The sequence below is a fragment of the Methylocystis borbori genome (assembly GCF_036576025.1).
Lineage (GTDB): Bacteria > Pseudomonadota > Alphaproteobacteria > Rhizobiales > Beijerinckiaceae > Methylocystis > Methylocystis borbori.
On sequence record NZ_JAZHYN010000012.1, the window covers coordinates 1 to 55,709 of the forward strand.

The window sequence follows — 55,709 nt, forward strand, 5'->3', positions numbered from 1 at the left end:
GCCTTCCCCAATCCCAGCCAGCCAAACCCCGCCCGCAGGCAAAGCCCTAACCAGCCAAAATCAGACCCGGCGGCTTGTTGTTATCGGACGAATACCGACGTCGCCGCCTAAGCAAAAATCCCGGCCCCTCCCCTCCAGGAAGGAGCCGTAGACCCCGCTTAGCCTGAACCAACAATTCCAACTCAACCCCATAACCACAATACCCCTCCAGATAGCCAAAAACAATCTATCGAATAGTAATAGCAACCCTAGTGGATGGGTCATAATCCATCTGAAGGGGTTGGGGCGTCAGCGCGGAAATCTCCCAATGGAACGAAAATATCTATATAAAATAATAATCTAAATAAGCTTGTCGCCTTCCCGCCCCTCGCCCTCGTTCGAAAACGACTCGCGCGCCCCCTGCCCGCCACAGGGAGTGTGTGGCGCCGCTGACACGCTTGCGGCGAAATCCTCAGCGGACGGCCTCCAAGGCGTTGCGAATATCCTTGACAGAGGCGGGACCGTCACGGTCGGTGAGCGGCGCAAGGCCGAAGCGAACCTCGATGGTGCGCAGAATCGACAGCGTGTCATAGACCGTCTTGTCGATGAATCCCTTCTTCGCATAGGGCGAAATGATGAGCGTCGGCACGCGGGTTCCCGGGCCGTACGCATCTCGATGCGGCGGCGGCACGTGATCCCAGAAGCCGCCGTTCTCATCCGCCGTAACGATGATCAGCATGTCGTCCCAATTGGGGCTCTGGCGCAGTCTCGCGACGACTTCCGCGATGTGGGCGTCGCCCGCGGCGAGATCGGAATAGTCGGGATGCCCGTTAAACATGCCAAGCGGCTTGTAAAAGCTCACTTGCGGCAGATCGCCTTTGTCCGCGGCGCAGAAAAAATCGTCGGCATCTTTAAGATTGGCGCGTCCTTTTTGTCCTTCGGCGTAATTGGCGAAATATGCAAAGGGCTGATGGTGAGTCTGAAAGACGTCCGGCTTGCCGTCGCCGTAAGGCTTGAGGCGGCCCCCGGTGACGTCGCGCCAGCCGCCCGCGTACCAGGCCCAGGTGACGCCTTTCTCCGTCATTCGATCGCCGATCGTCGGCTCGTGCAACGGCGGAAGACGATCCTGCCCTTCCGTCTTGTCGTGCTTGGAGACCGGATTTGCGGGTTGAAGCGTTCCGATCGCCTCCAAATTTTCTGTCAAGGCGCCAAGGTTCTTGTGGCGCGGCGGCCCGTCGAGCACGCTTTTCGGCGAATCCTCTCTGCGGGCGCGAATCTTGAGTTCCGCCCCTTTAGAATCCTTGATGCTCGTCAGCTCCGACAGAAATTTTTTCTTCGTGGACTCGACAGGATTGTCGAAGACCGGCGCGCAACCGCAGATCAAAAAGAAATGATTAAGCATCGAGCCGCCGAAGGCCGCATGAAAAAAATGGTCAGCGAGCGTGAATTCCTTCGCCAAGGCCCACTGCTTCAGCGCTGAGCCGTCGTAATAGCCCATGACCAGCGCGCCGGCGTTCGAGGCCTCGACGAAGCGGTCCATTTTTTCGCCGTCGATCTGCTCCTGCTCGAGATAGAAGTCATGCACCGGATCCATCGTGTGGCCATCGATGTCGACATACGGTTCGAGGCGAAACGGGGCGTTGGGCAAGCGTCGCGGAAAGCGATCGTCCCATCGCGGGCGCGGCAGCGCGGCGAGCGGCTTTCCGTCGAAATCGACTTGCGGGGGGTGCTGAGCGGAATTGACGCCCTCGGCGCCGGGAAACAGCCCGAACACATGATCGAAGCTGCGGTTCTCGGTGAAGATGACGACGATATGGCCGATGCGCGCAAAGGGGTTTTCCTCTTCGGCGACGGCCGGCGCGCCCAGCGCAAGCGCCGCGCAAAACGATAAAATTGAAAAACGGAGTCTGGCCTTCATGAAACGATCCTCCCGCGCGGCCCACGCCGCGCGGGAGGATTATCGACCCGCAAACGCCATTTTGTGACATGCCGCCTAGAGCAGGTTCCGAAAAAGTTGACAGACTTTTTCGATGAGAACCTGCTCCAATATTTTGATTTTGAGCGATTCCTTATCGATCACATGATTCCATGTGATCGGGAAGCGCTCTAGGCAGCGGCGGCCCCGGAGCCGGGCTTATTGCGGCCGCGGCGTATCCTTGGTGCGCGACGGGAGCATGGGATAGGACACTTTGGGCTGGTCGCCGGTCAATGTTCCAAGAAATGCGACGATCGCGCCGAGATCCTCTTTCGACAGAGTCTCGCCGAGTTGATCCTTCGCCATGATGTCGGCCGCCTCTTCGAGCGTCCAAACCGAGCCGGTATGGAAATAGGGCGCGCGCAGCGCGACATTGCGAAGCGGCGCCGAACGGAAGACGAATTCGTCCGCGGCGTCATGCGTCACCTTGGCGCGTCCCTTGTCCGCGGCGGGGAGAATCTCCTCGCCCGGCTTCTGCGCCACGCCGAAGGGGAAATAGCCGTTGCCGCCGATGTTCACGCCGCCGTGACAGCCTCCGCATCCCTTGTCGATGAAAAGGCGCAGGCCCTTCTTCTCGACATCGTTGAGTGCGGCGTCTTCGCCCTTGAGGAAACGATCGAAACGCGAATTGGGCGTCGTCAGCGTGGCCTCGAAGGCCTCGATCGCCTTCGCCATATTGTCAAAGCTCACCGGATTGGGATCGCTCGGAAAGGCCGCCTTGAAGGCCGTCACATAGGCCGGAATGCTGTTTAAGGTCTTCTCGACCTCCGCCGGCGTATTGTTCATTTCGACGTCGGCCTGCACCGGGCCCTTCGCCTGCGCCTTGAGATCGACCGCGCGGCCGTCCCAGAACTGGGCGACGTTGAAAACGGCGTTGAGCACGGTCGGCGCGCGGCGCGGACCTTTCGCCCAGCCATGTCCGATCGAGGTGGGGCCGGCGTCGACGCCGCCCGTGCCGAGATTGTGACAGCTGTTACAACTGATGATCTGGCTCTTCGACAGGCGCGGATCGAAAAACAGCTTTTGGCCGAGTTCGATCTTCGCCGCCGTGATGTCGTTGTTCTTCACCGCCGTCGCGACGCTGGCGGCGTCGATCGGCTTGAAGATCGCATTGGCGTCGATGCGCAGATCGGCCGCCATCGCGAAAGCCGGCGCCAATAACGTCGCGGCGGCCGCCGCGATCCAGCTCCGATACATTTTTTGCTCCTTGCGTTTCCCGGCGCGCACGGACGCTCGCATTCGCAGGCGCAATGGCGTCCGTCGCATGGGGTTGGCTATCATAATCGGCCGCGTCGAGGAAGCGCGGCAAAGATTACGTTAGAAGGCGTGTCTCCATCTAAATCAAAAGACTATAACTTAAACATGACAGTTTAGAATGGGTTCAACTTTTAAGAAAAATTGGATCACGAGACTGTCGTTCATCATCGGATCGGGGAAAACATCGTGCGTTGCACAACTTCTTTATCCGAAAGAGCCGCTAGGAGCGGCCAGTTCTTCGCCAAGCGCGTCAATGTCATCGCGATGACTTGCCCAACAGGCAAAAGCGGAGCAAAGTTGGAATAAGAATAAAAACGGCGTCAGACCGATCGAAACGGGAGGGAGCTCATGACCGAGCGCGTTTTTTCCAGGCGGCTGCGCATCATCGGGACATTCATGAGAGCGGCCTGTTCGATCGGGGCTCTGCTCGCGATGGGCGCCCTCGCCCTCGCCGACCCCCTCGGCCTGCCGCAGGTCCCCGTTCCCGGCGACAATCTCCAATCGCCCGAAAAGATCGCGCTCGGCGACAAACTGTTCCACGACGCGCGCTTCTCCATCGACGGGACGGTGAGCTGCGCCACCTGCCACAATGACAAGAAAGCCTTCACCGACAGTCCGCTGCGCGTCTCCGAAGGCCATCATAAGCTCACGGGCACGCGCAATGCGCCGACCGTCATCAACTCGGCCTATTTCACGACGCTGTTCTGGGACGGACGTTCGGGTTCGCTCGAGGATCAATCGCAGCATCCCATGGTCAATCCCGTCGAAATGGGACTGCCCAATCACGAGCCGGTGCTCAAAATCGTGCGCGAGGACCCCGCCTATGTCGAAGCCTTCAAGAAAGTCTTCGGCAAGACCGGACGCGACGTGACGATGGAGGAAGTGAAGAAGGCGCTCGCGAGCTTCGAGCGCACGATCGTCTCGGGCGATTCGCCCTTCGACAAATGGTATTTCGGCGGCGATCGCAACGCCATCAGCGAGCAGGCCAAGCGCGGCTTCGACGTTTTCGTCGGCTCGGGACGCTGCGTGTCCTGCCATGTCGTCGAACAGACGCAGGCGCTCTTCACCGACAACAGATTCCACAATATCGGGGTCGGCATCAACAGGATCCAGGCCGACGTGCCGCGTCTCGCCGAGCAATTCCTGAAGGCCAAGGCGGCGGGCGCCGAGGTCGACAAGGCGGTTCTCTCCGATCCGAAAGTCTCCGACCTCGGCCGGTTCGCCGTGACCGATTCCTTCGACGAGATGGGCGGCTTCAAGACATCGACGCTGCGCAATATCGCGGTGACCGCGCCCTATATGCACGACGGCTCGCTGAAGACGCTCAAGGACGTCGTCAAACATTACAACGAAGGCGGAAAGAGCCCCGGCGATCCGTCGCCGATCAATCCTTACCTTTCCGGCGGCATCCGACCGCTGAATCTGACGGACCAGCAGATCGACGACCTCGTGGCGTTCATGGAGACGCTGACGAGCCCCGCTTTTGCGGCGGCGCAGACGAAATAAGCGTTCGCGCAACCGATACATTCAAATAAGCGGCGCAGTTTTTAACGCAGCCGCAAGGGAGGACAGGAGATGAGCAGGCTCGTCACAAGACGCAGCGTGATCGCCGCCGGCGCCGCCGCCGGAACGCTGACCACGCTGCCGATCTCCATGGTGCGTCTCGCCTTTGGCGGCGCGCGCGAGGATTTCAGCTTCACCTATATTTCGGATTCGCACATTCAGCAGATCAAGGGCGCGAGCTTCGTGCGCAACTGGGACACGGGGTTGAAGCGCGCCGTCGCCGAGGCCAACCTCATCACGCCCGAGACGGATTTCGTCATGTTCGGCGGCGATCTCGCGCAGCTCGGCAAGAAGGACGAACTCGACCATGGCGCCGAGATGCTGTCGCATCTCAAAGGGAAGCTCCGCTGCGTGATGGGCGAGCACGACTATTATCTCGACCTTGGAGAATATTGGTCGACGCTGTTTGGGCCGCATTGGTACAGCTTCGACCATAAGGGCGTGCATTTCGTCGTGCTCAACTCGATTCTCACGACCGACGAGTGGACTTTCCATCGCTGGCCCACGGCCGAGCAGCGCATGCTCGAAATGGCCGGCCTCGACAATCCGAACGGCTCGCCCTTCATGGTGGGCGCCAAGCAGCGCGCCTGGCTGAAGAGCGATCTCGACCAGGTCTCGAAGGACACGCCGATCGTCGTGTTCTCGCACTCGCCTTTGCAGAAAATCTACAAGGGCTGGAACTTCTGGACGGACGACGCCGAGGAGGTGCAGGCGCTGCTGCAGCCGTTCAAGACGGTCAACGTCATCTACGGCCATGTGCATCAGATCCAGTACAATCAGATCGGCAACATCGCCTTCAACGCCGTGATGGCGACGGCCTGGCCCTGGCCTTACCCCGACACGTACGCCCAGGCGGGCGCGCATGTGCCGGTGCTGACGGTGCCGATGAACCGCGCCGATCCCTTCTTCGAGCGCGACGCCACCGGCTGGCAGTTGATCGACGTGAACAGCGGCCGGATCACCGCGCGCTATCAGCTTTGGGACAACCAGGAGCGCGTCGTCGGTTTCGATCCGAAACAGGGCAAGCCCGTCGATAAAAAATATCAGGAGGCGGTCATCCGCAAAGCGCCGCAGACCCATTATTGACGCAAGGAGAATGACGATGCGCCGCTTTACGACTGCGTTCGCGCTTGGCGCCTTTGCTTTTGGCGCGCTCGCTCTTGGCGCGCTGCCCGCCTCGCCGGTCGCGCGCGCCGACGAATTTACGAAAACGGACGTCGACCGCTGGCAGGGCGAATTCGACACGGTGGTGAAGAGAGGCCGCGAACTCTGGACGAGCGGCGAAGTCGGAACCAATGGCGTCGCCTGCGCCCAATGCCATCCCAACGCCGCCAACACCCATCCCGAAACCTATCCGAAATTCCAAAAGCAGCTCGGCAAGGTCGCCCAGCTCTTCGAGATGGTGAACTGGTGCATCCGCAACCCGCTGCAGGGCGCGCCGATTGCGGCGGACGATCCGAAGATGACCGCGTTTATTTCCTACATCCATTACGAGCGCCGGGGCGTCCCGCTCGCGCCGGGCAAGCATTGACAGACGAGATACGCTGAATAAAACCGCGGCGGGAACGATCCCGCTCGCGGCGCGTTTGCCTAAATCCTTTATTCTTGGGGCCCGGTCCGCCGGGCCCAAAAATTGAGTATTCACAATGGTTGAGCAACTCATCGATCGGATTTACGAATGCTCCTTCGCGCCCGACATGTGGCCGGAAGTGCTGGACGAACTGTCCCATCTCGCGGAAGCCAAGGGCGGGGTGCTCTTCGCCGCCCGCGAGCGGGTCTCCCGCTGGACCTCCTCCCCGCCCTTCACGAGCATGTCGAGAATTTCATGCGCGGCGACTGGCTGGCCAATTGCACGCGCGGCGGCCGGCTGTTCAGCCGGCGCCATCCCGGCTTCCTCACCGACGACGACGTCTATACCGCCGAGGAGCTGGAGCGGGACCAGAACTATTGCGAGTTCCTGAAGCCGCGCGGGCTCGGATTCAGCGCGGCGACCGCGATCGCGCTCCCCACCGGCGACACCAGCATCATTTGTCTGGAACGCGCGCATAATCGCGGGCCGGTGGAGCCCGCGATCATCCGCCAGCTCGACGAATTGCGGCCGCATCTCGCCCGCGCCGCCTTCCTCGCCACGCGCCTCCAGCTCGAACGCGCCCGCGTCGCGGGCGAAACCTTCGCGCTCATCGGCCTGCCGGCGCTGGTGCTCGACGACGATGGCCGGGTCATTTCCGCGAACGACCCCAGCAACGCGCTGGGGAAATTCGTTCGCTGGCGCGCCCATGACCGCGTCGCGCTGGTCGATGCAGGGGCCGACGCGCTGTTGCGTCAGGCGATCGAGGCGCTTCACGACGATCTCGTCGGCGCGCCGCGCTCCTTCGCCATGCGTTCGAGCGAGGACGACGCCCCGATGATCGCCAATCTCGTTCCGATCCGCGGCGCGGCGCGCGATATCTTCGTTCGTTGCGCGGCGGTTCTGGTGATGACGCAGGTGGGCGCGCCGCAGGCGCCGGGGCTCGAGCTGGTGCAGTCGCTCTTCGACCTCACTCCTGCCGAGGCGCGGGTGGCGCGCGGCCTCGTCGTCGGCAAGACGCTTGAAGAAATCGCCGCCGACCAGTCCGTCTCCCGCAACACGGTGCGCACGCATCTCCGCGGGGTGATGGAGAAGACCGGCTGCAATCGTCAGGCGGAAGTCGTCGCCCTGCTTGGCGGCCTGACCCCGCTCGCTTCCTCAAAAAGCGCCTAGAGCAGGATCGTTTGATTGGAATCGCATCGCGCTTCCATCAAGAACGATCTCGCTCCAGCGTCGACATTCAAAATCAACATTTTGGGCCGGCATCATCCATTTGGACGATGCCGGCTTATTACTTTGGTCATAGCTTATTAATCGAACGCTGGGGGGGCGGACGAAATTGCCGCGGACGCTTCATTAACTCGGGGTTCGAAGACTATTCGCTCAATTTTCAGACCACCTTTTTGAGCGATCGTATGAGCAGCTCTTTCTCCTACAAATTTGGGGGGCCTTCGCGAGGCCCTCTTTTTTTGTCCGAAACTGGCGCACGGCGGTTCGGCTAGAAAATGCGTCAACCAAAAAGAGGGCCTGTTCCTGGATTAAGATCCTCGGACAGGCCCTACAGCGCGTCGCGATAGGCGCGCAGTTCGTCCTGAATCGCTTCAATTCCGGAAAGCTTCCAGAAATCGGCGATGTCGATCCGGGTCGCGCCCGCGATATCGAAATCGCCTGCGCCGTCTTCAGGAATGACGAGCGTCGCCGGCAATTCGCCGTCGAGCTTCAAGACATGCGCGACGCCATTGTGGCGGCCGAAGAACCAGCTCGTCACGGCGCCGTCGACGCCTCTGCTCTCGCCCAGATATTTCTCGGCTTTCGTCATTTGGCTTCCGTTCGCTTCGGGGGTCAGACGCCCGTCGGATAGTTGGGGCTCTCGCGCGTGATCGCCACGTCATGCACATGGCTCTCGCGCAGGCCAGCGTTGGTGATGCGCACGAATTGCGCGCGCTCCTGAAACTCCTTGATCGTCGGCGCGCCGACATAGCCCATGGCGGCCCGCAAGCCCCCGGCGAGCTGATAGAGGATCGGCGCGAGCGGCCCGCGATAAGGCACCTGCCCCTCGATGCCCTCGGGCACCAGTTTGAGCTGGTCCTTCACGTCGCCTTGGAAATAGCGGGTGGCGGAGCCCGCCGTCATCGCGCCGACGGATCCCATGCCGCGATAGGCCTTGAAGGACCGCCCCTGATAGAGAAAAACCTCGCCGGGCGATTCCTCCGCGCCGGCGAAGAGCGAGCCGATCATCACCACATCGGCGCCGGCCGCGATGGCCTTCGCGAGGTCGCCGGAATATTTCACGCCGCCGTCGGCGATGATGGGCACGTCGGCCTTATGCGCCTCCTCGGCCGCCTCCATGATCGCGGTGAGCTGCGGCACGCCGACGCCCGCGACGATGCGGGTGGTGCAGATGGAGCCGGGGCCGATGCCGACCTTGATCGCGTCCGCGCCGGCGCCGACCAGCGCCTTGGCGGCCTCGGCGGTGGCGATATTGCCGGCGATGATCTGGACCTTGTTCGAGGCTTTCTTGACCCGCGCCACCTGGTCGATCACCGCCTGCGAATGGCCATGCGCCGTGTCGATGACGACGCAATCGACGCCGGCGTCGATAAGCTGGAGCGCGCGCTCGAAGCCATGGTCGCCGACGGTCGAGGCCGCCGCGACGCGCAGGCGTCCTTCGCCGTCCTTGCAGGCGTAAGGGTGAAGCGTCGCCTTCTCCATATCCTTGACGGTGACGAGGCCGACGCAATGATAATCCTCGTCGACGACGATGAGCTTCTCGATGCGGTGCTCGTGCAGGAGCCGTTGCGCCTCCTCCTGCCCTACGCCCTCGCGCACGGTGACAAGCTTCTTCGTCATCAGCTCATGGATGGGCTGGCTGCGGTCCTGGGCGAAGCGCACGTCGCGATTGGTGAGAATGCCGACGAGCCTTCCCTTGCCGCCATCGCCCGCGCGCTCGACCACGGGAATGCCGGAAATGCCGTGGCCCGCCATCAGCGCGAGCGCGTCGGCGAGCGTCTCGTCGGGGAAGATGGTGATCGGATCGATCACCATGCCGCTCTCGTAGCGCTTCACCTTGCGCACTTCGGCGGCCTGGGCGGCGGCTGAGAGATTCTGGTGGATGACGCCGATGCCGCCGGCCTGCGCCATGGCGATGGCGAGCCGCGCCTCCGTGACCGTATCCATGGCGGCGGAGACGATCGGCAGGTTGAGCGTGATGTCGCGCGTGAGGCGGCTGGTGACGTCGACGCTCGAGGGCATCACCCGCGAATGGCCCGGCCGCAGCAGAACGTCGTCGAACGTCAGCGCTTCGGTCAGGGTGACGGGCGATGCGGCCATGGGGCGCCAACTCCTTTAAGCGGAAGCGCCGGGACGCCAGCCGCTGGGATGCGATGCGACGGCTTGCGCCGTCATGGGTTGGCGCGTGCTCATAGCATTATTCAGGACGAAGGCAAATGACAGGGGCGCAACAGCCCTCCCCTTGAGGGGGAGGGTGGGAATGCCCGGCGCGACGCAAAAATTTGATATGCTTTTGAACAATCAACCGATCGGAGCGCGAGCGCCTAGATGCGATTAGTCCAATTGAGCTTTGCCTCCCGCCTGGTCGCGTTGGTCGCCGCCTTGAGCGTCGGCGCGACGCTGATGTCATCGATTCTGCTTTCCTGGTCCAATTACCGGGCGATGATCGAGGAGGCGCAGGTGCAAGGCGAAAGCGTCGCGCGCGTTCTGGCGAGGAGCGCAAGCCTCGCGCGCGAACTTCCGATCGAAGTCGAGCAGATGTTCTCGCAGCATATGCTCGTCGCGGCCGAGCTGGTGGCCCAATTCGTCGACGCGGCGGAAAAAGCCGGCATGACCCCGGCCGAAATCAACAATAGGCTCACCGCGATCACCGACAAGACGGTGCTCGACGAATTCTGGGTCACCGACGAAAATGGCCGCGCCTATATCCACAGCAATAGAAACGCCGATTTCCTCTTCAGCCCTTCCGCCGAGCAGCAGCCGCAGGCGCATGAATTCTGGGACCTGCTGACCCGCAAGAAGGACAAGATCATTCAGGACGCCAGAAAGCGGGAGATCGACCATCAACAGTTCAAATATGTCGGCGTCGGCGGCGCGGATAAGCCGCGGATCGTCCAGGTCGGCTACAATGCGCGCTTTCTCGAGGTTCTCGACGAGCAGATCGGCCTTCCGCGCGTGATCGACAATATTCTCGGCAGCGGCGAAATCGACGCCATCTTCGTCTTCAACAAGGAATCGAGCCTGATCGCCAGCCCGAAAGCGGGACGGGCGATTGGCGACGGCGGCCAGCTGACGGAGCGCGAGTTGGCGCCCCTTCACAGCGTCATCGCGACCGGCCAGTCGCGGTCGGTGATCGGGAAGACCAAGTTGAGCGTCATCTCTCCGATCAACGGAGAAAACGACGCCGTGATCGGCGCCGCGCTGATCCGAATGCCCATGACCCGCCTCAATAATATGCTCATTATGCAGATCGAGGCTGCGCTCGCGATCGCGCTTGGCGCAACCTTGCTCGGCGGCGGCATGGCGGTCTGGTTTGCGCGCAAGCAGACGGCGCCGGTCGTGGCGATCACCAACGCCGCGCGCAATGTCGAGCGCAGAGCGTTTTCTCCAGGCGAATTGTCGGCGGTCGAAAGCCGCAACGACGAGGTGGGTCAACTCGCCCGCGTCTTCACGAAAATGGCCCAGGATTTTCTCGACCGGGAAAGAACTCTCGACGCGCTCGTGAAGCAGCGAACCCAGGCGCTCGAAGAGCGAAACACCGAGCTCGAAAGACTGTCGGCGCGGCTCTCGAAATATCTTTCGCCCCAACTCTACGGCACGCTTTTCAAGAATAATCAGGTCGCGTCAATTTCGGCCAAGCGAAAGAAACTGACGATTTTCTTCGCCGACGTCGTGCGCTTCAGCGAGATGGCGGAGCATCACGAAGCCGAAGACGTCACCCGCATGCTCAATGATTTTCTTAATGGGATGGCGGTGATTGCGCTCGCCTATGGCGCGACCATCGACAAATATATCGGCGACGCCGTCATGATCTTCTTCGGCGATCCCGAAACGCGCGGCCTCAAGGAGGATGCGCTCGCCTGCGTTTTCATGGCGCTCGACATGCAAGCGATGACCGGACGGCTGGAGCGCGAATGGCGCGACCAGGGCCTCGACCAAAGGTTTCAAATCCGTATCGGCGTCAATACCGGCTATTGCACCGTCGGCGATTTCGGCAGCCAGGAGCGGATGGATTACACCATCGTCGGCCATCAGGTGAATGTCGCGGCGCGCCTCGAACAATCGGCCGCGCCGGGCGCGATCCTCATTTCCCACGAGACGATGACGCTCGTCGAAGACGCGGTCGAGGCGGAGGAACAGGCGCCGCTGCAGGTGAAGGGCATCACCGCGCCGATCCGCACCTATCGGGTGATCGGGAAAAAGCGGCCGCCGACGACAGCGGTCATTCACGAGGAGCGGGAGGGCCTCGTCGTCGACGTCGATCTCGTAAAGGCTAATAAGAACGAGGCGATCGGCCTGTTAGAGGCGACGATCGAGCGCATCCGTTCGACGGAAGGGTAGCGGGCGCGGAACTGGGCAGGAAGAGCGCGAACATAGCCACGCCTCTCCCTCCCTGCCGCTTCGCGGAGGGAGGGGAACGCCGCGCCCGACGCCGAATTTCCTTGCAATTCGCTCCCGCCCGCGTGGTAGAACGCCCGCCTGCCCAATTCACAAGGGATTTTAGATGCCTGAAGTCATCTTCGCGGGCCCGGCCGGAAGGTTAGAGGGCCGCTTCCATCAGTCCGCCACGCGGGGCGCGCCGATCGCCATCATTCTGCATCCGCATCCACAATTCGGCGGCACGATGAACAATCAGATCGTCTACCACCTCTATTACGCTTTCGCGGAGCGGGGCTTTTCCGTGCTGCGCTTCAATTTCAGGGGCGTCGGGCGCTCCCAAGGCTCCTTCGACCATGGCGCGGGCGAACTTTCCGACGCGGCGGCGGCGCTCGACTGGGCTCAGTCGGTGAACCCGGAAGCGCGCGCCTGCTGGATCGCCGGCGTCTCCTTCGGCGCCTGGATCGGCATGCAGCTTCTCATGCGCCGGCCGGAGATCGAAGGCTTCATTTCGGTCGCGCCGCCCGCGAACCGGTTCGACTTCTCCTTCCTCGCCCCCTGCCCGTCCTCGGGCCTTTTCGTCCATGGCGATCAGGACCGGGTCGCGCCGCTTAAGGAAGTGACGGGGCTCATCGAGAAGCTCAAGACGCAAAAGGGCATCCTCATCGAGCATGCAGTGGTCGAGGGCGCGAACCATTTTTTCGAGAACAAGGTCGAGCCCTTGATCGCCCATGTCGACGCCTATCTCGACAGGCGGCTCGGCAATCCGCCGCGCATCGCCATTCCCGCGCGGGGCGACTAAGCCTTCTCAGGAGGCGGCGCGGGCCAATACGCCGCCCGGCAGCGCCGCCGGCGCGCCCGTCGTCGTCGGGAAGGTGAGCGGCAGTCCCTCCAGCACGCGGGCGGCGAGATAGGCGAAAGCCTGCGCCTCCATCGAATCCGCCGACCAGCCCACGGCGTCCGCCGTCGTCACCCGGCAAGGCAGGCGCATGACGAGCTCGCGCACGAGGATCGGATTGCGCGCCCCGCCGCCGCAGACGATGAGCAATTGCGGCTGCGTCGGCAGATGCGGAAAAAGCCGCAGCACGGAGGCCGCCGTGAAGGCGGTGAGGGTCGCGGCGGCGTCCTCGGTCGAGAGCTTCGCCACGGCGTCGAGCGCGAAGGCGTTGCGGTCGAGCGATTTCGGCGGCGGCTCGTCGAAGAAGGGATGCGCGAGCATCTTGAGCAGCACGGCCTCGTTGACGCGCCCGCGCGCCGCCATATGGCCGTGGCGGTCGATCGGCGCGCCGGTGCGCTGAAGCATCAGATCGTCGATCAGCGCATTGCCCGGGCCCGTGTCGCAGGCGATAGGCTCCATGCCATCGGAGACATAGGTGACATTGGCGACGCCGCCGATATTTAGAAGCGCCACCTCGCCCTTCATGCCGCCGCCCGCGACGAGGGCGCGGTGGAAGACGGGCACGATCGGCGCGCCCTCCCCGCCCGCGGCGATATCCGCCGCGCGGAAATCGTAGGCGACGTCGATGCCGAGGCGCGACGCGAGCGCCGGCCCGTCGCCGATCTGGATGGTGAGCTTTTGCTTCGGGCGATGCAGCACCGTCTGGCCATGGAAGCCGACGATATTGACGCTCGCGGGGTCGATCGCGTTGTCGTTCAGAAGCGTCTCGACGGCCTCGGCGTGGCGGTCCGTCACCATGCGCTCGGCGAAGGCGAGCACGCCCGGCCGCGCATTGCGGTCCTCCAGCGTCGCGGCTTCGGCGAGGGCGTTGCGCAACAGCGCGCGGTCGGCGTCGTTATAGGGGTAATGGCCGGTCGGCCCGAAGGCGACGCTTGTCTCGCCATCGGTTTCGATCAGCGCGACATCGACGCCGTCCATCGACGTGCCGGACATGAGGCCGATTGAGCGGTAGAGGGGCAAGAGGCGATCACTCACTCACGAGTATCAACTAGAACTGGGCGGCAACTCGAGTTCCTTGAGTAGAGTTATCGCTTTCTCCAGACGGCCAAAGTTGGCTTTTCCCGGCTTGCGACGCTCTAATTCTTGTTGCCAATCAGCTAATTTTTCAACCTGAGTCAGCCAATGGATGGTGGCGGCAAGCTCCAAAGCAGTTGAACTCTCAGAGTTAAGTCGCGCAAGAAGATTGCGAGCGCCTTCTTGAGATAATTCCCCCAACTGTTGAAAATCTGACATAGGCCGATGGCTTCGGAAAATGCTGAAAGGAGCGCCATCCAGTTTTCGAAACTCAGTTGTTTCCTCCAATGTATCCCAAAACTTGGCGTCCGTGACAGCGTCGGCGATTGCTTCCGAATAAGGACCATAATGATGGTAAGTGAACTTGGCGTCGCTTTTCAGGCCCTTCTGCTCCAGCAAATAGACGATTTTTTGCAGACGGATTCGTCCGACGAGTTCGCCTCCAGAGAGAGCGACAACGCCAACGACGATATCATCGAGTTTCGTCATCGCGTTCTCCGGTAACCTTCAAAACTGAATTTCGTACTGATTCGTCTAGAAAATAATAACGCAAAATTTCCTCGCCTGCCGCCAAGGCCTGCACAGGCTTAGAAAGGCGTGCAACATCAACTGGTTCATCATGTTTGCGTCTGATATAAACACGCTTGTGAGGCTTCACATTTTCGCGTTGCGCATCCTTGTAGATTGAGAGTGGCGCCCGATCCACGAAAATCGAATTTTCCATTTTTGGTAGCAATTTCGTATCAATGAAACGTCTACGAGCCTTATCGAGAGCGGTCGGATTCTGTATGTCGATTGCAACAGATTTCATTAACTTTCGATCGCGAATGCGTTTCGCTTGATCCTTTAGAGAGCCGTTGCCTCTTTCGGCTGTTATCTCAATGGCGCTCCAAACGACCGCATCATCGAGATCAAGGTATCGCCTGATATTTGGCTCTTCCGCGTAGTAGGTTCGTAGTGGGTGATCCTCGTGCACGGCAAGATTCGCAACGACTCCCCTCGCCGATTCATTCGCAAATTCCAAAAGGAATTTGGATATCATTTGTTCCATTCCGCGCGTCGCGTGATGGAGATAGACTTGCGAATAAAGATGATACCGTGCCAGAATGAACGCTTCGACAGCCTGTAGGGCTTTCTCTTCAAAGGCAAATGTTTCGATTTTTTCTGTAGGGCTTTCTGAACGATCGATAGCGACTGCGCTCTCTCCTTCCTCCACCACGCTCGGCACCTGCACCACTCTCAGGTTGTCCAACAGCCACTCAAAGTCGATCGCGCCCGCGCCCGAGCCTGTCATCAATCGGTCGCGCTGAAGATAGTCGAGGCGATCAGCGTCAAACGAACTCGAGACAACAGCAGCATAAATGTCGGTTGGATCGGTCGTGAGCAAGGACGCCACATCGTCAGCGATAGCGCCATTGGCGCCGAATATTTCTTTGAGCACCTGTCGAACGCCATGCCTCTCCGAAGCAATGATCTCGGCAGTCCAGTGCTCATGATCTTTGTAAAGGCCCGGTCGATCCTTTAAGCGATCTATTTCGGCAATCTCAAAAGCGTGGCTGAATGGCCCATGCCCGATGTCGTGCAATAGAGCAGCAATCAACGCGACTCTAGCTTTATTGGGATTCCAGTCTGAGCATTGGTTCTTGGCTATTGTCATCAGTTTGCGCGCTACGTGGAAGACGCCAATTGAATGTGCGAAGCGCGTATGGGTTGCACCTGGAAATGTGAATTCCGAAACTCCCAGCTGCTTAACGCGTCGGAGACGTTGGAACTCAGGAACATTGATCAACTGCCATGCCGCTTTATCAACTTCGCTGTCCCTGTTCTCCAGATCGAAAATGATAAGGTCGTGAACTGGATCGCGTATTCGCTTAAAATGAGCCATCTGAAGTCCGTTCCGGAACCCCTTGGGGAAATAGAATCAAAGTGAACTGACCATGACTTGACCCGTTAGAAAAGCCTACCGCTTCCCCTCCCACGCCCAGGCCGCGACCACCGCGCCAAGCAGCGCGAGCATGGCCCAAAGCCCCAAGCCCAACGGCGCGATTTCGACGCCGACGAGATTTGAAGCGCCGGTCTGCCTGATCCCGATCCAATCGGCGCCGCCGTAACGATTGGCGTCGCGCAGCTCCACGACGCGCGGCATGGAGACGCTGTCCGCCGCGCCGCTCGACAGCCGCCGCACGGTCCCGCCCGTCGCTTCGGCGAGCGGCCGCAGTTTCTCGGTCGTCGAGGCGACCTCGCGGAATTCGCGGGGATTAGGCGGACCGACATTGACGAGCGCCGTCAGCCCGTCGCTCTCGAAGCGCCACAGGCCCATCTCCTTCGCATCGAACTGCGCGCGCCATAGTCCCGGCTCGCTTTGCGACACGGCGATCTCTTCGCGCGCGCCGGAGGGCGCCGTGGCCATCACCGGCGCCGCCGTATCTTTCAGCGTCTGGCGCTCGACGCTGACCTCGCGGCCGCGCGCCGAGGCGCGCAGCGCCTCTTCCTCGAGGTCAGGCTCCTTCATCAGCCAATGCGCGAGCCGGCGCATGAGATCGACATGGGGTCCGCCGCCGTCATAGCCGCGCGCCCAAAGCCAGAGCTGGTCGGAGAGCAGCAGCGCGACGCGGCCCTTGCCTTCATGCGCGAGCACGAGCAGCGGCTTGTCGCGCGCGCCGGACAGGATGGAGTCGCCCTTCACAATGTCGGCGTCGACCTGACGGAACCATTCGCCCCAATTGGGCGGCTCCGCCTTCGCGCCGGCGAGGCCGCGCGTCACCGGATGTTTCTCCCCCGCCTTGCTCACGCGGGCGCGAAACGGCAGCTCCAGAAGCGCGCCGTCGGGGCGCGCCGGCAGAATGCTTTCGAGCGGCGAGTAATAGAGGCCGCGCAGCGTCGCGTAATCGGGGCCGACCGCGGCGAGAAAGGCGCCGCCATTCTCCACGTAATGCGAGATATTCTCGAAATAGACCGAGGGCAGCAGTGTCTGGTTCGAATAGCGATCGAAGATGATGAGATCGAATTCATTGATCTTGCGCCCGAAGAGATCGGCGGTCGGAAAGGCGATCAGCGACAATTCATGCGCGGGCGTGATGTCGAGCTTTTCCGGCGGACGCAGAATGGTGAAATGCACGAGCTCCACATTGGCGTCGGCGCGCAGGAGATTGCGCCAGCTGCGCTCGCCGGGATGCGGCTCGCCGGAGACGAGGAGAACCTTCAAGCGATCGCGCACGCCTTCGATGGCGACGACGGCCTTATTGTCGAAGGGCGTCAGTTCGCCCGTCCCCGTCGGGATTTCGAGCTCGACGACATTCTGGCCGCCATGTTCGATGCGCACCGGAATATTGACGATGTCGCCCGGCACGGGGCTGAAGGTCGCGAGCGCCACGCCGTCGCGGCGCACGGAGATGGGAATGCGCGCGCCCGCGCCGCCCGTGTCGACGACGCGCGCGCGGATGATCTGATCCTTGCCGACGATGCCGAAGCGCGGCGCTTCGATGAGCTCGATGCGGCGGTCGCGCTCGCCCTCATGGCCGGTGACGAGCGCATGCACAGGCCCTTTGAAGCCGAGCGATTCGGCCTTGCCCGGAATGTCGTGAACGACGCCGTCGGTGAGCAGCACGGCGGCGCCGATGCGCTCGGGCGGCACGTCCTTCAAGGCCTCGGCGAGCGCGCCGAAAAGCTTGGTGCCGTCATTGCCGGAGGCGTCATTGGTGACGTTGACGACGCGCGTTTCGATGTCGGCGAATTTCGCCAGCGCCGCGCCCAGCGCCTTGCGCGCCTCCTCGGTCTGCGCCGCCCGGCCGCCGAAATTCTGGCTCTCGCTTTTGTCGATGGCGATGGCGACGACGCTTTTCTGCGGATCGCGCTTCTCGCGCACGAGCGAGGGATCGGTCAGCGCCGCGAGCAGCAGAGCGAGCGCAAGCGCGCGCAAGCCGACGCCGCGCTGGCCCCTCGCGGCCAGGAGCAGCAGCGCGCCCACGCCAAGCGCGGCGAGCGCGATAAGGAGCGGCCACGGCGCGAGGGGCGAGAAGGCGAGCGCGAGGTCGGTCATGTCGCCCTGCTCCCAACGTCTCGGCCAATCCCCTGGCCCCTCGCCTCACCTCTCCCCGCAAGCGGGGAGAGGGGCCATCGGCGCCGCGCCAACGTCAATCGACGACGGAGACCGTGACGTCGCCGCCTCCTCTCCCCGCTTGCGGGGAGAGGTAAGGTGAGGGGCTCGGGTGAGTTCGCGTCGTGCGGATCGCCGCTCACTGCCCGAGCCTTTCCAATAGATCGCGGACGTGAACCTGATCGGATTTGTAGTTGCCGGTCAGCGTATACATCACGAGATTGATGCCGCCGCGGATGGCGAGTTCGCGCTGGCGGGCGCCGCCGGGCGTGAGAGGAAACAGCGGCTGGCCGCTCTTGTCATGCGCCCAGGCGCTGGCGAGATCGTTGGAAGTGATGACGATCGCCGAGACGCTGTCGGTCGCGCGCACGGGGCGCGACGCCTGATCCTTGGACTCTGCGGGCAGCGCCTCGACCCATGTCTCGCCATTGGCGTAGCGGCCGACGAAACCGTCGAGCAGATAGAAGGTTTTGGTGATGACGTGATCGCGCGGCGTCACTTCCAGTTCCGGCACGTCCAGTCCCTTGCTCAACTCCCGCAGCCATTGGGTCTCTGGCGTCGCCACGCCGCCCGGCCGCTGCCCCAGCGCGTCGCGCGTGTCGAAGACGATGGTGCCGCCCTGCTTCATATAGGCGGCGACCTTGGCGACGGTCTTCGCCGTCGGCTGCGGCGCGCTTGCGACGATCGGCCAATAGAGCATCGGATAAAAGGCGAGTTCGTCCTTTGCCGGATCGACGCCGACCGGCGGTCCCGGCGAGAAGGACGTTCGCATGGCAAGCGCCTTGGAGAGCGCCTCGAGACCCTGATGCGAGACCTCGTCGACGCGGGCGTCGCCGGAGACGACATAGGCGAGGCGCGTCGTCAGCGCGGCCTCCTTGTCGCGCTGCGTCGCGGCCGGCTTTTGCGCGGACTCGGCGGCCGCGCGATCCGTCGTTTCGCTTGCGCAGAGCATCAGCAGCGCGGCGGCCGCGGCGCCGAGCGGCCGCAACCGAAGCTTTCCGGCGAGCGTCAAGCCGATCAGCGCATCAGCGATAAACGCGGCGAGAACGAAGACGAGCAGCGGTCCCCGGAAATCCACCTGCGCGCCGGATTGCAAGGCGTTGACGGCGAGGCCCGCGCCGGAGAAATCGAAGGCGGCGAGTTCGTCGTCGGGGCGCAAGGTCTGCACGGCGACGAAAGCCTCGCCCGCGCCATAGAGGCCCGGCGGATGCTCGGCGCTTGCGGGACCCGCAAAGCCCGCCGTGATCGCCTGCGCCATCGGCCCCGGCGCGCCGAGCGCGCCAAATCCGTCAAGGGCGCGCAAGGGGGCGAGAATCGGCTGATCGGCCGCGCGCGTCGCCTCGGATTCATCGCCCCCAAGCGGCGCCGACTCGCCCGCCATCGCGCCGATGCGTTTCAGCATATCGACGAAGAGGCCCGAGATCGGCAGATTCGACCAGTTAGCGTCGGCGTTCACATGAAAGAGAACGATAAGGCCTTTGCCGCGCCGCTCCGCCGTCACCAGCGGCGTGCCGTCGGAAAGGCGCGCCCAGGTCTTCGCCGAAAGGCCGGGGTCGGGCTCGGCGAGAACCTGCCGCTGCACGCTCACGTCCTTTGCGGCGGGCAGTCCGAAGAAGGGACTTGCGGCGTCGAATTCGGCGAGCGCTTTCGGCTCTTCCCAGGACATCGCGCCGCCGAGCACGCGGCCGTTGCGGCGCAGCCGGACGGGCAAGAGATCGTCGCCGGCGTTGGCGAGGCGCGGACCGGCGAAACGTATGAGGGTCCCCCCTTCCTCGACGAAGCGAGACAGCGCGTCGAAACTCTCGCCGGGCGCAAGGCTGACGTCGGCGAGCGCGACGATGTTCGGCCGCTCAGCGAGCAGGGTTTCGATCGGATCGACGACGCCCGGCCGGGCGAGGCGCACCTGCGCGAAAGGCGCCAGCGCCTTTTCGAGATAATAGAGCGGCGCGAGAAGCGGCTGCGCCTCGTCGAAGCCGGCGCCGCCGATGAGCGCGACGCGCTTCACTTTCGATCGCGCGTCGAGCAGCGCGACGGCGCCCGCCGAATTCTCGCCCTCGATCCGTAGATAGCTCACGTCGTTACGCAGTTCGACCGGCAGGTCGATCGTCGCCTTGACGCGCCGCGCGCCGCCGAAATCGACATTGGCGCGACGGATCGTGCGGCCCTTGGCGTCCACCGCGACAATGGCGGCGGACGGGTCGTCGCCGACGCGCAACGCGTCGACGCTAAGCGCGGCGGCGTCATTGACGGGCGCCGCAAGCGCGCGCGGGGCGCGGTCGTCGGCGTAGACATCGAAGCCGCCCGTGGCCGCCTCCCTCAACGTGCGGGCGAAGCCTGCCGCATCGCCCTGCGCCAGCCCGTCGCTGATCCAGACGATGCGCAGGCCCGGATGCGCGCCGGCGAAAGCCGCGATTTGCTCGCCCATCGCCTTTCGATCCGGAAGAAAGGGCTTGGGCCGCGCCGAACGTAGCTTTTCCGTCGCGCGGCCGCCGTCTGCGAGGGAAGGCTGCGCCGTTTCCGAGGAGAGCGCCACCGCGACCGGCGCGCCGGCGCGCGCGGCCGCCTCGATGAGCGACGCCCCGCCTGCGATGCGCTGGTCCCATGTCGGCGCCGCGGGCCAACCGTCATCGAGCACGATCAGCGTCGGCGCCGAAGAGATGACCGTCGCGCCGCTCGGCGCCCAGACCGGCCCCGCCATGGCGAGGATCAACGCCCCCGCGAGCGCGAGACGCAGCGCCATCAGCCACCAGGGCGTCTTGGAGGGCGTCTCTTCGTCGGGCTTCAATTCGCGCAGGATTTTGGTCGGGGGAAAGACGATCTCGCGCGGGCGCGGCGGCGTCACCCGCAGCAGCCAATAGACGAGCGGCAAAGTCGCGAGGCCAAGCAGAGCGAGCGGCGCGGCGAAGGACAGCATCAGCGCCGCTCCCCGAATTGGCCCGCGCCGAGAAGGCCCATGGCGAGCGCGAGCGCCGCTTCCGCCGCCGGCCTGTCGGTGTGATGCTGCAGAAAGAGAAAGCCCGCCCGCGCAGCCGCCGCCCGAACGCCTTCGCGATGCGCGTCAAAGCGCTGGGCGTAGGCCGCGCGCAGGCTCTTCGCTTCGCCCGCGTGAAAAGAGGGCCCGCCATCCGTATCGAGAAACATGGTCTCGCCGGAAAAAGGCAGGCTTTCTTCGGAAGGATCGATCACCATCAGCAGCGCGCCGGAAGCGCCGGCGTCGGCGAAGCGGCGCAGCCGCGCGAAGAGCGCATCGGGCTCGATGAGGAAATCCGAGATCAGCACCACCTTCGCGCGGGGACGCAGCGGCGCTTGCGGCGGCAGGTCGTCATGCGTCGTCTCCGCGACATTGTCGGCGAGCGCCCGCGCCAGCCGGTCGATCACATCGCGCGCGGAGACCGGCGCGGTCAGCCCCAGCGCCGCGACGCGCTCGCCGCCGCGCACCAGCACTTCCGCGAGCGCGAGACCCAACGTCACCGCGCGCGACAGCTTGTCGTCCGAGGCGAGCGAAGAGGCGAAGGCCATGGAGGGCGAACAGTCCATCCACAGGAAATAGTCGTGCGCGGCCTCCCATTCGCGCTCGCGCACGTAGAGCTGGTCGCCGCGCGCGGAGCGCCGCCAATCGACGCGATGCGCCGATTCGCCGGAGGCGAAGGGACGATACTGCCAGAAGGTCTCGCCGGCGCCGGCGCGTTTGCGGCCATGGACGCCATAGGCGAGGCTCGCGGCGACCTCATGCGCGCGCGCCACGAGCCTCGGGATCCGGCTCGCGAGGTCGGCGGCCGCCCCGCCGTCAGCCGCAGGCCGACTCGCGGGGTCATAGGCGCGCGTGGCGACGGGGTCGATCATCGCCCCGCCGTCACCCGATCCTTGCGACGAGCTTGTCGATCACCTCGGAGACGCTCGTCTCGCGGCGCGCGGCGAAATTTAAGGCCATGCGGTGGCGGAGCACCGGCGCGGCGAGCTTCGCCACATCGTCGAGCGAAGGCGCGAGACGCCCGGTGACAAGCGCGCGGGCGCGGGTCGCGAGCATTAAGGCCTGTGCGGCGCGCGGCCCGGGGCCCCAGGCGACATGCTGCGCGATCTCGGGATCGCCCTCGCCGGGCCTTGCGGCGCGCACGAGATCGAGGATCGCGTCCACGACTTTCTCGCCGATCGGTAGCCGGCGCACGAGCCGCTGCGTCGCCATCAGCTCCTCGGCGTCGAGCGCCTGGCTCGCTTCGACGGTCTTCTCGCCCGTCGTCTCCATAAGCACGCGGCGCTCGGCCTCGCGGTCGGGGTAATGCACGTCGATCTGCATCAGGAAGCGGTCGAGCTGCGCCTCTGGCAGCGGATAGGTGCCCTCCTGCTCGAGCGGATTTTGCGTCGCGAGCACGTGGAAGGGTTTGGGCAAATCGTAACGCTTGCCGGCGACGCTGACGTGATGCTCTTGCATCGCCTGCAACAGAGCCGACTGGGTGCGCGGCGAAGCGCGGTTGATTTCGTCGGCCATCAGAAGCTGGGTGAAGATCGGCCCCTTGATGAAGCGGAAGGAGCGCGAGCGGTCGGCGCCCTCCTCCAGCACTTCGGAGCCGAGAATGTCGGCGGGCAGAAGGTCGGGCGTGAACTGCACGCGTTGTTCGGCGAGGCCGAGCGTGCGGCCCAGTGTTTCGACAAGCTTGGTCTTAGCAAGGCCGGGCACGCCGACAAGAAGCCCATGGCCTCCGGCGAGTATCGTGACAAGCGCCTGCTCGACCACCTCATCCTGGCCGAAAATGACGGCGCCGATCGCGGCGCGGGCCCGGCCGATATGATCCAGCGCGCGCTCGGCGGACTGAACGACGGCGGCCTCGAACGAGGTCGGCGCGGAATCGAGTGAGGTCATGTTTCTCTCGGAGTTGGATTGGCCCTCTTATAAGGGCGATGCGCCGCGGCCATTATGTGCCCTTCGCTATGACCATGAAGGGCGAAAGGGCGAGAATTGCGGCGAAAGGCTATTCTGGCGTCCGGTTCTGTGAAATTCAAGGGCGGAAACGGAGAAGCCCACATTCCGCGCGTCCGGGGCGATTGTTCAGCTCGCTGTGCGCCAATGTATAATCGGACGCCAAATCCTTTCATGAAAGGCTTCCCCGCCCATGTGGCGCGCCGTCTTCCAAACCGCCCTTCTGTTCCTCGCGCCCTTCGCAGCTTATGCGCTGTTTCATCTATTGCAGCTGCGCTGGCCTTTCGTGCGCGAACTCTGGCAAGGCCGAATCCTGTCGCTCCTGACCATCGCCGGCCTCGTCGTCGCCATCGTCGGCATGGTGACGCTCGGACTGACCCGCCTCAATCAGGGCGTCTATGTCCCCGCCCATATGGAGAATGGGAAATTAAAGCCGGGCCGCTTCGAATGAAGGCGGCGGCGCGGCTGCTTGACGATCCGCGTCTTGCGACGCTGTTTGCGGCGCTCGCAAAGACAGGCGCCGAAACGCGCGTCGTCGGCGGCGCGGTGCGCGACGCGCTCATCGGCTTGCCGCCGCATGAAATAGACCTCGCGACGACCGCCCTGCCCGAGACCGTTCTCAAGGCCGCGCGCGACGCAGGGCTGAAGGGCGTGCCGACCGGCGTCGAGCACGGCACGGTGACGATCGTCGTCGCCGGAACGCCTTTCGAGGTGACGACGCTGCGCGAAGACGTCGAGACTTATGGGCGCTTCGCGAAAGTGCGCTTCGGCGGCGATTTCGAGCAGGACGCGCGCCGCCGCGATTTCACGATCAACGCCCTCTCGCTCACGGCGGACGGCGCATTGCACGATTATGTCGGCGGAATCGCGGACATTGAGGCGCGCCGCGTCCGCTTCATCGGCGACGCGGCAACGCGCATCCGCGAGGATTATCTGCGCATCCTGCGATTCTTCCGCTTCAACGCCTCGCATGGCGAGGGTCAGTTCGACCGCGACGGGCTGCATGAATCGATCGTCGCGCGCGAAAATCTCTCGCGTCTGTCGCGCGAGCGCGTTCGCGCGGAACTGATGAAACTGCTGCTGGCGCGCCGCGCGCCGGAAGTGATGCGCGCCATGTCGCAGGCGGGCGTGATCGAAGTGATTCTGGGCGTCGGCTATCCGGCGCGCCTGCAACGGCTCGCCGAATGCGAGGCGGCGCGCAGCAAGCCCGCCGACGCCGTGCTGCGGCTCGCCGCTTTCGCGGCGCAGACGGTTTGGGACGCCGAGCGGCTGCGCGATCGGCTGCGGCTCTCGAACGACGAGTCCGCCAGGCTCTCGGCGGCGGCGCGCGCGCTCGTTCCTTTGCATGGAATCGATAAGCCGCCGCCGGTCTCGCATCTGCGTGAGATGCTGTTTCTCTGCGGCTCCCGCGCGGCGGCCGACGCGCTCGCTTTGGCCCATGCCGAAAGCGCGGCGGCGCCAGGCGACGCCGATTGGCTGGAGGCGGCCCGCTATCTCGACGAGACGCCGGCGCCCGCCTTCCCGATCAGGGGCGCGGACCTCATCGCGCGCGGCGTCGCGCCGGGCAAGGAATTGGGCGAGGCGCTGAAGGTCTTGCAGGCGAAATGGATCCGCGAAGGCTTTCCGCGCGATCCGGCGGCGGTGAAGCGGCTTGTGGAGGAGGCGGTGGGCAAGGACGCGAATTAGCCTCCCTCCCGTCATGGCCGGCCTTGAGCCGGCCATCCGCGCGAGTGAGGGGGCAAGCCCAAGTCGTGGATGGCCGCGACAAGCGCGGCCATGACGGCTAACCGCCCTCCGCCCGCGCCAGCCGCTCGAATACCCCATCACAAGCGCGCTTGTCGCAGAACACTCGGCTCTTAACTCGCCGCCTTGATCCGCCGAATGTCTTCCTTGAGCAATTCGTTGACAATTTCGTCAAGCGAATGTCCCTTGGCTTCGGCGCGCGACAGCAAGAACTCCCTCACTTCCCGCTCCAAATGGACTGGAGGAGAAAGCTCGACCTCGCCGCGGAAGAACTTGCCGCGCTGGCCTTTTGAGAAATCGTATTCGTCCTTCATCCCACTTGCGTCCCTTCCGCCTTCGCCAGCCGCTCGAAGACCCCGAGCACCAGCGCGCGCTTGTCGAAGTTGAACACTTTCGTCTCGCGCGCGGCGTCGCGGATTTCCTCCCAAGCGCGGGCGTAGCCGGCGAGCCGCGCCGGGGCCGCGCGCGCGCCCGCAAGCGCCCGCACCCGCGCATCGAGATGCCTCTGCGTCGCGCGCATGAAGGTCTCGTAGGCCGCCTCATTGTCGCGGCCGGTGAGCTTGTCGGCGAGCATATGCGCGCCGAGCCAGTCGACCTGCGGCAGGCGCTCGAAGAGCCGGCGCAGCGTCGCGTCGAAGGCGACGCCGTCGTCGCCGATGAGCCGCAGCGCTTCGCGCACCGAGCCGTCCGCCCGCGCCGAAGCGACGAGAAGATCGGCCTCCGGCGCCTCCGCCCAGGGCGCGCCGACATGTTTCACGGCGGCGATCGTATCTTCCGGCGACAGCGCGCCGAGCATGAGCTTGCGGCAACGCGAACGGATCGTCGGCAAGATGCGTCCCGGCTGATGCGCGACAAGCAGGAAGATCGCGCGCTCGGGCGGCTCCTCGATTAGTTTGAGCAAAGCGTTGGCGCTGGCGCGATTGAGATCGTCGGCGCAATCGACGACGGCGATGCGCCAGCCCCCCATCCCCGACGCCTGATGGAAGGACTGGATGACCTTGCGCACGTCCTCGATGCGGATTTCGGTGAAATGCTTCTTGGTTTTTTCGTTCCACTCGCGCCGCAGCAGAAAGATGTCGGCGAGCGCCAGGGCGGCGATGCGCCGCGCGGCGGCATGGTCCTCCGCGACCGCCAAATTCTCCGCGCCCTGGACCTCGGCGGCGCTCGGTTCCGGATGAGCGAGGAGAAAGCGCGCGAGACGCCAGGCGAGCGTCGCTTTGCCGACGCCCTCGGGACCCCCGATAATCCAGGCTTGCGCCATTTTGTTGCGGCGATAGGCGTCGAGCAATTCGCGCTCGGCCGCCGCATGGCCGAAGAAGGCCAATGTCTCGCGCGGATGCGGCGCGTCTTCGTAGCGGTCGCTTTCGGGCGTCAGCGCCTCGCGGCTCATTGCGCGGCTTGCGCCGTCGGCGCGAGAAGGCGGACCTGGACGAGCTGTCGGATCGTCTCGGCGACATCGGCGGCCGGCGCCGCCGCGTTAACGACGCAGCAGCGCTCCGGCTCGCTCTCGGCGATGTCGAGATAGGCCTGCCGCAGCTCCTCGTGAAAGGCGGCGTCCTCGCCTTCGAAACGGTCGGCGCCCTCCCCCTCCGCGCGCCGCGCCGCCGCGCGCGCCAGGCCTTCCCGCGGCGGCAGGTCGAGGATGATGGTGAGGTCGGGCCGCGTATCGCCTACCGCAGCCTTTTCCAGAAGCGCCAGCGCTCCTGGCTCGACGCCGCCGCGCCCGCCCTGATAGGCGCGGGTCGAGTCCGCGAAACGGTCGCACAGCACCCAGGCCCCTCGTTTCAGAGCCGGCGCAATCAGCGCGTCGACATGGTCGGCGCGGGCGGCCGAGAACAGCGCCGCTTCGGCGAGCGGCCCAAGCGCGGCGATGCGGCCGGACAAAAGGGCGGCGCGCAGCTTCTCCGCCTTGGGCGTGCCGCCCGGCTCGCGCGTCGTCACCGCCTCGATTCCCTGAGCGCGCAGATATTCCGCGAGACGGGCGAGCTGGGTGGACTTGCCGACGCCCTCGCCGCCCTCGAAGGTAATGAACCGACCTCTTTCGGGCATGGCCATAAAGGTCATTTCTTCTTGCCGGAGAGTTTCTCGGACAATTTCTGATGGATGGTCGACGCCGCCGACTCATAAATCGCGTCGAAGGCGCGGCGCGGCAGCGATCCCATCTCCACCGCTTCGACGGTTTCGAGCGGCTGTTGAAGCACGACCGAATTGCCGCGCTTCACTTCCAGCCGGCCGATCGGCGCGCCGGCCTCGACAGGCGCGATCACCGGCCCTTCATAGACGATCTTGCCCGTGAGCCTCTCGGCGCCGCCGCGCGGGAGCAGGACCTTCACGTCCTCCTTCGCCGCGAGATCGACGGAGCCCTTCGTTCCGCCATAGACCTGGGCCGGGCCGATCGTCTCCCCCGCGCTGAACAGATGCTTTTCCTCGAAATTGCGGAAACCCCATTGCAGGAGCTTACGCGCTTCCTCGGCGCGCTCCTTGGCGGACTTCGCCCCATAAATCGCGACGATCAGACGTCGGCCTTCCTCGACGGCGGAGCCGACGAGTCCGAAACCGCTCTCCTTGTCGATATTGCCGGTCTTCAGCCCGTCGGCGCCGATGCTCATGGTCAACAAAGGATTGCGATTCTGCTGGCGGATCTTGTTCCAGGTGAACTCCTTCTCGCCGAAATAGCGGTAGTAGTCGGGATAGGTCTTGATGATATGGCCGGCGAGCTTCGCCATATCGCGCGCCGTCACGTTCTGATCCGGGCCGGCCAGACCCCAGGGATTGCCGAAGCGCGATTTGACGAGGCCGAGCTCGGCGGCGCGCTTGTTCATGCGCATCACGAAGGCCTCTTCCGAGCCGGCGAGACCCTCGGCGAGGGTGATGGCGGCGTCATTGCCCGAGACGATCACGAGGCCGCGAATGAGGTCCTCGACCCGCGCCGTGCTGTTGAGCGGCAGGAACATCGCCGATCCGCCGGAGGGCGCACCGCCGGTTCGCCAGGCGTGTTCGGAAACGGTGAATTGGTCGTCGAGATGGAGGCGGCCCTCGGCGAGCGCCTGAAAGATCAATTCCGCCGTAAGGACCTTCACCGTCGAGGCGGGCGTCTGCAGATCGTCGGCGTTCTTCTCGAACAGCACCGTATTGGTGTCGGCGTCGATCAATATGGCGCTGGGAACGCTCGTCTGAAAATTCTGCGCTCGCGCCGGCGCTACGCCGAGCGCCGCGACGAGGAAAAGCGTCAAGGAGAGATATGGCCCCACGATCCAGGACAAAGCGCGCTCCGCCGGTTACGGCCGCCGTTCGGCCAGGCAGGCGGAAGATGGCGCGCGGCGCCCGAAAATGCAATCGTTGCGAGCTACGTTCGGCGCAAGGCGCCGACGCCGGTCAGTTCAGCGCCTGCCGGATAGGCTTATGCCCGGAAGCGGCGCTGCGGCTCCCGAAGGAGGCGGGCCGCATGGGCGGCAAGGGGACGGCGGCGTGTCGCGCCTTATGGGCCGAAGCGGCCGGCTCGGCGTCGACGGCGGCCTCTTCGGCGCCGACCGAAGCGGCGGCCGCGCCGGTCTCCTGCGGCGCGTAAGCCATGGCCTGATAGGCGGTCGCCTGCCCGCTCTCCAGCGTGATTCGGGTGGGAGCGGCGGGCCCCTCCGCCGCGGCGGCCATGACGGGAGCCTCGTCGAGCGTCGCCGGCGCGCCGTCGTCGCGCAGGGTCGCGAGGAGCTTCGAATCTTCGTCGCCGTCGAGATCGGCGCGACCGACCCACTCGACCTTAACTTTCGCCGTGCCGATATGGTGGAAATCGAGCGCCTCCGCCACCCGCTGCGAGACGTCCATGACGCGGCCGCCGTGGTAGGGCCCGCGATCGTTCACCCGGACCACGATCGAGCGGTCGTTATGAAGATTGGTCACCCGCGCATAGCTGGGAAGCGGCATTGTGGGATGGGCGGCGGAGATCGACTTGCGGTCGAAGATTTCGCCATTCGCGGTGCGCCGGCCGTGAAAATCGGAGCCGTACCAGGAGGCGGTTCCGACCGCCGCATAAGGCTTCTCGTTCGGATAATAAGTGCGGCCGGCGATCTTATAGGGCTTGCCAACCATATAGGCGCCGCCGCCCTTGGGAACTTCCTCGCCGTCGGCGATGACGCGGGGGCTGGCGCGCACGCCATAGCGCGGGTCGATCGGGCCAAGGCCGCCCAGACCGGCGTAGCGTTGCGGGCCGCTCGACGAACAGCCGGCCAGCGCGCCAAGGCAGAGCAGCGGCAGAATCGCGCGCAAAGACCGGGAAGGAAGAGGAGAGAGAGGCGGACTGGAAAGGCGTTTGACGGAGAGGAGAAGGCTCTTGGTCGCGAGAAGTCTATGGGACACGACAGATCGCATCGAGACGGTCCTTGCTATCGATCCTCGAGCCCGTCGCCGCTATGAAACGAAAGAACGCGCCCGCAGCGCCTTCTCTCCTTTCGCGCATGACGTTGATCCGCCATGCGTTGCGACCGTTCCCGAAAATTTCTCGCCCAGCTGAGCGCCCATGTGTGAAGGCGCGGTTAAGAGACGCGGTTACGCTCGCGGCAGCAGGCGTTCCAATTGAGACCAAAATGCGACGCGGGGCGGTTCGCGGATCTCGCGATTAATTGATTTTCAAACAGTGTGGCGTGGGCGCCACAGATCGCGCGTCAGGCGACAGGCGCGATGTCGACGATGCGCGTCTCGACGCGTTCGGCGCCGCGATAGACGCTCGACGACAATCGGGCGGCGACATGCAACGGCCGATCCTGACCCCGCAAGAGCGCCGCGCCGAGCGGAGAATTAGCCGCCCGGAAGGCGATGGCGTCGATCGCCGCGCCGTCGCCCGAGCGCAGCCGGGCGCGCACATGGTCGCTCCCGACGACCGAGGCGTAGGCGATGCGCTGTTGGGGGAGCGCGAAGAGCGGCTCGGGATTTCCCTGCCCGAAGGGGCCGGCCTGCTCCAGCCGGCGCACGAGATCGAGAGAGACGCCTCTCCCTGTAAGCGCGGCGTCGACGACGAGCGCGTCGTCGCGACGGGCCGCCTCGACGGACTCTTCGAGGGCATCGTTTAGAAAGGCGCGCAAATCATCGACCCGCTCGCGGGCGACTGTTACGCCTGCGGCCGCCGCATGGCCTCCCCCCTTGAGAGCAAGACCCTGATCGACGGCGCGACGCACGGCGGAGCCAAGGTCCACGCCACTTAAACTTCTACCTGAGCCTGTTCCGATTTCTTTATTAAAAGCAATAGCAAATGCGGGAATATTAAAGCGGTCCTTGAGTCGCGAGGCGATCAGGCCGACGACGCCGGGATGCCAGTCGGCGCCTTCGACGACGAGGCACGCCATTCTGTTCGTTTTAGCGAACTGCCGCTCGGCCTCGGCGACCGCGATCTCCAACGTCTCTTTTTCGAGGGCCTGTCGCTCGGCGTTCAGCCGGTCGAGCGCCTCGGCGATGCGCCTCGCCTCGACGCTATCCGAGAGCGTCAACAGCCGCGCGCCAAGGCCGGCGTCGCCGATGCGGCCGCCGGCGTTGATCCGCGGCCCGAGCATGAAACCCAGATGATAGGCGCGCAGCGGCCCGTCCATTCGGGCCGCGTCCATCAGCGCCGCAAGTCCGAGGCGGCCGCGCCCGCGCATGACGGCAAGGCCCCTCGCGACGAAAGCGCGATTGAGCCGCGCCAGCGGGGCGACGTCGGCGACCGTCGCCAGCGCTACGAGATCGACCGCGGCGAGAAGGTCGGGCGCCGGCCGCGCGTCGGTCCACCATCCGCGCTGGCGCAGCGCGCGCGCCAAGCCGACGAGCGCGAAAAAAACCACGCCGGCGGCGCAAAGCGCGCCTTGCCCCGAGAGATCGTCCTGACGGTTGGGATTGACCACGATGGCGTCGGGCAGAAGCTCAGGCGCCTGATGATGGTCGAGGACGATGGCGTCGAGGCCGAGCGCGCGCGCGACCGAGATCGCCTCATGGCTCGTCGTTCCGCAATCGGTCGTGACAAGCAGTTTCGCGCCGCGCGCAGCGAGGTTACGCACCGCCTCGACATTGGGGCCGTAGCCCTCGACGATGCGGTCGGGAATATGCAGCAGCGGCTCCGGCGCGCCCGCCGCGCGCCAAAAATCGACAAGCAGCGCCGAGGAGCAGGCGCCGTCCACGTCGTAATCCCCAAAGATCGCCACCTGCTCGCCGCTTTCGATCGCATGCGCGAGCCGTTCGACTGCGGCGTCCATATCGCGCAGCGCGGAAGGGTCGGGCATCAGATCGCGCAGCTTGGGATCGAGAAAAGAGGCGGCGTCGGCGACCGTCACGCCGCGTCCGGCGATGACGCGCGCGAGAAAATCATCGAGCCCATGCGTTTGCGTGAGGGCGAGCGCCTGCGCCTCGCCCGCCGCGTCGAGACGCGCGCGCCAGCGCCGCCCCAGCACGGAGCGTTCGACGCCAAGAAAGGCGGAGATATTCGAATCGGACATGTTCGGCTCTCACCCCGTGGCTACGGCTAGCGCAGGCCGCGCGCAAGCTTGAGCGAGACGCGGAACGCCGGGGGTTGGCGGGGATACGCGCCATTGGCCGCGCAATAAATAACATCGCAAATTTGTTTTTCTTCATCTCTTTTGACGATGCGCCGGCATGGCGGAAGCCTAATAATCATGCATGCTCAGGAGCGACGCTGGCTTTCAAGCACAGTTTACGATCAACTGCGACCGTTCCGCTCGGTCCGCAAGACATTTTGTAACAAATGGATAGTGAGAGGCGACCTATGCATTTAAAGAAACTGAACGCCGCCGCGACGCCAAATAAGCTTGGTGATTATCTGACGAAAGCCGCCTCCAAAAGCCCCATGCATGCCGCGCATGGCGCCGGCGGCGCCGTATCTGTGCGCAAGGACGACTACAACGGCCACGCGATCGAGATTCGCACGACCTATCAAATTTTGGTCGACGGCAAAAAGATCCGCGCCCCCCTTTCCGTCGACGCCGCGGGTCAGGTTCATTGCCATTCATTGCCGAATTATCAGACCGCGTCGGCGGTCGATTTGGTCAAGGCGCTCATAGACGGCTTTCCCGATGAATTCGAGCGCAAGCCGGCGCCGCGCAAGCGCGCCGGCGCGGCGAAAAAGGTTTCGAAGCATAAGCATTGACGATCCAGGAGGAGAAGATGGCCGTCATCCGCAGGAATATTCTCACCAATGCGGCGGTCCGAGACCAATATATTCAGGGCGTTAAACTACTCAAAAAGGAGGCCTCGGGCCGCAAGACGGCGGAATTCGGCATTCCCGGCGCGGCGCGCTCCGTCAGCACATATGATCTTTTCGTCATCTGGCATGTCGTCGCCATGATGCAGGAGACGCCTCCAGGAAACCCCGGGGGACGAAACGCGGCGCATCGCGGCCCGATCTTCGCGCCCTGGCACCGCGTGATGCTGATCATTCTCGAGCAGAATTTGCAGCGAGTCCTGAACGATGCCGAATTCGGCCTGCCCTATTGGGATTGGGCGAGCGACGGCGATCTGGCGACGGGTCGGCAAACCGGCGACATCTGGCGAGCGGACTGCATGGGCGGCCAGGGAAATCCGGTGACGACCGGACCTTTCGCCTTTCGCCCCGACGACCCCGCCTCCTTCCGGGTGCGGATCGCAACGAATAGCGCCGGCGAATTGCGGTCGGTGAATCGCGGCCTGCGCCGCAGCTTCGGGCAGAGCGCCAACGCGTTGCCCAAAACGGCGGAAGTCGGAAGCGCCCTTGCGCTGACGCCTTATGACGCCTCCGATTGGGACGGCGAGTCCGAGGGCTTCCGCAACCGTCTCGAAGGCTGGTCGAGCGACGCCGACGGTTCGCCTCCCTGGCTGCATAATCGTGTCCATGTCTGGGTCGGCGGAGAGATGATGCTTGCGTCCTCGCCGAGCGATCCGGTGTTTTTCCTCAATCACTGCAACGTCGATCGCATATGGGAGAGCTGGATGGGCCGTCATGGGCGCGCCTATCTTCCGGGGATGGACGCCGGCGCCGATCTCAAGGGGCACCGCATCGACGATCCGATCAGTTCGCCGCTCGGCGCAAGCGCGACGCCGCGTGAAGTGCTGAATGTGGGGAATATATATGAATACGATGGGCTGCCGTGAGGCTCCCGAGACGATGGTCCATCTTCTAAAATTCTTTCGCAGCGCTGGATGCGGCGATGGCGCTTAAATCTACGCATATTGTTTTCATTCACGGTTTTTTTGGTTGGGGGCCACGCGAGTTTGGCGGCCTGCCCTATTGGGGAGACGCGCTGGAGCAGATCGGCGAGCCCTTCGTCGTTCATGAAGCAAAGGTCGGCCCGTTCAGCTCCTTCCACGACCGCGCCTGCGAGCTTTTCGCCCAGCTCGCGGGCGGGCGCGTCGACTATGGCGCCGAACATAGCGCGGAGGCGCGCCACGCCCGTTACGCGCGCGAATATCAGGAGCCGATGGCGCCGGACTGGTCTGCGAAAAATCCCGTCATTCTCGTCTGCCACAGCGCCGGCGCGCAGACCGCCATGCAGTTGCAGAATCTCCTCGCTCAGGATTTCTGGGGTCGCGGCACGAGCGCCGACTGGATCGAGGCGGTGGTGAGCGTCGCGGGCGCGATCAACGGCACGCTGCTCCCTTATAAATTGGGATGCGATCAGGCGAGCGGCCGCTTGCGGCGAACGCCGAGCCAGTTCATCGGCGCCTCGCTCAATTTCCTCGGGCTGGCCGCGGGCCTGCCGAGTTCGATGCGCAAGCCCTTCGACCTCTATCTCGACCAATGGACGAATGGCGAGGCCGACATGGACGAGGCGATGTCCCGCCTCGATCACGGCGCATTCGTGGCCGGCGACGACAATCTCGGCTTCGATCTGACGCTACAGGGCTGTCGGAAGGCCAATGGGAAATTCAGGTCGCATCCCGGCACCTATTATTTCTCGCTCGTGACCAACGCCACGCATGTCGGCGGCGCCTTCGGCGTTTCCTGGTTTGGCCGAAGCTGGCGGCCGGATTCGACGATCAATCCCGTGCTCTGGCGGCCGGCCATCTATCAGGCGCGGGAAGCCAATTTCGCCTTGCCGCCGATCGTCGGCTGGGGCGGCGGCGATCTCGCTTTGGCGCAATGGCGGCCCAATGACGGCGCCGTCAGCGTCATCTCGCAGCGCTACCCCTTTACCGCGCGCGAGGAGCCGATTGGCGGCGAAGGCGTCTTTGGGCGCCGCGACCTCAAACGCGGCCGCTGGTATTACGAATATCTCGATCAGGCTGTCGGCAATCGCTTCGATCATTTCGACGCCGTGATCGGCGCATGGCTGAAGCCCTGGGTTCCCGGCCTGCGAGAGGCGCATCGAGAGATTTATTTGCGTCTCGGGGAGAGGCTGCGCCGGCTTTGACGCGCCCCAGCCTCACAGCAGCCGCGTCAGTCCATGGGCGCGCAATGCGTCGACGACTCCGTTGAAGATCAGCGACACGCCCATGGCCGAGACGAAGAAGCCGACAATTCGCGTCGCCGCGTCTATGCCGAGAGGGCCGAGCCAGGTCGTGAGTTTTTCAGCGTAAGCGAGACAGACGTAGGTTATCGCGACGGCAAGAAAGATCGCCACGAAAACGGCTCCCATCGCAATCGTCTCATGACGGGAATGCTCGACGTTCGCCGCCATCCCCAGCACGGTGGCGATCGCGCCCGGTCCGCACATCAGCGGCATGGCGAGCGGCATGAAGGCGATGTTGTCATTGGGTCCGACCGCGGCGAGCGACGCACTATCGCGCGACGAGGGCATGAAGAGCTCGAAGCCAATCCGCATCAGCACGATGCCCCCGGCGATGCGCACCATGGGGAGCGAGACGCCGAAAATCTTCATGATGGCCGCGCCGAAGAAGAAAAAGAACAGGATCAGCAACAGCGTATAAAGGCACGCCAGGAAGGCGACCCGCCGGTGTTCGGCGTCGCTCTTGTCGTTCAGCAGCGAAAGGAAGACCGGCAGGGATTCGAAGGGATTGATGACGGCGAGCAGCGTCGTGAAGGTGGAGAAGAATAGCGTCAATTCGGGTCTGTAGCGCCCGGCGCCGATTTCCTGGATCACGTCGCTAAAGTTCATATGAGCCGTCTACTTGTCGTTGATGCGGGTTGGGAGGGGCTGATCGCTGGCGCAGGAGCCCGGCGCGACGCGACCTTATTGGCCGACGGGCCGCCGCTCAACCTGCCGCCGGCCGGGTGTGACGGCCTTTCTATAAGGCGCCGCGCGCGGCGTCCATGCGCTAGGCTCGAGGCATGAGCGACACGATTCTTCTCCAACATACTTCCGGCGACAGCGCGAGAATCCTCGCCTTCGGCGCGGAGCTTGTCGCCTGGCGCGCGCAAGGCGTCGATCTCATTTGGGCGAAAGACGCAAATATTTGGGATCAGACCGCGCCCATTCTCTTTCCCGTCGTGGGCTGGACGCGGGGCGGGCGCGTCCGCGTCGACGGCGCGCAATATCCGCTGGGGCTGCATGGCTTCGCCTGGAAAAAACGGTTCGAGACGGCGGAGCGGCGCGCGGATTATCTGCGCCTCGCGCTGACGGACGACGCGGAGACCCGCGCGCTCTACCCTTTCGCCTTTCGGCTGGAGGTCGAGTTCCGGCTGCGGGCCGGCGCGCTCGAGAATAATCTCATCGTCGTCAATACGGGCGCGCGGCCGCTGCCCTACGCCTGCGGCCTGCATCCAGCCTTCCGCTGGCCGCTCGCCGGCTCCGCCGCGCCGCACGCCATCCTTTTCGAGAAGGAGGAGCGCGCCGATGTCCCCATCATCGGACCGGGCGGATTATTCGCCTCCCAAACCCGGACAACGCCGCTGCAAGGCCGCCGCCTGCCGCTCGCGCCCGCGATGTTCGCCGAAGATGCGCTGTGCTTTCTCAACATCGCCAGCGAGCGCCTCGTCTTTGACAATGGCGCGGGAACGCGGCTCGCCGTCGCGCTCGAGGGCTTTCCTCATGTCGGCTTCTGGACGCTGCCCCCCGCCCCTTATCTTTGCATCGAGCCCTGGACCGGCTATGGCGACCCGGACGATTTCGAAGGCGATCTCTATGAAAAGCCCTCGATGCGCATTCTGGCGCCCGGAGAAGGCGCGCGACATGGCGCCATTTTCGCCTTGGAGCAAAACGCCTCCCTCCGGTAGAGCGAGATCGTTCTTGACGGAAGCGCGACGCGGTTCGGTCGAGAACGTGAATCTCGCTCTAATTTAAGGAAATAGAGCAGGATTCGCCTTTGAGACGGGATCGTAAGCGATTCCATTTCAACCGATCCTGCTCTAGGAACGAGGCGCCGTTCACTCGGGAAGGCCACTCACTCGGGAATCACGCATGACCCTCGCCCCCAGCGTTATCGAAGCCATTGGCCGCACCCCGCTCATCGAATTGCGGGGGGCGTCGAAGGCCACCGGCTGCCGTATCCTCGGCAAGGCTGAATTCATGAACCCCGGCGGCTCGGTGAAAGACCGGGCGGCGCTGTTCATTGTCGAGGACGCGCGGGAAAAGGGGTCGCTGAAGCCGGGCGGCGTCATCGTCGAAGGGACCGCGGGCAATACCGGCATCGGCCTCGCGCTCGTCGCCAACGCCATGGGCTATCGCACGGTGATCGTCATCCCGGAGACGCAGAGCCAGGAAAAAAAGGACATGCTGCGCCTGCAAGGCGCCCAGCTCGTCGAAGTGCCGGCCGTCCCCTACGCCAATCCCAATAATTACGTGAAGCTCTCGGGGCGCCTCGCCGAGCGCTTGGCGAAAGAGGAGCCGAATGGCGCGATCTGGGCCAATCAGTTCGACAATGTCGCGAACCGCCAGGCGCATATCGCGACCACCGGCCCGGAAATCTACGAAGAGCTCGATGGGAACGTCGACGCCTTCGTCTGCGCCTGCGGCACCGGCGGAACGCTGGCGGGCGTCGGCATCGCCCTCAAGGAGCGCAATCCGAATATAAAGATCGCCCTCGCCGATCCTTTCGGCGCGGCGCTTTATTCCTATTACACCACCGGCGAATTAAAGGCTTCTGGATCCTCGATCACCGAGGGGATCGGCCAGGGGCGCATCACCGCCAATCTCGAAGGCGCCCCGGTCGACATCGCCTACCAGATTCCGGACGACGAGGCCGTGCGGGTGGTCTTCGACCTCGCTCAGGAAGAAGGCCTGCTGCTTGGCGGCTCCTCGGGGATCAATGTGGCGGGCGCGATCAGGCTGGCGAAGGAGCTTGGCCCCGGCAAAACGATCGTGACGATTCTCGCTGACGGCGGCGCGCGCTACGCCTCGAAACTGTTTAATCCGGAGTTTCTGCGGAGCCAGAAGCTGCCGACGCCGCCCTGGCTGGAGCGGACGGGAAAGATCGATCCGGGCTTTGTGTGAAAGCGCTGGGCGCCGGCTCATTTTGCGCCGGCGCGGGCCCGGCTTCCCTTACGGGGACCAATTGCTCGCGGCGCACAAACATGAGCTTGCGCATCTCCGCTTCGCCGACGACCTTGGCGAACTCGCGAAACCCAAAAAACGGAATGAGCGCCGCGAAAGTCACGACGCCGAGCGACAGCAGCATGCGCCAATTGGAGAGATCGACCGCGTCGGCGCTCGCATGAGCGGGCCAGAAGCGCTCGAGCAGCGCCTGCTCCAGCAGGTCCATGGCGATGAGCAGGACGCCGAAAAGCGCCGACTTGAATAAGACCGGCGCGATGAGCGGCTTGTGGTCGAAATTGCGGCCGAGGCCCCATTCATTCCAGACGAACACCATCTTCGAGAACGCCAGCGCTTTCGCGACGGCGAAGCCTTGATGTTGAACGATATGCGCCTGCGACAAGACGATCGACTTGTGCAGGCCGAGCATGGCGAGCAGAAACCACACATAGAGAAATACGGGAAGAAAGGCCTTGGCTTCTTCCTCCGCTTTCTTCGCAAGGCTTTTTTTCGGTTCGCCGGCCATCGCGCTCTCTCGGGTTTGATTCCCTGTCCGGGTCGATCACATTCAAGCGTCGTTCCGCCCTTGTGCGATTTTAACCTCGCGCCTCTTCCTTGGCCATCGCCTTCGCGCGCTCCAAATCTTCCGGCCTGTTGACGTTAAAGAACGGATCGTTCGGCTCGACCGGCCAGTCGACGATGACGCTGGAATAGCGCGCGATGAAGGACGAGACCTTGCGCTCCCCTTCAAGCGTCAAGGCGCGGCGCAAGGCGTTGCGCAGCGCCGTCGGCCAGAGCGCGACGGCGTGATGCGTCCGCCCGCCGGAAGACGCGACGGCGATCTCGACGCCGGCCGCGTTGCGCGCCGCCGCAAGACGCGGGACGAGATCGCCCGGCAGAAAAGGCGTGTCGCCCGGCGCGCTTATCAACCAAGCCGCGCCGACGCTCGCGGCGTCATCCATCCCCGCGAGCACGCCGGCGAGCGGGCCGGCGAAGCCTTCGACGCTATCCGCCACGACCGGCAGACCGAAGCCGGCGAAACGCGCCGGATCGCCATTGGCGTTCAGCGCGAGCCCCGCACATTGAGGCGAAAGCCGGTCGATGACATGAGCGAGAATCGGCCGCCCGGAAAGGTCGGCGAGCGGCTTGTCGCCGCCGCCCATGCGCCGCGCGAGCCCGCCGGCGAGGATCACGCCATGAATGTCGCTCATCGTGGCTCTCATTCGCGGGCTTCGCCGCTACTGGCGATTATGGCGCCTATTCGGCGACCCGTCCCAGGCGCGGCTTTTCCTAATATTTGGTTTATATTTCATTGCGTTTCAGACATGCGCGTTTAGGCAATTCTTAAAGCGGCGCGGCTATAACGACGTTCACGAAGCGTCTGTTCGAGTAGCGAGTTTGGAAATGACAGAGACACATCGTCCCCGTGTCAAATATGTCATCGGTCCCGATGGCAGTCCGCTGACCATCGCGGACCTCCCGCCCGCCTCGACCAAGCGCTGGGTGATCCGCCGCAAGGCGGAAGTTGTCGCCGCGGTGCGCGGCGGGCTGCTCTCGCTCGAGGAAGCCTGCAGCCGCTATGCGCTGACGGTCGACGAATTTTTAAGCTGGCAGATGTCGATCGATCAGCACGGTCTCGCGGGCCTGCGCACCACGCGCCTGCAGCAATATCGCATGTAGAGGCCGCGAGGGGCGCGACAAGCGAACGCCGGTCCGAAGGGCCGGCGCTATCTTTTTTAATTTTCCGATTGGGAGCCGCGCCAGCGCTCGACCAGCTTCTTACGCTCGAACAGGGCGACGACGACCAGCGCCACGAGAAGCGGGATGATGAGATAGAAAAGGCGCCAGACGAGCAGCGCCGCCAGCACCTTCAGGCGCGGCACATCCGGCATGATATTGATGAAGAGCAGCTCGAAAATGCCGAGACCTCCCGGCGCATGCGAGACGAGCGCCGCCGAAAAGGACAGAAGAAAGGCGCCGAGCACCACGAGATAGCCGGGATTTCCCTGCTCGGGCAGCGCGAAATAGATGATGCCGGCGGCGCCAAGCAGCTCCAGAGGCGCCGCAAAGAGCTGACGCACCATGATGCCCGGGCGCGGATAGAGAATCTCGTAGCGCCCGAATCTGAAGGCGCGGAATTTCATCAGCGAGCCGATGATATAAACCGCGACAAAAGCGAGACAGCCCAAACCTACGGCCAGGGCCGTATTCGGATTGGTGAAGATGTCGGGAAGAAAACCCGACAGCCTCTGCATGAGGCCAGGGTTATAGGTCAGGAGCAATCCGCCGAGGAGAATATTGCCGAAGCCGAAAGTGTAAGAACACAGCAGCACCAGCGCGGCGACCTGGGTCGCCGTCAGCCCCTTGGTGGAATAGGCGCGGTAGCGAACCATCGCGCCGGAGAAAACGCTCGCGCCAATATTGTGGGACAGCGCATAGGTCGTGAAAGAGCAGACCGAGATGAACAGCCAGTTGATGTGCTTGACGCCAAGATGCAGCAGCGCAATGCGGTCGTACCAAGCGAGCGCGGCGTAGGCGACCAGCGTCGAAAGCGCGGCGAACAGATAGTGACTGACGGAAATAGCCTTGAGATTGGCCCAGACCTCGACGCCAACGGACTCGCCCTGAAATTCCTTGTAGAGAAGGTAGAAGGAGACGACGACCGCCACGAGCCCCAAGAGGGGCCAAAAATATTCCAACAGTTTTCTCATAAGGCTCGTCGCGTTAGATTTCTTCGTCAATCATCGAACCGGCCGCTGCTGGTCTTCCCCTCCCTCGCATGGCGAGGCGGCGCCGGCAAGCCCCAGGCGAACGGCGATTGTCTCGTTAAACGAGCTATGCGACGATTCGAAGGAGCGCGTTATGTCTCTGCTTTCCCGAATCAAAGGCCTGATCCTGACGCCGCAAACGGAGTGGACGACGATCGAGTCGGAAGATACCTCCATCCTCGATCTCTACCGTCGCTACATCGCCATTCTTGCTCTCATACCGCCCTTCGCCAGCTTTCTAAGCTCTTGGCTGTTCGGCTTTTCCTATGGGTCCTCGGGGATCGTGCATGCGACCTTCGGCGGCGGCCTCCTGCGCGCCGTCACGCAATATCTCCTCAGTCTGCCGGCCTTGTTCCTCGTGGCTTTCGTCATTTCGATGATCGCGCCTTATTTCGAAGGCAAAAGCGACGACCGCCGCGCGCTGCTCCTGACCGCCTATTCCTATACGCCGGCCTGGCTCGCGTCGGCCTTCGGCCTCATTCCCGGGCTGCGTTGGCTGGACGTGCTCGGCTTTTACGGGATTTACGTCTTTTCCGTCGGCTTGCCGAGGATGATGCGCGTGCCGAAGGAGAATCTCGACGTCTTCACGCTCATTACGCTGTTTCTCGTCGTCGCGACCGTCGCCCTGCACGGCTGGATCGTGCATCTGATCGCGCCAGCGCAGCTTGTTTGACGCATTTTCGACGTCGAGCCGGCGTCCGCTCGAGCCGAAAAGGCTCTAGATCACGCTGCGTTTAGGCGGAATCGCCTAAACGCAGATGAGGTGATCAATTCCAAAAGCATAGAGCGCGCTTTACGCGAAAAACCGGCATCCACTTTTTCGCAATGCGCTCTAACGCCAGCGTTCGGCCGCCGCGTCGTCTTCCGTCTTGGCGGCGACCCACTCGCCCGGCGCGGCGTCGGCGCGGCGCTCCTTCTTCCAAAAGGGCGCGCGGGTCTTGAGATAATCCATCAGAAATTCCGCCGCCGCAAAGGCGTCGCGCCGGCTTCGGGCGGCGGCGAGGACGAGGACGATCCGCTCTCCGGGCTTGATCGTCCCAAAACGGTGGACGATGGTGAGCCCCAGCAACGGCCAGCGGGCCAGCGCCTCGGCCGCAACGCGGGCGATCTCGGCTTCCGCCATGCCAGGGTAATGTTCGAGTTCGAGCGCGGCGAGCGCGCCATCCTCGTCGCGGCAGAGGCCCGTGAAGGCGACCAGCGCGCCGACGTCCCGGCGCCCCTCAAGGAGCAGCGCCTCCTCCCGCGCGGCGTCGAAATCCTCCGCCTGCACGCGCACCGTCGGCGCCGGCTGCGGCGCGCTCATGTCAGCCGCCCGTCATGGGCGGAAAAAACGCGATCTCCCGCGCCGCGTCGATCGGCGCGTTCGGCCCGGCGTGGATCTTGTCGACCGCCGCCCGAATCACGCCGGGATTGGCGAAGGCGGCCGCATAGCCGTCGCCGCGCGCGGACAGCCAGTCGATGAGCTCTCGGACCGTCGCCACCTCGCGCGGCGGCGCGATCTCCTCTTCCGAGAGGCCGATTCGCTCGCGCACCCAGGCGAAATAGACCGCCTTCACGCCGCTTCGTCCTCTCCGAAATGGGCCCAGGCCGCCTGCAGATAGTCGAAGCCCGTATAGAGCGTCAGAATGGCGGCGGCCCAGAGCAACGCCTCGCCAATCTTGACCGTGCCCGGCAACACCGCCTCGCCCGCGGGGCCGGCGATGAAGAAGCCGAGCGCGACGAGCTGCGCCGCCGTCTTCCATTTGGCGATGGCCGAAACCGGCAAGCGAACCTTGAGCTCGGCGAGATGCTCGCGCAGGCCCGAGACGAGAATTTCCCGGCACAGGATGATGATCGCCGCCCAGATCGTCCATCCCGTCAATGTATTATCGGCCACGAGCGCGAGCAGGCTCGTCGAGACGAGCAGCTTGTCGGCGATGGGATCCAGCATCCGGCCGAGCGGGGACTGCTGCTGCCAGATGCGCGCGAAATAGCCGTCGAGAAAATCCGTAACGCCGGCGGCGACGAAAACGCCAAGCGCCGTCCAGCGCGCCCAATGCTCCGTGAAGCCGAGCAGCAACGCCGCCACGACCGGAACCGCTGCGAGACGGCCGTACGTCAAGAGGTTGGGCAGCGCCAGAGCCTGAGCGCGACGCTTGGAGGTGACGGCCGTCTGAGTCATATCAGCAAGGGAATATGTCCCCGGCGGCCATTGTCAATAGACGCGCGGCTGCGGCGATCTCGGCCTACTCCCGATCGAGCGCGAAAGCGCCCGGCCCGGCCGCGGAAAAGAACAGGAAGACGAAGCAGTAGAGCGCCGCCAGTTCGCCCTTGTTGAGCAGCGGCCATAGATTGTCGCCTGCGTGAAAAAGGAAATAGGCGACCGCCATCTGGCCGGACAGAATGAAGGCGACCGGGCGCGTAAACAGGCCGAGGAGCAACAGAACGCCGCCGACGACCTCGAGAATTCCCGCTGCGCCGAGGAGCGAGAAGAGTTTCAAGCCGTCGAACATCGCGACATGCGGAACGCCAAACAGCTTGGCCGCGCCATGCTGGAGAAAAAGCAAAGCGGTTACGATGCGCAAAACGCCCTGCAACTGCGGCGTGAAACGTTGCGGAATGATTCTGATCGTCATGTCGGCCTCCTTTTTTACAGAATCGTGGCGATCTCCTCGAAAGCGAGCCGCGGCCCGCGCGGATAAAGCTTCGCGGCATCGCCGTAACCTATGTTGATCAAGAAGTTGGACTTGATCTTGGTGTCGGCGAAGAACTCGGCGTCGACCTTCGCCTTGTCGAAGCCGCTCATCGGCCCGCAGTCGAGGCCGACGGCCCGCAGCGCGAGCAGCAGATAGGCGCCCTGCAGCGAGCCATTGCGGAAAGCCGTCTCCTCGATCAGCGCGTCATTGCCGATAAACCAGGCGCGCGCGTCGGTCGCCGGATAGAGATGCGGGAGCCTTTCATGGAAATCGAGGTCGTAGCCGACAATCGCGGTCGCTGGCGCGTCGAGGGTTTTTTGAAGATTGTTCTGTGACATCGCCGGCGCGAGACGCTCCTTGGCTTCCTTTGAGCGCACGAAAACCACCCGCATGGGCGAGCAATTGGCGCTCGTCGGTCCCCATTTGGCGTAATCGACCGCGAGTTCGAGCAGCTCGTCGGGGACTTCCTTGGGAAGCCATCCGTTATGGGTGCGCGCCGCCGTGAAAAGCTGCGTGAGCGCGTCAGGCGCGAGCGCGCCCTCTGGATGGGATTCGATCATTATTTCAAGTCCTTATTGCGCGTTGAGGCATCTAGATATCGCGCCCCTCGACCTCGATGCGCAGCCGCTCCTCGGTCTTGCGCAAGGATTCCTGCCGGGGCGAAATGGCCAGCGATTTCCGATAGGCGTCGAGCGCGCGCCGCTTCTCGCCGGTCTTTTCGGCGAGCGCGCCCAGCGCCGCGAGGGCGTCGAAACGCTTGGGCTCCAGTGCCGCCGCGGTCTCCAGGTCGGAGATGGCGCCGGCGTCGTCGCCCTGCTCGCTCCGCACCCTGGCCCGGCGCACGAAACCCTCCGCCCATTTGGGAGACAGCGTCACGACATAATCGAGAAGCGCCTGCGCGAGCGACGGAGAGCCGCCCGTCTCCGCGGCGAGGGCGCGGGCGGCGAGAAGGTCGACGGTGTCCGAATCGGAATGCGCCCAACGGCGCAAGATCATCGCCGCGGCGCTTTGCGCCGCCTCCTCGTCGTCCGCCTGCTCCAGGCGCGAGAGAAGCCGCGCCATCTCCTCGGCCTTTCGCTCCGCCGGGTCCTTTGGCGGCGCCGGCGCGGCGCTTTTGGGCTCGGGGCGCTGCGATTCGGGGTCGGGGCTATGTCGGGGCCCGAAGGCGCGCGCTCCAGGCGGCAGCGGAATTTTCCCGATGCCCGGAATGACGAGGAAATTGCCGCCTTCGCCATCCGTCTCAAGCGACGGCTGCCGCTCCTCCTGGGCGCGCCCAGGGGCGGTCCCGACGCAAAGGCCGAGAAAGACGACACAAAAGCCGAAGGCAAGTTTTCGCATCGCACACAACATAGCGCAGGGCGCCGGGCGCGACCACTGGGCGCCGCCTTCATGGAGCTATTCCGGTCTTAACCTCTCGCAAACCATTCGCGCGTGGAATTGGCTCAAATTCATCCTCCGTTCAGGCGAAGCGGGCGATCTCTTTCCTTGATATTCGCGATTGTCGAAGCGATCGCGCTTATTGCGCCAAACCGAGCTTTGAGCTCGCCCGCCAAAGTGCGCGGCTCCTGGAGATGGATCGATGACGGAGACCATACGCCGCTTGCTTCAAGAGCACGGTCGCTTGCATGTTCCAGTGGAAAATCTGTCGGACGACGCCGATCTTTACGGCGCGGGACTGACGCCCTTCGCCGCCATCCACGTCATGCTGGCCCTCGAGGAAGCCTTCGACGTAGAATTCCCCGTCGCCATGCTGCGTCGGGAGAGCTTCAAGTCGGTCAAGGCCATCAAGGCCGGTTTGAACGAGCTTCAGGCTTCCGTCGCGCGCCAGGCGGCCTGACCGAACCTTCGCATTTCGCTTCAGCGCCGCCGGCCCCGGCGCAGGAGGCCGCCGCAAGAGGCCGATCGGCTGAAGGCGCGCGTCCTATTCGCTTTCCCCCTCGGCGGCCTCGCCGCCAAAAAGGCTCGGCCGCCATTGCCGGGCCGACCGCCATGCGCTAGTTCGAAGGTCAAATCGCTCCAATGAGCGATGACCGACGCGACGAGACGCCAATGCCTCCCTATCGTTCCCGCACGACGACCCACGGCCGCAACATGGCGGGCGCGCGCGGCCTGTGGCGCGCCACCGGCATGAAGGAAGAGGATTTCGGCAAGCCGATCATCGCCATCGCCAACAGCTTCACGCAATTCGTTCCCGGCCATGTTCATCTAAAGGACCTTGGCCAACTCGTCGCGCGCGAAGTGGAGAAGGCCGGCGGCGTCGCCAAGGAATTCAACACCATCGCGGTCGACGACGGCATCGCCATGGGCCATGACGGGATGCTGTATTCCTTGCCGTCGCGCGATCTCATCGCCGACAGCGTGGAATATATGGTCAACGCCCATTGCGCCGACGCGCTGGTGTGCATCTCCAATTGCGACAAGATCACGCCCGGCATGTTGATGGCGGCGCTACGCCTGAACATTCCCGCGGTCTTCGTCTCCGGCGGGCCAATGGAGGCCGGCAAGGTCGTTCTCCACGGCGAAGCGCATGCGCTCGATCTCGTGGACGCCATCATCGCAGGCGCCGACGACGCGGTCAGCGAGGCCGATGTCGCGACGATCGAACGCTCCGCCTGTCCGACCTGCGGCTCCTGCTCCGGCATGTTCACCGCGAACAGCATGAATTGCCTGACGGAGGCGCTCGGCCTTTCGCTTCCCGGCAACGGCTCGGCGCTCGCGACCCACGCCGACCGCAAGCGCCTCTTCGTCGAAGCGGGCCATCTCATCGTCGATCTCGCGCGCCGCTACTATGAGCAGGACGACGCAAGCGCGCTGCCGCGCTCGATCGCGACTTTCGCGGCTTTCGAGAACGCCATCGCGCTCGACATCGCCATGGGCGGCTCGACCAACACCGTGCTGCATCTTCTCGCGGCGGCGCATGAGGCCGAGGTGGATTTCACCATGGCCGACATCGACCGGCTATCGCGACGCATCCCCGTGCTTTGCAAGGTCGCCCCTTCCGTGCCCGACGTGCATCTCGAAGACGTGCATCGCGCCGGCGGCGTTTTCGCCATTTTGGGCGAATTGGCGCGGGCGCAGCTCATTCGCGAGGATGTGCCGACCGTGCATAGCGAGACGCTTGGCGACGCGCTGCGACGCTGGGACGTGCGCCAGAGCAACAGCGAGAGCGTGGCGACTTTCTTCCGCGCCGCGCCGGGCGGCGTGCCGACGCAGGAGGCCTTCAGCCAGGACCGCCGCTACAAAGAGGTCGACCTCGATCGCGAGAAGGGCGTCATCCGCGACGCCGCCCACGCCTTCTCCAAGGACGGCGGCCTCGCCGTGCTCACCGGCAACCTCGCCCTCGAGGGCTGCATCGTGAAGACGGCGGGCGTCGACGAGTCGATCTTGAAATTCTCCGGTCCGGCGAAAGTCTACGAGAGCCAGGACGCGGCCGTCTCCGGCGTTCTTACGGGCGACGTAAAGCCCGGCGACGTGGTGGTCATCCGCTATGAAGGTCCGCGCGGCGGCCCTGGCATGCAGGAAATGCTCTATCCGACGAGCTATCTGAAATCCAAGGGGCTCGGCAAGGTTTGCGCGCTCGTCACCGACGGACGCTTTTCCGGCGGCACCGCCGGCCTCTCGATCGGCCATGTGTCGCCAGAGGCGGCGGAAGGCGGCGCGATCGCGCTCGTCCGGGACGGCGACATCATCGAAATCGACATTCCTGGCCGCAGGATTACGCTGGCCGTAAGCGACGCCGAACTGGCGGCGCGGCGAACCGCGCAGGCGGCGAAAGGCTTCGCGCCTGAACAGCCGCGTCCTCGAAAGATCACTGCGGCGTTGCGGGCTTACGCCTCGATGACGACCAGCGCCGCCAAGGGCGCGGTTCGCGCGGTTCCTTAACGAACCGCGCCCGCCCGGCTGACAGATGCGGCGCGAGATAGCGCTGGCATTCCATCCGGCGCCTCGTAAACTGTGGCGAGAGAATTCGCCCCGGACCGCCAATGACCCTCGCGAAGAAGGCGCAATCGCCCGAAATCACCGCGCTCGTCCTGGGCTTTGCGATTCTTGCCGCCGCGACATTCCTGGCCGTGCATGCGGAGCACGACCGGCGCGTCAGCGGCCATTGGGTGCGGCACACGCTCAAAGTCGAAAGCTGTCTCAACCGCTTTTTTGGCCGACTTCAGAAGGCTGAGAGCGACGAGCGCGGCTATTTGCTCACTCACGAAGATCAATATCGCCAATCTTATGAGTCGGTCATTCCCTCGCTCGATAAAGAACTGGCTAGTCTCGAAAGCTTGCTCGCCGACAATCCCAGCCAGTCCGAAAAAATCGCTCAGATCAGGCCGCTGATGAGCGAACGTCTGCAGCTTCTCGGACGCAAAGCCAAGCTTATCGAAGAAGGACGTCAGGATGAAGCCGTCGCCATCCTTCGAGGAGGCCGAGGCCATGAGCTGATGGAGCGCATGGAGGCGCTGATCGGCGAACTGATGGGGGAAGAGGAGCGTCTGCTGCATCAGCGCGAGCAGGCGTTGGAGACGGATAGCGCTTCCTTGCTTAACGCCATCGGCGCGCTGATGGCGGGGATCGCCTTCTTCGGCATATTCGCCATCACCACGGCGTTTCGTCAGCGGCGCGCGCTGGAAGAGTCGCGCGATTCGCTCAAGCGCGCCTATGACGATCTGCTGAGTGAAACGGCAAAGCGCGAGTCGCTTGAAACCCAGTTGAGACAAGCGCAGAAGCTGGAGGCGCTCGGCCATCTGGCGGGCGGCATCGCCCACGACTTCAACAATATGCTCGGCGTCATCGTCGCAAGTCTCAATCTTTTGAGGCGCAAACTTCCGCGCGGCGAAAACGATTACGAAACGCTGATCGATTCCGCGATGGACGGCGCGGACCGCGCCGGCGCTGTCGTTCGCCGGCTCCTTGGCTTTTCGCGCCAGCAGCCCTTGTCGCCGACGACGCTCGACGCGAACAAGCTCATCGCCGACACTTCGAACCTGCTGCGCCGCGCGCTCGGCGAAAAGGTCGCGCTGGAGACCGCGCTCGCCGAAGATCTCTGGATAACCCGGGCGGATCAGCACGAACTGGAAAGCGCCATCGTGAACCTCGCGGTCAATGCGCGCGACGCCATGTCGAACAGAGGCAAGCTGACGATCGAGACCGCCAACTGCTATCTCGATAACGCTTATGCGGCCGAAAACGTTGACGTGACTCCGGGACAATATGTGATGATCGCCGTGACGGACACCGGCCAGGGCATGCCGCCGGAAGTCGTCGCTCAGGCGTTCGATCCTTTCTTCACGACCAAGCCTGTCGGCAAAGGCACTGGGCTCGGCTTGTCGCAGGTTCATGGATTCGTCAAGCAATCCGGCGGGCACGTCAAAATCTATTCCGAACCGGGACGCGGAACCTGCATCAAGCTCTATCTGCCGCGAGACAAGGGCGACAGCGACGCGGCCGGCGCGACGCGACCCGCCAATGCGCCCGAGGCGCAACCCGATGAGGCGCCCAAGGCGCTCGATCTTCCGCTCGGCAAACCGGAGGAGATCGTCCTCATCGTCGAAGACGACGACGTCTCCCGCCGCATCGCGGCGCAGGGCGTGCGCGAATTGGGCTATACGACGCTGGAGGCGAACGGCGGGCCGGAGGCGATCTCCATCCTGCGCGACCGATCGGACGTCCTTTTGATGATCACCGACCTCGTGATGCCGGAGATGGATGGTTCGCGGCTCGCGCGCGAAGCCACGTTCCGCCATCCCAGCCTGCGCGTGCTCTATATAACCGGCTATTCGCGCAACGCCGTCTTCCGCAATGGCGCGCTCGACCCAAAGGTCGATCTGCTGGTCAAGCCTTTCACCCTGGAGCAGCTCGCGGTCAAGATCCGTTCGATCATCGATAGGAAGTAGTTTTTTCGCGAAGCGGCGTTTCAATGGATGGGGACAGTGGCGGATGACGGCATCAAGGGAAGATTTATAGGCTTCCTGTTCACGAGCGTGCTCGCCGGGCTGGTGACGACGACTTTCACGTACAAGAGTTGGCGGGAGCAAACCCGCCTCGATCTCGCCAAAACGCGTCTCGCCGAAGCGACGAAAACCTTCGACCGCGCGTCGCAGCTCATGTCCGGCCGCGTGTTCTATTCCTATCGGGTTTCGCATGCCATCGATGTCGACGATGACGCGGCCTTCGCGGCGAAACTCGACAAGCTCGACAAGGCGGTGGAGGACTGGAACCTCGCCTATGCCGATCTGCTTCAGGACTTCCAATTCGCCTTGGAGATCGACGATAGCGGGCGCGTCCTCCCCTATCACGAGATCCGCACGGCGGATTTCGATGAAAAGGTGCGTTGCGAACATGCGTTCGATGACGACAATGGCCCAAAATACGCCGATTGGAGCAGACCGAGTTGGCTGCTGGCCGCGCTGCATCACTGCTTCATTGTCGCGCGCGTGAAATCCATCGCCCAGTCGCTGCGCGGGAAGCCGACTCCGCCGCCCGCCGTTACGGCGAACAAAGACGTCAAGATCGTCGAGACGAAAATATCGGACAAAACGACGCCTGCCGGCGCGTCGCCTAACGCTGAAGAGCGGCGCAAGAAAGTCGCGGCGTTGGAGAGTTCGATCGATGATTTGAAAACGCACGCCGAGGAGATTCGCGTCGCCGGCAAGAGGGCGATCGAGCGCCTCCGCAACGCCACCGAGACGCGCGGCTATCTGGAATTTCTGCGCAGCTGGTAGTCACTCCTCGGCTTTAAGCGGCCGCAGCAGCAAGGAGTCGATCGCGGCCTCGACGCTGAGCCGTCCCGAAAGGATCGCGTCCACCGCCTCGGCGATCGGCATTTCGACGCCATGCGCATGGCCCATCTCCACCAAGACGCCTGCCGTAAAGGCGCCTTCGGCGAGCTTGCCATGGGCGGCGTCCTGCGCGGCCTCGCCCTGCCCCAGCGCCTGCCCGAGCGCGAAATTGCGCGATTGCGCGGAGCCGCAGGTGAGCACGAGATCGCCAAGGCCGGAGAGGCCCATCAGCGTCTCCTGCCGCGCGCCGAGCGCCCGCCCGAGCCGCGTGACTTCGGCAAAGCCGCGCGCGATGAGCGCCGCCTGCGCGCTTGCGCCGAGTTCGGCGCCATGCGCCATGCCGGCGGCGATGGCGATCACATTCTTCGCCGCCCCGCCGATTTCGACGCCCAGCACGTCGGTCGAGCGATAGAGCCGGAAAGTCCTGGTCGACAGTTCTTCGCAAAGGCGGCGCGCCAAGGCCTCGTCATGCGCGGCGAGCGTCACCGCGGTCGGCAGGCCTTTGCAGACATCGTCGGCAAAGCCCGGCCCCGAGAGCACGGCGACGCCCGCCTGCGGAAGCTCCTCGGCCGCGACCTCGCTCATGAATTTGCGGCGGTCGCGCTCTATGCCCTTGGCGCATACGACGAAGGCGGCGTCGGCGCGCAAATGCGGGCGCGCGGCCCGCGCGGTTTCGCGCATCGCCTGCGCCGGCGTGACGGCGAGGACGATTTCCGCCTCGCTCAGGACCGAAAGATCGGCGGTGGGCGCCACGGCCGCCGCGAGCGGCAAGCCAGGCAAATGGCGCTTGTTCTCGCGGTCGCGCGCGAGCGCGGCGGCGTGGGTGGGATCGCGCGCCCAAAGCGGCACGCGCGCGCGGCCCTGCGCCGCCACATTGGCGAGCGCGACGCCCCAGGCTCCCGCGCCAAGAACTGCGACCGTCGCCCGCGTCATCTCAAGCCGATCCGCTGATTGTCCGGGCGCGCCCAGAGCCTCTCGAAGGCTTCGCGGAACCGCGCCGCCGCCTGCGGGCTCTCTATCACGATAACGTCATTGTCCTGATAGACCGCGCCAGAGACGGTGAAATTGGCCGAGCCGCTGCGCAAGACGCGCCCGTCCACCTGATAGGACTTAAGATGCATCAGGTCGCGCGCGCGGCTTTTGCGCCGTATTTCGAGATTGGGCGCGCCGGCGATCTCCTCGATCGGCGACGCGCCGCGTCCCCTCTCCTCGCCGTCGACATAGAGGCGGACTTTGACGCCCCGCATCGCCGCCCGCCCCAGCGCCGCCGTGAGGGAACGGTCGGTGAGCACATAGGCGGCCATGTCGATCGACTGGCGCGCCTCGCCGATCAGCTTTGCGTCGATGGAGCTCAAGCCGTCTTCCGGCCCGTAGAGCACGCGCACGCCCGCATAGGTCGGCTCCTGCGCCAGAAGCCCCGCGGGCGGCGGCGTCGGCGTCAGCGTCAGCGCCGCCAGCGCCAGGAAAAAGAGGTCGCGCATTCGTTTACGCCTTGCCGTGATGCGCGTCGCTCGCCACGGCGTCGAGCGGCCAGCGCGGGCGCGGCGCGAAAGCGAGATCGTTGGTCAGGCCGCATTTCAGGCGCTCGAGCCCGGCCCAGGCGATAATGGCGCCATTGTCGGAACAGAGATTGGCGGGCGGCGAAACGAAGCGCAGCCCGCTCTCGACGCAAAACTGCGTCAGCGCGCGGCGGATGGCGCCATTGGCCGCGACGCCGCCGCCGATCACGAGGCCCTGCGGCGCGCCATGGCGTTCGATGAAAAGCCGTACGCCCGCGCGCACGCGATCGACGATCACGTCAACGATCGCCGCCTGAAAGGAAGCGGCGAGGTCCTTGACGTCTTTTTCGCTCGGCGTTCCGAGCTTGAGGATTTCGAGGCGCACGGCGGTCTTGAGGCCGGAGAGCGAGAAATCCGCGCCCTCGCGGCCGAGCATGGGCCGCGGAAAATCGAAGCGATGCGGTTCGCCCTGAAGCGCGAGCTTCTCGATCTGCGGTCCGCCGGGGTAAGCGAGGCCGAGCATTTTCGCGACCTTGTCGAAGGCTTCGCCTGCGGCGTCATCGACCGTCGAGCCAAGCCGGCGATAGTCGCCGACCCCCTTGACCGCCACGAGCTGCGTATGTCCGCCGGAAACGAGCAGCGCGAGAAAGGGAAAATTCAGCGCCTCGGTCAGCCGCGCCGTCAGCGCATGGGCTTCCAGGTGATTGACGGCGACGAAAGGCTTGCCGAGCGCGAGCGCCAGCGCCTTGCCGGCGGTGAGCCCGACGAGCACGCCGCCGACGAGCCCCGGCCCCGCCGCGGCGGCGACGGCGTCGAGATCCTTGGCCTCGATCTTCGCATGGCCAAGCGCGCGCGAAATGAGCCTGTCCAGGACGTCGATATGGGCGCGCGCAGCGATCTCCGGCACCACTCCGCCATAGGCGGCGTGCTGGGCGATCTGGCTCAGGACTTCATTCGAAAGAATGTCGCCGCCGTCGCCGCCGAGACGATCCGCGACGACCGCGACGGCGGTCTCGTCGCAAGTGGTTTCAATGCCAAGCACGCGCATGGACGCTCCCTGGCGCGATCGCGCCTTTTTAAACCCTCTCGCGCGCGACGACACCCGCGGCGCGCAAGGAGCTTACCTTCTCGTCTGGCGGCAGGCTTACGCGATTATGGTTGGCGGGAGGTTTACGAACGAGCTTTGGCGAAACTTCAGCGGGGCCGCGCACCCAACGCTAAAGCTAAAGGTCAATATAATTATTTTGATAGTTTCCGGGTAAAGGTCTTGACAAGTTTGTTTGGTGGCCGAGCTGGAACTAATGATCGTTGCTTCTCGAATGACGGCGAAAACTTAAGCCATGTCCGGATTACAGCAGGGCAAGAGAATTAGCCGTCTCTACTTTGAGATTGCCGTTCGATCGAATTCTCCAAGGGAGGATGCTCACATGGCATTGAATCGAACCAAGACATTGGCTTTGACCGCCGCTATCGCAATGGGCGCCGTGATTGCTTCCAGCAGCTTCGCTGAAGCTCGCCGCTACTGCCCGCGCACCCATTCTAGCTGGCATTACGGCTGGCATTACGGCTGGTATAAAGGCCACGGGCCGTTGTATAGCCGGTACTATTATCGTCCCGCCGCTTACGCGGGATGGTATCGCTATCCCGGCTGGTATCGCACGGGCTGGTATGGACCGTCCTATTACGGCTACGGCTATGGCCCGGGATATGGCGGCGGCCTGCTTGGCGCGGGCGCCAGCGTTGTCGGGGCGGGAGTCGGCGCAGGAACGGGACTGCTCGGCGCCGGCCTGTTCGGCATACTCTAATCCGCCTCAGGCGTTCGCGAGCGATCGTAAGGGTTGTGCTCGCGGCGTTTGAGAGGGCGCTCGTTCGCTTGAACGAGCGCCCAATTCATGGTCCGACGCTTGCCCTATGCGCCGCCGAGCCTATAGTCGCGCGCGACGAGATCACGCTGCATTGGGGCGGAATCGCCCCAATGCAGATAACGTGATCGACTCCAAAAGTTTAGGGCGCGCTTTACGCGAAAAACCGGATTCCACTTTTTCGCAGCGCGCTCTAGCAACCGGCGGACCATGGACATTTTGCCTTCCCTTCGCATCGGCACGCGCGGCAGTCCGCTGGCGCTCGCGCAGGCTTATATGGTGCGGGCTGGACTCGCGCGCGCCCATGAGGTCGGCGAAGACCGTTTCGCGATCGAGATCATCCGCACGACAGGCGATCAGATTCAGGACCGGCCTCTTTCCGAATCCGGCGGCAAAGGGCTCTTCACCAAGGAACTCGACAGCGCCCTCATCGCCGGGACGATCGAGCTCGCCGTGCATTCCTCCAAGGATTTGCCGACCCATCTGCCGAGCGAAATCGTCATCGCCGGCTATCTGCCGCGCGAGGACGCCCGCGACGCCTGGATCGGACGCGGCGGCGTCACGCTCGACGCGCTGCCGGAGGGCGCGGTCGTGGGCACGGCGTCGCTGCGCCGCGCCGCGCAGGTGAAGCGCCGCCGGCCGGGCGTCAAGACAACGCTGCTGCGCGGCAATGTCGAGACACGGCTCAAAAAGGTCGAAAGCGGCGAGATCGACGCGACGCTTCTGGCGCTCGCGGGATTGAAGCGTCTCGGCCTCGCCGATCGCGCCACGGCGCTGCTGCCGCTCGATGAATTTCCTCCGGCCTGCGGACAGGGCGCGATCGGGATTACGCGTCGAGCCCAGGACGACGCCGTCCGCGACGCGCTCGCGCCGCTGTTCGATGAAGCGACGGGCTTTGCGCTCGCCGCCGAGCGCGCCTTTCTCGCGGCGCTTGACGGCTCCTGCCGCACGCCGATCGCCGGCCATGCGCAGGTGTCGGGCCACGATCTCGCCTTCGTCGGGGAAGTGCTGAAGGCGGACGGAAGCGAAGCCTATGTCGTGCGCCGGCAGGGCCGCGCCATCGACGCGGCGCTGATCGGCGCCGACGCCGGCAAGGAAATCTTGTTGCGCCTGCCGCATGGCGTCGCGGGGCTGATGTGACGCCCGTTCTGCTGCTGCGCGCGCGCGAGGACGCGGCGCGCACGGCGGAGAAACTGCGCGCGATGGGTTTTTCTCCCCTGCTCTCGCCCGTGCTGGAGATCGTCGCGACCGGCGCGAAAATTCCGCCAGGCGCCTATGACGCCGCGCTCGCCTCGAGCGCCAAGGGCGTCGAACTCGCGCAAGACTCGGAGACCTTCAAGGCCCTGCCCCTCCACGCCGTCGGCGAAAGAACGGCGCAGGCCGCGCGCGCGCTCGGCTGGCGACCTGACATTGTCGCGGGAAACGCCGAAGCGATCCTGCCGGCGCTGCTCGCCCGCTATCCCCAGCCCGCGCTTTTCCTCTATCTCGCCGGGCGCGACCGCCAGCCGGCGCTTGAGGCCGGCTTGAAGGCGGCGGGCCATCGCATCGCCGCCATAGAGGTTTACGAAGCGCGCGCGGCGACGGCGCTCTCGCCGCTGGCCCTCGACGCCATCGCCGCCGGCGAGATCGACGCCGTTCTCCATTACTCTCGCCGCAGCGCCGAGATTTTTCTCTCGCTCGCGAAAGCCGACGGTATTTTGGAAAAGGCGCGCGCCGCCCTAAATCTCGCATTGTCGCCCGAGACCGCGCAGCCGCTTCTGCAAGAGAATTTTCCCAATGTCGGCGTCGCCGAACGGCCGGATGAAGAACATTTGCTGAAGCTGCTTGCTATGCGCGTTCGTTGAGCGCGCGAGCGTACAATGTGACTAAAGCATAAGGGGAGAAAAAATGTTTCGATCCGCGCTTGCTTCAATCCTGCTTCTGATCGCGCTTACTTCTCTCGCTCATGCGCAGGGCGTCGCGGCGCGCTGCGCCAAAGTCGGCGACGATGACAAGTTGACGCCCATTCCAGCCGCGCTCGTTCCGCAAACGCGCCGACTCTTCGGCTTTTCGCCGCAAACGCCGAATGCTGTCATTCGCAAGGGCACGAGCTATCGCTGCATGGGCGGCAAGGCCTGGCTCTGCAATGTCGGCGCGAATCTCGTGTGCAGCAAGGCGAACGTGGCGCAGAGCCTGCCCGGCGCGACGGCTTTCTGTAAACAGAATCCCGGCGCGGACGTGGTGCCGATGGCGGCGACGGGCCATGACACCATCTACGAATGGAAATGCGTCGGATCGAATGCGCAGATCGCGCGCCCGGTCGTCAATATCGACTCTCGCGGCTTCATTGCCGAGAATTGGAAGCCGCTCGACTAATTCTCAACGCTCGCCGAAGCGCGCATACAGCTCTTTGGAGAGTTCCTTGAGCGCGTCGTCGGCTTTCGTCCCGCCGATATTCGTCGTCATCACCATGGCGAGGTCGGATTTCGGCTGCAGCATGAGATAGGCGACATTCATCTCGTTCGAGCCGCCATGAAAGAGGAAAGGCTCGCGCGCGAAGGGCAATTGCACCGTGACCCAGCCGAAGCCATAGCCGCCGAAGGAAGGGGTTCCCGGCGCCGCGTCGGGCTTTGGCGGCATGTCGATGACTTTCGTATGGAGCTTGCCCAGCGTCTCCTTCGAGACCAGCGCTGGCGCCCTCTTGCCTTCTCCCGCATTCCATGAGGCCCACTTGGCGAGATCAAGAATGGAAAGATGAACCGTCCCCGCCGGGCCCATGATCTCGGGATTGTCGCCATTGGGCCCCGCCAGCATCGGCTTGGGGCCCTCGGGAAGCGGAATATGGCCGAGCGGCGCGTCGATCCTGCCGAGGCTCGACTGCGGGCCGAAACCGGCGCTCTTCAAGCCCAGCGGATCGAAGATGCGCGTCGCGACAAGCTCCTCCCATGTCTTTCCAGTCGCCTTTTCCAAGATCGCGCCCGCGAGTATGTAGCCCATATTCGCATAGGCGAATTTCTCGCCGGGCTTCGACTGCAAGGGCTGCGCGACCAATTGCTTGACGAGCCAATAGCGCAATTCGTCGAGATTCTTTTTCTTCTG

General features: G+C 64.2%; 54 protein-coding genes (1 of these 54 running past the window's edge). 23 read left to right on the forward strand and 31 right to left on the reverse strand.

Translation table 11 applies throughout. The features are described from left to right. Positions 1-451 precede the first annotated feature (451 nt). Entirely contained in the window at positions 452-1,897 is a 1,446-nt protein-coding gene (gene acpA / locus V3H18_RS05835) for an acid phosphatase (RefSeq protein ID WP_332081023.1), read from the reverse strand. Between the two features lie 216 nt (positions 1,898-2,113). Further along, positions 2,114-3,151 (reverse strand): cytochrome-c peroxidase, encoded by a 1,038-nt coding sequence (locus tag V3H18_RS05840; protein WP_332081024.1) that lies wholly within the window; start codon positions 3,149-3,151, stop codon positions 2,114-2,116. 408 nt (positions 3,152-3,559) lie between these two features. On the opposite strand from V3H18_RS05840, the gene V3H18_RS05845 reads away from it, so the two are divergent. The 4 genes from V3H18_RS05845 to V3H18_RS05860 all read left to right on the forward strand — a co-directional run bounded on the left by V3H18_RS05845 (position 3,560) and on the right by V3H18_RS05860 (position 7,514). Then, positions 3,560-4,717: a cytochrome-c peroxidase gene (locus V3H18_RS05845; RefSeq protein ID WP_332081025.1), complete on the forward strand. Its 1,158-nt coding sequence runs from the start codon at positions 3,560-3,562 to the stop codon at positions 4,715-4,717. A gap of 69 nt (positions 4,718-4,786) precedes the next feature. Next, the gene (locus tag V3H18_RS05850; RefSeq protein ID WP_332081026.1) at positions 4,787-5,860 is read left to right on the forward strand and encodes a metallophosphoesterase family protein; all 1,074 of its coding nucleotides are present in this window, start codon (positions 4,787-4,789) and stop codon (positions 5,858-5,860) included. Positions 5,861-5,876: 16 nt separating this feature from the next. Next, positions 5,877-6,305 carry a c-type cytochrome gene (locus V3H18_RS05855; RefSeq protein WP_332081027.1) on the forward strand — a complete coding sequence of 143 codons (429 nt, stop codon included), beginning with the start codon at positions 5,877-5,879 and terminating at the stop codon, positions 6,303-6,305. Positions 6,306-6,599: 294 nt separating this feature from the next. Then, a complete protein-coding gene (locus V3H18_RS05860) occupies positions 6,600-7,514 on the forward strand; it encodes a helix-turn-helix transcriptional regulator (RefSeq protein ID WP_332081028.1) in 915 nt (304 codons plus the stop codon). Positions 7,515-7,899: 385 nt separating this feature from the next. Here the strand turns inward: V3H18_RS05860 and V3H18_RS05865 are convergent, their stop codons facing one another. After that, positions 7,900-8,160 (reverse strand): hypothetical protein, encoded by a 261-nt coding sequence (locus V3H18_RS05865; RefSeq protein ID WP_332081029.1) that lies wholly within the window; start codon positions 8,158-8,160, stop codon positions 7,900-7,902. 23 nt (positions 8,161-8,183) lie between these two features. Continuing rightward, a complete protein-coding gene (guaB, locus tag V3H18_RS05870) occupies positions 8,184-9,671 on the reverse strand; it encodes an IMP dehydrogenase (protein WP_332081030.1) in 1,488 nt (495 codons plus the stop codon). Between the two features lie 303 nt (positions 9,672-9,974). Between guaB and V3H18_RS05875 the strand changes: the two genes are divergently transcribed. Continuing rightward, positions 9,975-11,912 (forward strand): adenylate/guanylate cyclase domain-containing protein, encoded by a 1,938-nt coding sequence (locus V3H18_RS05875; RefSeq protein ID WP_332081031.1) that lies wholly within the window; start codon positions 9,975-9,977, stop codon positions 11,910-11,912. A 163-nt stretch (positions 11,913-12,075) separates the two neighbouring features. Then, positions 12,076-12,750 (forward strand): alpha/beta hydrolase, encoded by a 675-nt coding sequence (locus V3H18_RS05880; protein WP_332081032.1) that lies wholly within the window; start codon positions 12,076-12,078, stop codon positions 12,748-12,750. A gap of 6 nt (positions 12,751-12,756) precedes the next feature. Here V3H18_RS05880 and V3H18_RS05885 read toward each other — a convergent pair whose 3' ends face one another. The 7 genes from V3H18_RS05885 to V3H18_RS05915 all read right to left on the reverse strand — a co-directional run bounded on the left by V3H18_RS05885 (position 12,757) and on the right by V3H18_RS05915 (position 22,874). Beyond that, positions 12,757-13,881, reverse strand: coding sequence for an anhydro-N-acetylmuramic acid kinase (locus tag V3H18_RS05885; RefSeq protein ID WP_332081033.1), 1,125 nt, complete (start codon positions 13,879-13,881; stop codon positions 12,757-12,759). A gap of 9 nt (positions 13,882-13,890) precedes the next feature. Further along, positions 13,891-14,409, reverse strand: a complete 519-nt coding sequence (locus tag V3H18_RS05890) for a hypothetical protein (RefSeq protein ID WP_332081035.1) — start codon at positions 14,407-14,409, stop codon at positions 13,891-13,893. Further along, a complete protein-coding gene (locus V3H18_RS05895; protein ID WP_332081036.1) occupies positions 14,393-15,805 on the reverse strand; it encodes an HD domain-containing protein in 1,413 nt (470 codons plus the stop codon). Before V3H18_RS05895 ends, V3H18_RS05890 begins: the two co-directional genes overlap by 17 nt. Before the next feature lie 75 nt (positions 15,806-15,880). Further along, positions 15,881-17,959 carry a hypothetical protein gene (locus tag V3H18_RS05900; protein ID WP_332081037.1) on the reverse strand — a complete coding sequence of 693 codons (2,079 nt, stop codon included), beginning with the start codon at positions 17,957-17,959 and terminating at the stop codon, positions 15,881-15,883. 196 nt (positions 17,960-18,155) lie between these two features. Then, positions 18,156-20,930 (reverse strand): DUF4159 domain-containing protein, encoded by a 2,775-nt coding sequence (locus tag V3H18_RS05905; RefSeq protein ID WP_332081038.1) that lies wholly within the window; start codon positions 20,928-20,930, stop codon positions 18,156-18,158. Continuing rightward, positions 20,930-21,859 carry a DUF58 domain-containing protein gene (locus V3H18_RS05910; protein ID WP_332081039.1) on the reverse strand — a complete coding sequence of 310 codons (930 nt, stop codon included), beginning with the start codon at positions 21,857-21,859 and terminating at the stop codon, positions 20,930-20,932. Before V3H18_RS05910 ends, V3H18_RS05905 begins: the two co-directional genes overlap by 1 nt. Positions 21,860-21,869: 10 nt before the next feature. Beyond that, entirely contained in the window at positions 21,870-22,874 is a 1,005-nt protein-coding gene (locus tag V3H18_RS05915) for an AAA family ATPase (protein WP_332081040.1), read from the reverse strand. A gap of 250 nt (positions 22,875-23,124) precedes the next feature. Between V3H18_RS05915 and V3H18_RS05920 the strand changes: the two genes are divergently transcribed. After that, positions 23,125-23,382: a DUF6111 family protein gene (locus V3H18_RS05920; protein ID WP_332081042.1), complete on the forward strand. Its 258-nt coding sequence runs from the start codon at positions 23,125-23,127 to the stop codon at positions 23,380-23,382. Continuing rightward, entirely contained in the window at positions 23,379-24,617 is a 1,239-nt protein-coding gene (locus V3H18_RS05925; RefSeq protein WP_332081043.1) for a CCA tRNA nucleotidyltransferase, read from the forward strand. The genes V3H18_RS05920 and V3H18_RS05925 overlap by 4 nt, the downstream gene beginning before the upstream one ends. Before the next feature lie 170 nt (positions 24,618-24,787). On the opposite strand, the gene V3H18_RS05930 is transcribed toward V3H18_RS05925, so the two are convergent. From V3H18_RS05930 to recJ, 6 genes are all read right to left on the reverse strand, one after another. Next, positions 24,788-24,988: a hypothetical protein gene (locus V3H18_RS05930; RefSeq protein ID WP_332081044.1), complete on the reverse strand. Its 201-nt coding sequence runs from the start codon at positions 24,986-24,988 to the stop codon at positions 24,788-24,790. Next, positions 24,985-26,064: a DNA polymerase III subunit delta' gene (locus V3H18_RS05935; protein ID WP_332081045.1), complete on the reverse strand. Its 1,080-nt coding sequence runs from the start codon at positions 26,062-26,064 to the stop codon at positions 24,985-24,987. The genes V3H18_RS05930 and V3H18_RS05935 overlap by 4 nt, the downstream gene beginning before the upstream one ends. After that, entirely contained in the window at positions 26,061-26,738 is a 678-nt protein-coding gene (gene tmk, locus V3H18_RS05940) for a dTMP kinase (RefSeq protein WP_332081046.1), read from the reverse strand. The genes V3H18_RS05935 and tmk overlap by 4 nt, the downstream gene beginning before the upstream one ends. Continuing rightward, the gene (locus V3H18_RS05945; protein WP_332081095.1) at positions 26,735-27,928 is read right to left on the reverse strand and encodes a D-alanyl-D-alanine carboxypeptidase family protein; all 1,194 of its coding nucleotides are present in this window, start codon (positions 27,926-27,928) and stop codon (positions 26,735-26,737) included. Before V3H18_RS05945 ends, tmk begins: the two co-directional genes overlap by 4 nt. Positions 27,929-28,049: 121 nt before the next feature. Beyond that, on the reverse strand, positions 28,050-28,937 hold the full coding sequence (locus tag V3H18_RS05950; RefSeq protein WP_332081096.1) for a septal ring lytic transglycosylase RlpA family protein: 888 nt from the start codon (positions 28,935-28,937) through the stop codon (positions 28,050-28,052). A gap of 395 nt (positions 28,938-29,332) precedes the next feature. Continuing rightward, a complete protein-coding gene (recJ, locus tag V3H18_RS05955) occupies positions 29,333-31,129 on the reverse strand; it encodes a single-stranded-DNA-specific exonuclease RecJ (protein WP_332081047.1) in 1,797 nt (598 codons plus the stop codon). Between the two features lie 287 nt (positions 31,130-31,416). Here recJ and V3H18_RS05960 point away from each other — a divergent pair, with 287 nt between their 5' ends. The 3 genes from V3H18_RS05960 to V3H18_RS05970 are packed head-to-tail and all read left to right on the forward strand — an operon-like array spanning position 31,417 to position 34,036. Then, positions 31,417-31,797 (forward strand): hypothetical protein, encoded by a 381-nt coding sequence (locus V3H18_RS05960; RefSeq protein ID WP_332081048.1) that lies wholly within the window; start codon positions 31,417-31,419, stop codon positions 31,795-31,797. A gap of 17 nt (positions 31,798-31,814) precedes the next feature. Further along, positions 31,815-32,777 carry a tyrosinase family protein gene (locus tag V3H18_RS05965; RefSeq protein ID WP_332081049.1) on the forward strand — a complete coding sequence of 321 codons (963 nt, stop codon included), beginning with the start codon at positions 31,815-31,817 and terminating at the stop codon, positions 32,775-32,777. A gap of 56 nt (positions 32,778-32,833) precedes the next feature. Continuing rightward, entirely contained in the window at positions 32,834-34,036 is a 1,203-nt protein-coding gene (locus V3H18_RS05970; protein WP_332081050.1) for a lipase-like domain-containing protein, read from the forward strand. A gap of 12 nt (positions 34,037-34,048) precedes the next feature. On the opposite strand, the gene V3H18_RS05975 is transcribed toward V3H18_RS05970, so the two are convergent. After that, positions 34,049-34,741: a MarC family NAAT transporter gene (locus V3H18_RS05975; protein WP_332081051.1), complete on the reverse strand. Its 693-nt coding sequence runs from the start codon at positions 34,739-34,741 to the stop codon at positions 34,049-34,051. Between the two features lie 173 nt (positions 34,742-34,914). Here V3H18_RS05975 and V3H18_RS05980 point away from each other — a divergent pair, with 173 nt between their 5' ends. Further along, positions 34,915-35,799 (forward strand): aldose epimerase family protein, encoded by an 885-nt coding sequence (locus V3H18_RS05980; RefSeq protein WP_332081052.1) that lies wholly within the window; start codon positions 34,915-34,917, stop codon positions 35,797-35,799. 184 nt (positions 35,800-35,983) lie between these two features. After that, positions 35,984-37,015, forward strand: a complete 1,032-nt coding sequence (locus V3H18_RS05985; protein ID WP_332081053.1) for a cysteine synthase A — start codon at positions 35,984-35,986, stop codon at positions 37,013-37,015. Here the strand turns inward: V3H18_RS05985 and V3H18_RS05990 are convergent. Beyond that, on the reverse strand, positions 36,930-37,580 hold the full coding sequence (locus V3H18_RS05990; protein ID WP_332081054.1) for a hypothetical protein: 651 nt from the start codon (positions 37,578-37,580) through the stop codon (positions 36,930-36,932). The two genes, V3H18_RS05985 and V3H18_RS05990, sit on opposite strands and share 86 nt — an antisense overlap. Before the next feature lie 70 nt (positions 37,581-37,650). After that, positions 37,651-38,265 carry a molybdenum cofactor guanylyltransferase MobA gene (mobA, locus tag V3H18_RS05995; RefSeq protein WP_332081055.1) on the reverse strand — a complete coding sequence of 205 codons (615 nt, stop codon included), beginning with the start codon at positions 38,263-38,265 and terminating at the stop codon, positions 37,651-37,653. A gap of 193 nt (positions 38,266-38,458) precedes the next feature. On the opposite strand from mobA, the gene sciP reads away from it, so the two are divergent. After that, a complete protein-coding gene (gene sciP / locus V3H18_RS06000) occupies positions 38,459-38,734 on the forward strand; it encodes a CtrA inhibitor SciP (RefSeq protein ID WP_332081056.1) in 276 nt (91 codons plus the stop codon). Between the two features lie 56 nt (positions 38,735-38,790). On the opposite strand, the gene V3H18_RS06005 is transcribed toward sciP, so the two are convergent. Beyond that, entirely contained in the window at positions 38,791-39,765 is a 975-nt protein-coding gene (locus V3H18_RS06005) for a lysylphosphatidylglycerol synthase transmembrane domain-containing protein (protein WP_332081057.1), read from the reverse strand. Between the two features lie 151 nt (positions 39,766-39,916). Here V3H18_RS06005 and V3H18_RS06010 point away from each other — a divergent pair, with 151 nt between their 5' ends. Next, positions 39,917-40,495 (forward strand): Yip1 family protein, encoded by a 579-nt coding sequence (locus V3H18_RS06010; protein WP_332081058.1) that lies wholly within the window; start codon positions 39,917-39,919, stop codon positions 40,493-40,495. Positions 40,496-40,654: 159 nt separating this feature from the next. Here the strand turns inward: V3H18_RS06010 and V3H18_RS06015 are convergent, their stop codons facing one another. From V3H18_RS06015 to V3H18_RS06040, 6 genes are all read right to left on the reverse strand, one after another. Then, positions 40,655-41,125 carry a molybdenum cofactor biosynthesis protein MoaE gene (locus V3H18_RS06015; protein WP_332081060.1) on the reverse strand — a complete coding sequence of 157 codons (471 nt, stop codon included), beginning with the start codon at positions 41,123-41,125 and terminating at the stop codon, positions 40,655-40,657. Between the two features lies 1 nt (position 41,126). Continuing rightward, complete coding sequence (gene moaD / locus V3H18_RS06020) at positions 41,127-41,378, reverse strand: molybdopterin converting factor subunit 1 (protein ID WP_332081061.1); 252 nt, start codon at positions 41,376-41,378, stop codon at positions 41,127-41,129. Further along, on the reverse strand, positions 41,375-41,983 hold the full coding sequence (gene pgsA / locus V3H18_RS06025) for a CDP-diacylglycerol--glycerol-3-phosphate 3-phosphatidyltransferase (protein ID WP_332081062.1): 609 nt from the start codon (positions 41,981-41,983) through the stop codon (positions 41,375-41,377). The genes moaD and pgsA overlap by 4 nt, the downstream gene beginning before the upstream one ends. 64 nt (positions 41,984-42,047) lie before the next feature. After that, a complete protein-coding gene (locus tag V3H18_RS06030; protein ID WP_332081063.1) occupies positions 42,048-42,437 on the reverse strand; it encodes a DoxX family protein in 390 nt (129 codons plus the stop codon). A 14-nt stretch (positions 42,438-42,451) separates the two neighbouring features. Further along, a complete protein-coding gene (locus tag V3H18_RS06035; protein ID WP_332081064.1) occupies positions 42,452-43,057 on the reverse strand; it encodes a malonic semialdehyde reductase in 606 nt (201 codons plus the stop codon). A 31-nt stretch (positions 43,058-43,088) separates the two neighbouring features. Then, a complete protein-coding gene (locus tag V3H18_RS06040; protein ID WP_332081065.1) occupies positions 43,089-43,835 on the reverse strand; it encodes a tetratricopeptide repeat protein in 747 nt (248 codons plus the stop codon). Positions 43,836-44,076: 241 nt separating this feature from the next. Here V3H18_RS06040 and V3H18_RS06045 point away from each other — a divergent pair, with 241 nt between their 5' ends. The 4 genes from V3H18_RS06045 to V3H18_RS06060 all read left to right on the forward strand — a co-directional run bounded on the left by V3H18_RS06045 (position 44,077) and on the right by V3H18_RS06060 (position 49,213). Next, positions 44,077-44,334: an acyl carrier protein gene (locus tag V3H18_RS06045; RefSeq protein WP_332081066.1), complete on the forward strand. Its 258-nt coding sequence runs from the start codon at positions 44,077-44,079 to the stop codon at positions 44,332-44,334. Between the two features lie 212 nt (positions 44,335-44,546). Beyond that, positions 44,547-46,379, forward strand: coding sequence for a dihydroxy-acid dehydratase (gene ilvD / locus V3H18_RS06050; protein WP_332081067.1), 1,833 nt, complete (start codon positions 44,547-44,549; stop codon positions 46,377-46,379). Between the two features lie 101 nt (positions 46,380-46,480). After that, positions 46,481-48,385: a CHASE3 domain-containing protein gene (locus V3H18_RS06055; RefSeq protein ID WP_332081068.1), complete on the forward strand. Its 1,905-nt coding sequence runs from the start codon at positions 46,481-46,483 to the stop codon at positions 48,383-48,385. Between the two features lie 36 nt (positions 48,386-48,421). Then, entirely contained in the window at positions 48,422-49,213 is a 792-nt protein-coding gene (locus V3H18_RS06060) for a hypothetical protein (protein WP_332081069.1), read from the forward strand. Here the strand turns inward: V3H18_RS06060 and V3H18_RS06065 are convergent, their stop codons facing one another. The 3 genes from V3H18_RS06065 to tsaD are packed head-to-tail and all read right to left on the reverse strand — an operon-like array spanning position 49,214 to position 51,817. Further along, on the reverse strand, positions 49,214-50,203 hold the full coding sequence (locus tag V3H18_RS06065; protein ID WP_332081070.1) for an NAD(P)H-dependent glycerol-3-phosphate dehydrogenase: 990 nt from the start codon (positions 50,201-50,203) through the stop codon (positions 49,214-49,216). It abuts the gene before it with no gap. After that, positions 50,200-50,751, reverse strand: coding sequence for a phospholipase D-like domain-containing protein (locus V3H18_RS06070; RefSeq protein WP_332081071.1), 552 nt, complete (start codon positions 50,749-50,751; stop codon positions 50,200-50,202). The genes V3H18_RS06065 and V3H18_RS06070 overlap by 4 nt, the downstream gene beginning before the upstream one ends. A gap of 4 nt (positions 50,752-50,755) precedes the next feature. After that, complete coding sequence (gene tsaD / locus V3H18_RS06075; protein WP_332081072.1) at positions 50,756-51,817, reverse strand: tRNA (adenosine(37)-N6)-threonylcarbamoyltransferase complex transferase subunit TsaD; 1,062 nt, start codon at positions 51,815-51,817, stop codon at positions 50,756-50,758. A 379-nt stretch (positions 51,818-52,196) separates the two neighbouring features. Here tsaD and V3H18_RS06080 point away from each other — a divergent pair, with 379 nt between their 5' ends. The 4 genes from V3H18_RS06080 to V3H18_RS06095 all read left to right on the forward strand — a co-directional run bounded on the left by V3H18_RS06080 (position 52,197) and on the right by V3H18_RS06095 (position 54,986). Beyond that, on the forward strand, positions 52,197-52,574 hold the full coding sequence (locus V3H18_RS06080; RefSeq protein ID WP_332081073.1) for a hypothetical protein: 378 nt from the start codon (positions 52,197-52,199) through the stop codon (positions 52,572-52,574). 267 nt (positions 52,575-52,841) lie between these two features. Continuing rightward, positions 52,842-53,771 carry a hydroxymethylbilane synthase gene (gene hemC, locus V3H18_RS06085; RefSeq protein WP_332081074.1) on the forward strand — a complete coding sequence of 310 codons (930 nt, stop codon included), beginning with the start codon at positions 52,842-52,844 and terminating at the stop codon, positions 53,769-53,771. After that, the gene (locus V3H18_RS06090; RefSeq protein ID WP_332081075.1) at positions 53,768-54,475 is read left to right on the forward strand and encodes a uroporphyrinogen-III synthase; all 708 of its coding nucleotides are present in this window, start codon (positions 53,768-53,770) and stop codon (positions 54,473-54,475) included. The genes hemC and V3H18_RS06090 overlap by 4 nt, the downstream gene beginning before the upstream one ends. A 43-nt stretch (positions 54,476-54,518) precedes the next feature. Next, entirely contained in the window at positions 54,519-54,986 is a 468-nt protein-coding gene (locus V3H18_RS06095; protein ID WP_332081076.1) for a hypothetical protein, read from the forward strand. A 3-nt stretch (positions 54,987-54,989) separates the two neighbouring features. On the opposite strand, the gene V3H18_RS06100 is transcribed toward V3H18_RS06095, so the two are convergent. Next, a protein-coding gene (locus tag V3H18_RS06100; RefSeq protein ID WP_332081077.1) for a serine hydrolase domain-containing protein crosses the window boundary here: on the reverse strand, positions 54,990-55,709 show its 3' portion. Its footprint extends 465 nt past the window's final position; the window shows 720 of its 1,185 coding nt (coding positions 466-1,185); its start codon lies off the right edge, out of view; its stop codon occupies positions 54,990-54,992.

Excerpts from the sequence above, each read along its gene's own strand:
- acpA (WP_332081023.1), bottom strand. The coding sequence starts at position 1,897 with ATGAAGGCCAGACTCCGTTTTTCAATTTTATCGTTTTGCGCGGCGCTT.
- V3H18_RS05840 (WP_332081024.1), bottom strand. The coding sequence starts at position 3,151 with ATGTATCGGAGCTGGATCGCGGCGGCCGCCGCGACGTTATTGGCGCCG.
- V3H18_RS05845 (WP_332081025.1), top strand. The coding sequence starts at position 3,560 with ATGACCGAGCGCGTTTTTTCCAGGCGGCTGCGCATCATCGGGACATTC.
- V3H18_RS05850 (WP_332081026.1), top strand. The coding sequence starts at position 4,787 with ATGAGCAGGCTCGTCACAAGACGCAGCGTGATCGCCGCCGGCGCCGCC.
- V3H18_RS05855 (WP_332081027.1), top strand. The coding sequence starts at position 5,877 with ATGCGCCGCTTTACGACTGCGTTCGCGCTTGGCGCCTTTGCTTTTGGC.
- V3H18_RS05860 (WP_332081028.1), top strand. The coding sequence starts at position 6,600 with ATGCGCGGCGACTGGCTGGCCAATTGCACGCGCGGCGGCCGGCTGTTC.
- V3H18_RS05865 (WP_332081029.1), bottom strand. The coding sequence starts at position 8,160 with ATGACGAAAGCCGAGAAATATCTGGGCGAGAGCAGAGGCGTCGACGGC.
- guaB (WP_332081030.1), bottom strand. The coding sequence starts at position 9,671 with ATGGCCGCATCGCCCGTCACCCTGACCGAAGCGCTGACGTTCGACGAC.
- V3H18_RS05875 (WP_332081031.1), top strand. The coding sequence starts at position 9,975 with ATGTCATCGATTCTGCTTTCCTGGTCCAATTACCGGGCGATGATCGAG.
- V3H18_RS05880 (WP_332081032.1), top strand. The coding sequence starts at position 12,076 with ATGCCTGAAGTCATCTTCGCGGGCCCGGCCGGAAGGTTAGAGGGCCGC.
- V3H18_RS05890 (WP_332081035.1), bottom strand. The coding sequence starts at position 14,409 with ATGACGAAACTCGATGATATCGTCGTTGGCGTTGTCGCTCTCTCTGGA.
- V3H18_RS05895 (WP_332081036.1), bottom strand. The coding sequence starts at position 15,805 with ATGGCTCATTTTAAGCGAATACGCGATCCAGTTCACGACCTTATCATT.
- V3H18_RS05900 (WP_332081037.1), bottom strand. The coding sequence starts at position 17,959 with ATGACCGACCTCGCGCTCGCCTTCTCGCCCCTCGCGCCGTGGCCGCTC.
- V3H18_RS05905 (WP_332081038.1), bottom strand. The coding sequence starts at position 20,930 with ATGCTGTCCTTCGCCGCGCCGCTCGCTCTGCTTGGCCTCGCGACTTTG.
- V3H18_RS05910 (WP_332081039.1), bottom strand. The coding sequence starts at position 21,859 with ATGATCGACCCCGTCGCCACGCGCGCCTATGACCCCGCGAGTCGGCCT.
- V3H18_RS05915 (WP_332081040.1), bottom strand. The coding sequence starts at position 22,874 with ATGACCTCACTCGATTCCGCGCCGACCTCGTTCGAGGCCGCCGTCGTT.
- V3H18_RS05920 (WP_332081042.1), top strand. The coding sequence starts at position 23,125 with ATGTGGCGCGCCGTCTTCCAAACCGCCCTTCTGTTCCTCGCGCCCTTC.
- V3H18_RS05925 (WP_332081043.1), top strand. The coding sequence starts at position 23,379 with ATGAAGGCGGCGGCGCGGCTGCTTGACGATCCGCGTCTTGCGACGCTG.
- V3H18_RS05930 (WP_332081044.1), bottom strand. The coding sequence starts at position 24,988 with ATGAAGGACGAATACGATTTCTCAAAAGGCCAGCGCGGCAAGTTCTTC.
- V3H18_RS05935 (WP_332081045.1), bottom strand. The coding sequence starts at position 26,064 with ATGAGCCGCGAGGCGCTGACGCCCGAAAGCGACCGCTACGAAGACGCG.
- tmk (WP_332081046.1), bottom strand. The coding sequence starts at position 26,738 with ATGACCTTTATGGCCATGCCCGAAAGAGGTCGGTTCATTACCTTCGAG.
- recJ (WP_332081047.1), bottom strand. The coding sequence starts at position 31,129 with ATGTCCGATTCGAATATCTCCGCCTTTCTTGGCGTCGAACGCTCCGTG.
- V3H18_RS05960 (WP_332081048.1), top strand. The coding sequence starts at position 31,417 with ATGCATTTAAAGAAACTGAACGCCGCCGCGACGCCAAATAAGCTTGGT.
- V3H18_RS05965 (WP_332081049.1), top strand. The coding sequence starts at position 31,815 with ATGGCCGTCATCCGCAGGAATATTCTCACCAATGCGGCGGTCCGAGAC.
- V3H18_RS05970 (WP_332081050.1), top strand. The coding sequence starts at position 32,834 with ATGGCGCTTAAATCTACGCATATTGTTTTCATTCACGGTTTTTTTGGT.
- V3H18_RS05975 (WP_332081051.1), bottom strand. The coding sequence starts at position 34,741 with ATGAACTTTAGCGACGTGATCCAGGAAATCGGCGCCGGGCGCTACAGA.
- V3H18_RS05980 (WP_332081052.1), top strand. The coding sequence starts at position 34,915 with ATGAGCGACACGATTCTTCTCCAACATACTTCCGGCGACAGCGCGAGA.
- V3H18_RS05985 (WP_332081053.1), top strand. The coding sequence starts at position 35,984 with ATGACCCTCGCCCCCAGCGTTATCGAAGCCATTGGCCGCACCCCGCTC.
- V3H18_RS05990 (WP_332081054.1), bottom strand. The coding sequence starts at position 37,580 with ATGGCCGGCGAACCGAAAAAAAGCCTTGCGAAGAAAGCGGAGGAAGAA.
- mobA (WP_332081055.1), bottom strand. The coding sequence starts at position 38,265 with ATGAGCGACATTCATGGCGTGATCCTCGCCGGCGGGCTCGCGCGGCGC.
- sciP (WP_332081056.1), top strand. The coding sequence starts at position 38,459 with ATGACAGAGACACATCGTCCCCGTGTCAAATATGTCATCGGTCCCGAT.
- V3H18_RS06005 (WP_332081057.1), bottom strand. The coding sequence starts at position 39,765 with ATGAGAAAACTGTTGGAATATTTTTGGCCCCTCTTGGGGCTCGTGGCG.
- V3H18_RS06010 (WP_332081058.1), top strand. The coding sequence starts at position 39,917 with ATGTCTCTGCTTTCCCGAATCAAAGGCCTGATCCTGACGCCGCAAACG.
- V3H18_RS06015 (WP_332081060.1), bottom strand. The coding sequence starts at position 41,125 with ATGAGCGCGCCGCAGCCGGCGCCGACGGTGCGCGTGCAGGCGGAGGAT.
- pgsA (WP_332081062.1), bottom strand. The coding sequence starts at position 41,983 with ATGACTCAGACGGCCGTCACCTCCAAGCGTCGCGCTCAGGCTCTGGCG.
- V3H18_RS06030 (WP_332081063.1), bottom strand. The coding sequence starts at position 42,437 with ATGACGATCAGAATCATTCCGCAACGTTTCACGCCGCAGTTGCAGGGC.
- V3H18_RS06035 (WP_332081064.1), bottom strand. The coding sequence starts at position 43,057 with ATGATCGAATCCCATCCAGAGGGCGCGCTCGCGCCTGACGCGCTCACG.
- V3H18_RS06040 (WP_332081065.1), bottom strand. The coding sequence starts at position 43,835 with ATGCGAAAACTTGCCTTCGGCTTTTGTGTCGTCTTTCTCGGCCTTTGC.
- V3H18_RS06045 (WP_332081066.1), top strand. The coding sequence starts at position 44,077 with ATGACGGAGACCATACGCCGCTTGCTTCAAGAGCACGGTCGCTTGCAT.
- ilvD (WP_332081067.1), top strand. The coding sequence starts at position 44,547 with ATGCCTCCCTATCGTTCCCGCACGACGACCCACGGCCGCAACATGGCG.
- V3H18_RS06055 (WP_332081068.1), top strand. The coding sequence starts at position 46,481 with ATGACCCTCGCGAAGAAGGCGCAATCGCCCGAAATCACCGCGCTCGTC.
- V3H18_RS06065 (WP_332081070.1), bottom strand. The coding sequence starts at position 50,203 with ATGACGCGGGCGACGGTCGCAGTTCTTGGCGCGGGAGCCTGGGGCGTC.
- V3H18_RS06070 (WP_332081071.1), bottom strand. The coding sequence starts at position 50,751 with ATGCGCGACCTCTTTTTCCTGGCGCTGGCGGCGCTGACGCTGACGCCG.
- tsaD (WP_332081072.1), bottom strand. The coding sequence starts at position 51,817 with ATGCGCGTGCTTGGCATTGAAACCACTTGCGACGAGACCGCCGTCGCG.
- V3H18_RS06080 (WP_332081073.1), top strand. The coding sequence starts at position 52,197 with ATGGCATTGAATCGAACCAAGACATTGGCTTTGACCGCCGCTATCGCA.
- hemC (WP_332081074.1), top strand. The coding sequence starts at position 52,842 with ATGGACATTTTGCCTTCCCTTCGCATCGGCACGCGCGGCAGTCCGCTG.
- V3H18_RS06095 (WP_332081076.1), top strand. The coding sequence starts at position 54,519 with ATGTTTCGATCCGCGCTTGCTTCAATCCTGCTTCTGATCGCGCTTACT.